The 56,045-nt window shown below is 69.5% G+C and carries 50 protein-coding genes and 1 riboswitch (2 of these 51 running past the window's edge); of the genes, 25 read left to right on the plus strand and 25 right to left on the minus strand.

Going from position 1 to position 56,045, the window contains the following annotated elements:
- A protein-coding gene (locus ACFWZ3_RS01450; RefSeq protein WP_439706003.1) for an SDR family oxidoreductase crosses the window boundary here: on the plus strand, positions 1-352 show its final stretch. It extends 656 nt beyond the left edge of the window; only the last 352 of its 1,008 coding nucleotides appear in the window; its start codon lies off the left edge, out of view; the stop codon is at positions 350-352.
- 181 nt (positions 353-533) lie between these two features.
- Here the strand turns inward: ACFWZ3_RS01450 and grxD are convergent, their stop codons facing one another.
- From grxD to ACFWZ3_RS01465, 3 genes are all read right to left on the minus strand, one after another.
- On the minus strand, positions 534-1,457 hold the full coding sequence (gene grxD / locus ACFWZ3_RS01455) for a Grx4 family monothiol glutaredoxin (RefSeq protein WP_439706004.1): 924 nt from the start codon (positions 1,455-1,457) through the stop codon (positions 534-536).
- A gap of 74 nt (positions 1,458-1,531) precedes the next feature.
- Positions 1,532-2,131, minus strand: coding sequence for an SGNH/GDSL hydrolase family protein (locus tag ACFWZ3_RS01460; protein ID WP_439706005.1), 600 nt, complete (start codon positions 2,129-2,131; stop codon positions 1,532-1,534).
- Positions 2,132-2,295: 164 nt separating this feature from the next.
- Positions 2,296-3,501 (minus strand): aminotransferase class I/II-fold pyridoxal phosphate-dependent enzyme, encoded by a 1,206-nt coding sequence (locus ACFWZ3_RS01465; protein ID WP_439706006.1) that lies wholly within the window; start codon positions 3,499-3,501, stop codon positions 2,296-2,298.
- Between the two features lie 156 nt (positions 3,502-3,657).
- Between ACFWZ3_RS01465 and rsgA the strand changes: the two genes are divergently transcribed.
- The 4 genes from rsgA (at position 3,658) to aceE (ending at position 11,479) form a co-directional block, all read left to right on the plus strand.
- Entirely contained in the window at positions 3,658-4,710 is a 1,053-nt protein-coding gene (gene rsgA / locus ACFWZ3_RS01470; RefSeq protein ID WP_439706007.1) for a ribosome small subunit-dependent GTPase A, read from the plus strand.
- Positions 4,711-4,776: 66 nt separating this feature from the next.
- Entirely contained in the window at positions 4,777-6,048 is a 1,272-nt protein-coding gene (locus ACFWZ3_RS01475) for a flavohemoglobin expression-modulating QEGLA motif protein (protein WP_439706008.1), read from the plus strand.
- A gap of 181 nt (positions 6,049-6,229) precedes the next feature.
- Complete coding sequence (locus ACFWZ3_RS01480; protein WP_439706009.1) at positions 6,230-8,542, plus strand: NADP-dependent malic enzyme; 2,313 nt, start codon at positions 6,230-6,232, stop codon at positions 8,540-8,542.
- A gap of 219 nt (positions 8,543-8,761) precedes the next feature.
- On the plus strand, positions 8,762-11,479 hold the full coding sequence (gene aceE, locus ACFWZ3_RS01485; RefSeq protein WP_439706010.1) for a pyruvate dehydrogenase (acetyl-transferring), homodimeric type: 2,718 nt from the start codon (positions 8,762-8,764) through the stop codon (positions 11,477-11,479).
- A 1,647-nt stretch (positions 11,480-13,126) separates the two neighbouring features.
- Here aceE and ACFWZ3_RS01490 read toward each other — a convergent pair.
- The 8 genes from ACFWZ3_RS01490 to thiC all read right to left on the minus strand — a co-directional run bounded on the left by ACFWZ3_RS01490 (position 13,127) and on the right by thiC (position 20,893).
- Positions 13,127-14,728, minus strand: coding sequence for an MFS transporter (locus tag ACFWZ3_RS01490; protein ID WP_439706011.1), 1,602 nt, complete (start codon positions 14,726-14,728; stop codon positions 13,127-13,129).
- Between the two features lie 65 nt (positions 14,729-14,793).
- Complete coding sequence (thiD, locus tag ACFWZ3_RS01495; RefSeq protein ID WP_439706012.1) at positions 14,794-15,615, minus strand: bifunctional hydroxymethylpyrimidine kinase/phosphomethylpyrimidine kinase; 822 nt, start codon at positions 15,613-15,615, stop codon at positions 14,794-14,796.
- Positions 15,612-16,595: a ThiF family adenylyltransferase gene (locus ACFWZ3_RS01500; RefSeq protein WP_439706013.1), complete on the minus strand. Its 984-nt coding sequence runs from the start codon at positions 16,593-16,595 to the stop codon at positions 15,612-15,614. The genes thiD and ACFWZ3_RS01500 overlap by 4 nt, the downstream gene beginning before the upstream one ends.
- On the minus strand, positions 16,592-17,200 hold the full coding sequence (locus ACFWZ3_RS01505) for a thiamine phosphate synthase (protein ID WP_439706014.1): 609 nt from the start codon (positions 17,198-17,200) through the stop codon (positions 16,592-16,594). Before ACFWZ3_RS01505 ends, ACFWZ3_RS01500 begins: the two co-directional genes overlap by 4 nt.
- Positions 17,197-17,967, minus strand: coding sequence for a thiazole synthase (locus tag ACFWZ3_RS01510; protein WP_439706015.1), 771 nt, complete (start codon positions 17,965-17,967; stop codon positions 17,197-17,199). Before ACFWZ3_RS01510 ends, ACFWZ3_RS01505 begins: the two co-directional genes overlap by 4 nt.
- Before the next feature lies 1 nt (position 17,968).
- A complete protein-coding gene (gene thiS, locus ACFWZ3_RS01515; protein WP_439706016.1) occupies positions 17,969-18,163 on the minus strand; it encodes a sulfur carrier protein ThiS in 195 nt (64 codons plus the stop codon).
- On the minus strand, positions 18,160-19,155 hold the full coding sequence (locus ACFWZ3_RS01520) for an FAD-dependent oxidoreductase (RefSeq protein ID WP_439706017.1): 996 nt from the start codon (positions 19,153-19,155) through the stop codon (positions 18,160-18,162). Before ACFWZ3_RS01520 ends, thiS begins: the two co-directional genes overlap by 4 nt.
- A complete protein-coding gene (gene thiC / locus ACFWZ3_RS01525) occupies positions 19,139-20,893 on the minus strand; it encodes a phosphomethylpyrimidine synthase ThiC (RefSeq protein WP_439706018.1) in 1,755 nt (584 codons plus the stop codon). The genes ACFWZ3_RS01520 and thiC overlap by 17 nt, the downstream gene beginning before the upstream one ends.
- A 65-nt stretch (positions 20,894-20,958) precedes the next feature.
- A riboswitch (TPP riboswitch) is annotated at positions 20,959-21,065 on the minus strand.
- Between the two features lie 141 nt (positions 21,066-21,206).
- On the opposite strand from thiC, the gene ACFWZ3_RS01530 reads away from it, so the two are divergent.
- Entirely contained in the window at positions 21,207-21,425 is a 219-nt protein-coding gene (locus ACFWZ3_RS01530; protein WP_439706019.1) for a hypothetical protein, read from the plus strand.
- 256 nt (positions 21,426-21,681) lie between these two features.
- On the opposite strand, the gene ACFWZ3_RS01535 is transcribed toward ACFWZ3_RS01530, so the two are convergent.
- The 5 genes from ACFWZ3_RS01535 to ACFWZ3_RS01555 form a co-directional block, all read right to left on the minus strand.
- The gene (locus ACFWZ3_RS01535; protein ID WP_439706020.1) at positions 21,682-22,014 is read right to left on the minus strand and encodes a hypothetical protein; all 333 of its coding nucleotides are present in this window, start codon (positions 22,012-22,014) and stop codon (positions 21,682-21,684) included.
- Between the two features lie 206 nt (positions 22,015-22,220).
- Complete coding sequence (locus ACFWZ3_RS01540) at positions 22,221-22,889, minus strand: glutathione S-transferase family protein (RefSeq protein WP_439706021.1); 669 nt, start codon at positions 22,887-22,889, stop codon at positions 22,221-22,223.
- Between the two features lie 5 nt (positions 22,890-22,894).
- On the minus strand, positions 22,895-24,517 hold the full coding sequence (locus ACFWZ3_RS01545; RefSeq protein WP_439706022.1) for an alpha/beta hydrolase-fold protein: 1,623 nt from the start codon (positions 24,515-24,517) through the stop codon (positions 22,895-22,897).
- 227 nt (positions 24,518-24,744) lie between these two features.
- A complete protein-coding gene (locus tag ACFWZ3_RS01550; protein WP_439706023.1) occupies positions 24,745-25,662 on the minus strand; it encodes an arginine deiminase-related protein in 918 nt (305 codons plus the stop codon).
- Between the two features lie 38 nt (positions 25,663-25,700).
- Positions 25,701-26,957, minus strand: coding sequence for an MFS transporter (locus ACFWZ3_RS01555; protein WP_439706024.1), 1,257 nt, complete (start codon positions 26,955-26,957; stop codon positions 25,701-25,703).
- A 277-nt stretch (positions 26,958-27,234) separates the two neighbouring features.
- Between ACFWZ3_RS01555 and ACFWZ3_RS01560 the strand changes: the two genes are divergently transcribed.
- Complete coding sequence (locus ACFWZ3_RS01560; RefSeq protein WP_439706025.1) at positions 27,235-27,537, plus strand: DUF3247 family protein; 303 nt, start codon at positions 27,235-27,237, stop codon at positions 27,535-27,537.
- 24 nt (positions 27,538-27,561) lie between these two features.
- Here ACFWZ3_RS01560 and ACFWZ3_RS01565 read toward each other — a convergent pair whose 3' ends face one another.
- Positions 27,562-28,755: an acyltransferase family protein gene (locus tag ACFWZ3_RS01565; RefSeq protein ID WP_439706026.1), complete on the minus strand. Its 1,194-nt coding sequence runs from the start codon at positions 28,753-28,755 to the stop codon at positions 27,562-27,564.
- 145 nt (positions 28,756-28,900) lie between these two features.
- Here ACFWZ3_RS01565 and ACFWZ3_RS01570 point away from each other — a divergent pair, with 145 nt between their 5' ends.
- The 3 genes from ACFWZ3_RS01570 to ACFWZ3_RS01580 all read left to right on the plus strand — a co-directional run bounded on the left by ACFWZ3_RS01570 (position 28,901) and on the right by ACFWZ3_RS01580 (position 31,128).
- Entirely contained in the window at positions 28,901-29,782 is an 882-nt protein-coding gene (locus tag ACFWZ3_RS01570) for a LytTR family DNA-binding domain-containing protein (protein ID WP_439706027.1), read from the plus strand.
- A gap of 127 nt (positions 29,783-29,909) precedes the next feature.
- Positions 29,910-30,629 carry a hypothetical protein gene (locus ACFWZ3_RS01575; protein ID WP_439706028.1) on the plus strand — a complete coding sequence of 240 codons (720 nt, stop codon included), beginning with the start codon at positions 29,910-29,912 and terminating at the stop codon, positions 30,627-30,629.
- A gap of 64 nt (positions 30,630-30,693) precedes the next feature.
- Positions 30,694-31,128, plus strand: coding sequence for a DUF6491 family protein (locus ACFWZ3_RS01580; protein ID WP_439706029.1), 435 nt, complete (start codon positions 30,694-30,696; stop codon positions 31,126-31,128).
- A gap of 35 nt (positions 31,129-31,163) precedes the next feature.
- Here ACFWZ3_RS01580 and ACFWZ3_RS01585 read toward each other — a convergent pair whose 3' ends face one another.
- The 3 genes from ACFWZ3_RS01585 to ACFWZ3_RS01595 form a co-directional block, all read right to left on the minus strand.
- Positions 31,164-31,985 (minus strand): ferritin-like domain-containing protein, encoded by an 822-nt coding sequence (locus ACFWZ3_RS01585; RefSeq protein ID WP_439706030.1) that lies wholly within the window; start codon positions 31,983-31,985, stop codon positions 31,164-31,166.
- A gap of 110 nt (positions 31,986-32,095) precedes the next feature.
- Complete coding sequence (locus ACFWZ3_RS01590) at positions 32,096-32,512, minus strand: universal stress protein (RefSeq protein WP_439706031.1); 417 nt, start codon at positions 32,510-32,512, stop codon at positions 32,096-32,098.
- A 41-nt stretch (positions 32,513-32,553) separates the two neighbouring features.
- Positions 32,554-33,423 (minus strand): YihY/virulence factor BrkB family protein, encoded by an 870-nt coding sequence (locus ACFWZ3_RS01595; RefSeq protein ID WP_439706032.1) that lies wholly within the window; start codon positions 33,421-33,423, stop codon positions 32,554-32,556.
- A gap of 159 nt (positions 33,424-33,582) precedes the next feature.
- Between ACFWZ3_RS01595 and ACFWZ3_RS01600 the strand changes: the two genes are divergently transcribed.
- From ACFWZ3_RS01600 to ACFWZ3_RS01640, 9 genes are all read left to right on the plus strand, one after another.
- A complete protein-coding gene (locus ACFWZ3_RS01600; RefSeq protein WP_439706033.1) occupies positions 33,583-34,041 on the plus strand; it encodes a hypothetical protein in 459 nt (152 codons plus the stop codon).
- 164 nt (positions 34,042-34,205) lie between these two features.
- Entirely contained in the window at positions 34,206-34,703 is a 498-nt protein-coding gene (locus ACFWZ3_RS01605; protein WP_439706034.1) for a hypothetical protein, read from the plus strand.
- A 104-nt stretch (positions 34,704-34,807) separates the two neighbouring features.
- Positions 34,808-35,560 (plus strand): DUF2884 family protein, encoded by a 753-nt coding sequence (locus tag ACFWZ3_RS01610; protein ID WP_439706035.1) that lies wholly within the window; start codon positions 34,808-34,810, stop codon positions 35,558-35,560.
- A 229-nt stretch (positions 35,561-35,789) separates the two neighbouring features.
- Entirely contained in the window at positions 35,790-36,230 is a 441-nt protein-coding gene (locus tag ACFWZ3_RS01615) for a PA2169 family four-helix-bundle protein (protein ID WP_439706036.1), read from the plus strand.
- 37 nt (positions 36,231-36,267) lie between these two features.
- A complete protein-coding gene (locus ACFWZ3_RS01620; RefSeq protein ID WP_439706037.1) occupies positions 36,268-36,840 on the plus strand; it encodes a DUF924 family protein in 573 nt (190 codons plus the stop codon).
- Positions 36,841-36,893: 53 nt separating this feature from the next.
- Positions 36,894-37,178, plus strand: a complete 285-nt coding sequence (locus ACFWZ3_RS01625; protein ID WP_439706038.1) for a DUF2845 domain-containing protein — start codon at positions 36,894-36,896, stop codon at positions 37,176-37,178.
- A 47-nt stretch (positions 37,179-37,225) separates the two neighbouring features.
- Positions 37,226-37,513, plus strand: a complete 288-nt coding sequence (locus ACFWZ3_RS01630) for a DUF2845 domain-containing protein (RefSeq protein WP_439706039.1) — start codon at positions 37,226-37,228, stop codon at positions 37,511-37,513.
- A 100-nt stretch (positions 37,514-37,613) separates the two neighbouring features.
- Positions 37,614-38,429, plus strand: coding sequence for a DUF2884 family protein (locus ACFWZ3_RS01635; protein WP_439706040.1), 816 nt, complete (start codon positions 37,614-37,616; stop codon positions 38,427-38,429).
- Between the two features lie 181 nt (positions 38,430-38,610).
- Entirely contained in the window at positions 38,611-39,447 is an 837-nt protein-coding gene (locus ACFWZ3_RS01640; protein ID WP_439706041.1) for a mechanosensitive ion channel family protein, read from the plus strand.
- A gap of 220 nt (positions 39,448-39,667) precedes the next feature.
- Here ACFWZ3_RS01640 and ACFWZ3_RS01645 read toward each other — a convergent pair whose 3' ends face one another.
- Together ACFWZ3_RS01645 and ACFWZ3_RS01650 are read right to left on the minus strand one after the other, a co-directional pair.
- Positions 39,668-43,255, minus strand: coding sequence for a M1 family aminopeptidase (locus ACFWZ3_RS01645; protein ID WP_439706042.1), 3,588 nt, complete (start codon positions 43,253-43,255; stop codon positions 39,668-39,670).
- Positions 43,256-43,259: 4 nt separating this feature from the next.
- Complete coding sequence (locus ACFWZ3_RS01650) at positions 43,260-44,144, minus strand: ABC transporter ATP-binding protein (protein WP_439706043.1); 885 nt, start codon at positions 44,142-44,144, stop codon at positions 43,260-43,262.
- Positions 44,145-44,495: 351 nt separating this feature from the next.
- On the opposite strand from ACFWZ3_RS01650, the gene aceF reads away from it, so the two are divergent.
- Genes aceF through ACFWZ3_RS01665 form a run of 3 tightly spaced genes read left to right on the plus strand, consistent with a single transcriptional unit; the run spans position 44,496 to position 48,866 of the window.
- On the plus strand, positions 44,496-46,253 hold the full coding sequence (aceF, locus tag ACFWZ3_RS01655) for a dihydrolipoyllysine-residue acetyltransferase (protein ID WP_439706044.1): 1,758 nt from the start codon (positions 44,496-44,498) through the stop codon (positions 46,251-46,253).
- A gap of 11 nt (positions 46,254-46,264) precedes the next feature.
- Entirely contained in the window at positions 46,265-48,130 is a 1,866-nt protein-coding gene (gene lpdA, locus ACFWZ3_RS01660; RefSeq protein WP_439706045.1) for a dihydrolipoyl dehydrogenase, read from the plus strand.
- Positions 48,131-48,164: 34 nt separating this feature from the next.
- Positions 48,165-48,866, plus strand: coding sequence for a DUF6624 domain-containing protein (locus ACFWZ3_RS01665; protein ID WP_439706046.1), 702 nt, complete (start codon positions 48,165-48,167; stop codon positions 48,864-48,866).
- A gap of 27 nt (positions 48,867-48,893) precedes the next feature.
- On the opposite strand, the gene ACFWZ3_RS01670 is transcribed toward ACFWZ3_RS01665, so the two are convergent.
- Positions 48,894-49,511 carry a hypothetical protein gene (locus ACFWZ3_RS01670; RefSeq protein WP_439706047.1) on the minus strand — a complete coding sequence of 206 codons (618 nt, stop codon included), beginning with the start codon at positions 49,509-49,511 and terminating at the stop codon, positions 48,894-48,896.
- Positions 49,512-49,596: 85 nt separating this feature from the next.
- Entirely contained in the window at positions 49,597-50,688 is a 1,092-nt protein-coding gene (gene dinB, locus ACFWZ3_RS01675) for a DNA polymerase IV (protein WP_439706048.1), read from the minus strand.
- A 146-nt stretch (positions 50,689-50,834) separates the two neighbouring features.
- Here dinB and ACFWZ3_RS01680 point away from each other — a divergent pair, with 146 nt between their 5' ends.
- On the plus strand, positions 50,835-52,838 hold the full coding sequence (locus ACFWZ3_RS01680) for a protein-L-isoaspartate(D-aspartate) O-methyltransferase (RefSeq protein WP_439706049.1): 2,004 nt from the start codon (positions 50,835-50,837) through the stop codon (positions 52,836-52,838).
- A gap of 133 nt (positions 52,839-52,971) precedes the next feature.
- Here ACFWZ3_RS01680 and ACFWZ3_RS01685 read toward each other — a convergent pair whose 3' ends face one another.
- A complete protein-coding gene (locus tag ACFWZ3_RS01685) occupies positions 52,972-53,925 on the minus strand; it encodes a UPF0104 family protein (RefSeq protein ID WP_439706050.1) in 954 nt (317 codons plus the stop codon).
- A 251-nt stretch (positions 53,926-54,176) separates the two neighbouring features.
- On the opposite strand from ACFWZ3_RS01685, the gene ACFWZ3_RS01690 reads away from it, so the two are divergent.
- Together ACFWZ3_RS01690 and ACFWZ3_RS01695 are read left to right on the plus strand one after the other, a co-directional pair.
- The gene (locus ACFWZ3_RS01690; protein WP_439706051.1) at positions 54,177-55,499 is read left to right on the plus strand and encodes an APC family permease; all 1,323 of its coding nucleotides are present in this window, start codon (positions 54,177-54,179) and stop codon (positions 55,497-55,499) included.
- A 277-nt stretch (positions 55,500-55,776) separates the two neighbouring features.
- Positions 55,777-56,045, plus strand: the start of a protein-coding gene (locus ACFWZ3_RS01695; RefSeq protein WP_439706052.1) for a beta-agarase. Its footprint extends 1,630 nt past the window's final position; 269 of the gene's 1,899 nt are visible here — the first part of the coding sequence; its start codon is at positions 55,777-55,779; its stop codon lies off the right edge, out of view.

Here is a 56,045-nt window from a genome sequence, read left to right on the forward strand (position 1 = left end):
CATCCACTGGGCCGCGCACCATCGCCGGCGCGAGCTCAACGTGGGCTTTCCGGCGGTCAAGGCGATCCTCGGCAACAAGCTGTTCCCGAAACTGGCGGACCGCCGCCTGGTCAAGCTCGGCTACGCGGGCCAGATGGGCAAGCTGCCGTTGCCGGACAACCGGCCGGACAACCTGTACGAGGCGGTGCCGGAGGATTACGGCACGCACGGGCGCTTCGATACGCGTTCGAAGGGCTACAGCCTGCAGTTGTGGGCGACGACGCACCGCGGCATGGTCGCGGCGGGGGCGTTGGCGGCTGGGGCCTTGCTTTGGGCCGGTCGCCGCGGCATGCGGGCGGGCTTGCGGCGCTAGGGTGGCCGCGCGAAAGCGGCAGCATGGAGGTGCGCGCTCCGGTCGCCCCCATCCGCCTGTCGGCACCTTCCCCCGCGTGGCGGGGGGACTCGTGGACGCGCGTTCCCGCCACCTGATCCTTCCCCCGCAACGCGGGGGAAGGTGCCCGGAGGGCGGATGGGGGCGCTCCTGGCGGGAAGCCTCAGTAACGCGGCACCGAAGAATCGATCTCGCGCGCCCACGCGTCCATGCCGCCCTCGACGTTGAACACGCTCTTGAACCCGTGCGCCGCAAAGCGCTCCGCGACGCCGCGGCTGGAGTTGCCGTGGTGGCAGATGAAGGCGAGCGCGGTGTCCTTCGGCAGCGCGGCGAGCGCGTCGTAGCCTTCGTCCTCCAGCACGCGCGCCAGCGCCAGCGGCGCGGCCTGGCTGCGGCCGGCGGCCGGACGCACGTCGACCAGTAGCACGCTGCCCTCGGCCAGGCGCTCCTTGAGCTGCTGCACGCTGAGCGAACCGATCTCCTGCGCACCCGGGAACTTCAGGCTCAGGCCCTCGCCCTGCACGGTGGAGACCCAGTCGATCACGATGCCCTTGGCGCGCTGCGCGCTGCCCGGATCGAAGTGCACCTCGATGCCGTTGGCCGTTACCACGATGTCGTGGTCGCCCGCCGGCGCGAGCTGGAAGCCGGCGCTGTGGTCGGGGCCGATCTCCAGGTGCAGCGCCAGGCCCTGTGCGTTGGCGATGCCGTTGCGGATGGCCTCGGCGGCCTTGTCGGTGATGGTGATTTCCGGCGGCGTGCGGTCGGGCGGCGTGGCGCCGAACAGCGTGTGCAGTTCGCCGCTGGCATACATCTGGCGGATGATGTCGGCGCCGCCGACCAGCTCGCCCTCGACGTACAACTGCGGGATCGTCGGCCAGTCGCCGAACACCTTGATGCCCTCGCGGATCTCCGGATCCTCCAGCACGTTGACCGTGTGGTACTCGGGCAGGAGCTCATTGAGCGTGTTGGTCGCCGCGGCGGAGAAGCCGCACATCGGCTGGCGGCGGTCGCCCTTCATGAACAGCACCACGCGGTGGTCCTTGAGCAGGGTTTCGATGCGTTCGCGGGTGGCAGGATCGAGGGACATGGGAAAGCTCCGGCAAAGAGGGCCAATGATACGCCCCGCAGGTTGGGGCGGCGCGGGCGATCCCAACCGCCGCGCTATTTCACCGCAGCGGCGGCGACGGGCGTGATGGCGTCGGTCCACAGCGCGTACTGCGCTGCGTCCGGGTGCAGGCCGTCGTCGGCCACCAGGTCCGGATGGCGCCGCGAGAGCGGCGTGGTATCCACCCAGCGTGCGCCCGCGCGGCCGGCCTCGTCGCGGGCGATCGCGTTGTAGACGTCCAGCGCGTGGGCGATCGGCGCGGGGTCGCGGCCCTGTTCGCGGGCAAAACGGGTAACGCCCCAGTCGGGGATCGACACCACGACCACGCGCGAGGGCCGGCCGCCGGCCAGGCCGATCGCGCGGCCCAGGAGGCCGCTGAACTGCGTGCGGTACTCGCCGGCGGCGCGCCCGCGGTACTGGTTGTTGACCCCGATCAGCAGTGTGACCAGGTCGTAGGGCGGCGTGAGCGTGGCCGCGTCCATGCCGGCGGAGAGCTCGTCGGTGGTCCAGCCGGTCACGGCGACGATCTGCGGATCGTCGATCGCCACGCCGCGCGCGCGCAGTTGCCGCACCAGTTGCGCGGGCCAGCGGCCGGCGGTGGGGACCGCTTCGCCGATGGTGTAGGAGTCGCCCAGGGCGAGGTAGTGCAGGGGCATGGCGGTCATCCGTTTCGTGGTGGGCCGGTCGGGCGCTGCGCGGCCTGGGACTAGCGCGAACGGTGGCCTGGGATCCGTCCGCGTTGAGCGTAGCCCGAAGGGCAAAGGCGCAGCGCCTGCCTCAGGCAACGCCCAAGTCCCTTCCCTCCGGGGGAGGCCCTGAATCAGGCCAGGGCCGACTCGCGCGCCTGCTCCTGCGCCATCCGCGAAAGCACCCGCTCGATCCGCACGAACACGTCCGCCAGTTCCGCCGGCGGCGGTAGCAGGGTCAGGCGGAAATGCCGGCTCGCGGGCACGTTGAAACTGGAGCCGGGTACGACCAGCACGGCTTCCTCTTCCAGCAGACGTAGCGCAAACGTGTTGTCGTCGAAACGCGGCAGCCGCTCGGCGCGCACCTGCGGGAACGCATACAGCGCGCCCGCGGGGGCGACGAGGTCGAGAAAGCCGCTCGCCGCCACGCCGTCCAGCACGGCGCGGCGGGCCTCGTGCAGGCGTCCGCCCGGCGCGGTGAGCGCGGCGATGGTGGCGCGCCCGTTCAGCGCCGGCTCGACCGCCCACTGCGCCGGCATGTTGGCGCACAGCCGCAACGCCGCCAGCAACTGAAGCGCATCGCGGTAGGTGCCGGTGCGCGCCGGATCACCGGACAGGCTCAGCCAGCCCACGCGGTAACCGCAGGCGCGGTAGACCTTCGACAGGCCGCCGAAACTCAGGCACGGGTGCGCGCCGGCGACTTCGGCCAGCGGCTGGAACGGTGCCCCGTCATAAAGGATCTCGTCGTAGATCTCGTCGGCGAGCAGCAGCAGGTCATGCCGCTGCGCGATCGCCACCAGCCGTTCCAGCAGCGCGCGCGGGTACACCGCGCCGGTGGGATTGTTCGGGTTGATCAGCACCAGCGCGCGGGTGCGCGGGGTGATCAGCGCCTCCAGTTCGGCCGGGTCGGGCAGGTGCGCGTTCTGCGCCAGGCAGCGGTAGTAGCGCGGGCGCCCGCCGTTGAGGATGGTGGCGGCGCTCCACAGCGGATAGTCCGGGCTGGGCAGCAGCACCTCGTCGCCCGGCTGCAGCAGGGCGCGCAGCGACAGGTCGATCAGCTCGCTGACACCGTTGCCGACGAAGATGCGTTCCACCGCCACGCCCTGCGCGCCGCGCGCGCGTTGCTGCGCGGCGATCGCCTCGCGCGCCTCGTCGAGGCCCTGCTCGTGGCCGTAGCCTTCGCTGTCGGCCAGGTGCGCGGCGACCGCCTGGCGCAGGTGCGCCGGCGTCTCGAAGCCGTAGCGGGCCGGGTTGCCGATGTTGAGCTTGACGATGGCGCGGCCGGCCGACTCCAGTTCGCGGGCGCGGCGGGTGAGCGCGCCGCGGATCTCGTAACGCACGTCGGCAAGATGAGGGCTGGGGGTAATCGGCGCGGAAGGGGGCGAAGCCTGCACGGGGTCCTCTGCGGGGCCTTGTAAAGCCGCCGATGCTAGCAGCGCAGGGCGCCCGCGGGGCAGACGGCGGACGCCGCCGCAGCAAGGCATAATCGGGAACCTATGAGCGACGCCGCGACCCTCGAACGCCTGCGCCACATCGGTTGGCGCGGTGACCTGCCACCCGGCGGACGCCGCATCGTGCGCGTGGTGGCGCAGCATCGCGCCGGCTACGAACTGCATGACGGCGTGGCGCTGTTCGGCGCGCAGCCGGCCGGGCATTTCCTTAAGCGCACGCTCGATCCGGCCGACCGGCCGTCGGTCGGTGACTTCGTCGAAGTGGAGGAGGGCCGCCCGCCGCACATCCTCACCGTGCTGCCGCGCCGCAGCGTGCTCTCGCGCGCCGCCGCGGGCGAGCGCTACGAGCGGCAGATCATCGCCACCAACATCGATTACGTGCTGGTGCTGACCGGGCTGGACAACGACTTCAATCCGGCGCGCATCGAGCGCTACCTGTCGTTGATCGAGGACTCCAACGCGCAGCCGGTGGTGTTGCTGAGCAAGCTCGACCTCCACGCCGATGGAGACGCACGCCTGGCTGCACTGCGCGAGCGCCTGCCGGACACCACGCCGATCCACGCCATCAACGGCAAGGATCCGGCCAGCGCCGAACTGCTCGCGCGCTACCTTGGCCCCGGCGACAGCGCGGTGCTGGTCGGCTCGTCGGGGGCCGGCAAGTCCACCCTGACCAACACGCTGCTGGGCACCGAGCGCATGGCTACCGGCGAGGTGCGCGCGCACGACAGCCGCGGCCGCCATACCACCACCCATCGTGCGCTGCTGATGCTGCCCTCGGGCGGCTGCCTGATCGATACGCCCGGCATGCGCGAGCTCAAGCTGACCGGCGAAGAACATCTCGACCTGTTCGCCGATATCGAGGTGCTGGCCGAAACCTGCCGCTTCGCCGACTGCGGGCACGGCAGCGAGCCCGGCTGCGCGGTACAGGCGGCGCTGGATTCGGGCGAGCTGACCGCCGAGCGCTGGCGCAACTACCTCAAGCTGCGCGACGAGCGCGAGGAGCAGGCCGCCACGCTGGAAGCGCGCCTGCGCTGCCAGCGCGGCGGCCGTCCGCCGGACCGCCCGCACGGGCACCGCGGCCGGCGCGAGCGGGAGTAGGCGCGGCATGCGCGGCACCTGCGCGAGTCCGGGCCATCCCTGCGCCGCGTACCCGCCGGTGCCGCGATGAACGTCGACGCGTCCGCCCACCGGCTTTACGCCGCGCTCGACCAGCGCCTGCTTGCCGCCACCCGCGCCATCAACATCCTGCCCACGGTGAGCTGGCCGACCTCGCTGGAGCAGCGCATGATCGCCGCCTACGACAAGGGCGACTTCGCGCTGCCGGAGGTGCACTACGTACGGCCGGACCTGGCCGGCGCGCGCGCCGAGCTGGCGGCGATCGAGCGCGAGGCCGAGGTGCTGCTGGTCGGCGACCCGATCGGCGATTTCCTGTGTCGCACCGCCACCTCCTGGCGGGTCGCCGCCGAGATGCTCGAAGCGGTCGGCAGCGCCGGCGTCACCGCGCCGTCGATCGCCCTGTACGGGCGGCCCGGCGATGCGATTCCCGGCAGCGACAAGAGCAACCTGGACGCGGCGCGCTACTTCGTCGAGCTCTCCGACGAGCTGGGCGCCGATCTGCTCTCGGACACGGTGAGCATGGATCTTTCGGCCGAGGCGCTGCGCGCGGATCTGAGCCAGGTACTCGACCAATTCTTCGGTCCCGGACGCATCGCGATCGAGGTCGACCCCGAGCTCACCGCCAAGGCCGCCGCCGGCGCCACCCGCATCCGCCTGCGCGGCGGCGCGCACTTCAGCGAGTACGACCGGCACCAGCTGCTGGCGCATGAGGCGTTCGTGCATTCGCTCACCGCGCTCAACGGGCGCGAGCAGCCGCTGCTGGGTTCGCTGGCGCGCACCTCCCCACGCGTCACCGCCACCCAGGAGGGGCTGGCGGTGTTCGCCGAGCTGATTTCCGGCGCTATCGACATCGCGCGGCTTAAGCGCATCAGCCTGCGCATCCTGGCGATCGACATGGCCCTCAACGGCGCCGACTTCGTCGAGGTCTACAAGTATTTTCGCCACTGCGGGCAGGGCGCGGCCGACAGCTTCCACTCGGCGCAGCGGGTGTTCCGGGGTGTGCCGCTGACCGGGGGCGCGGCGTTCGCCAAGGACAACGTCTACCTGTCCGGCCTGCTCACCGTGCACACCTTCTTCCGCTGGGCGTTCAAGCAGCAACGCATGGACCTGTTGCGCTACCTGTTCGCCGGCAAGTTGGCGCTGCACGACGTGATCACCCTGCAGCCGCACTTCGAGGCCGGCACCCTGCTGCCGCCGCGCTGGCTCCCGCCCTGGATGCAGCGCGTGCATGGCCTGGCCGGCAAGCTCGCGTTCTCGCTGTTCGTCAACGGCATCCACATGGGCCAGGTGCAGGCCGACGAGCTGAACCTGCGGCTGTAGGGACGCGGCCGCGGCATCTGTAGGAGCGCACCTGTGCGCGACCGCCATGCACCACGGTCGCGCACAGGTGCGCTCCTACAGGGATTGCGGGCAACCGGCCATGCCATCCCGACGGGGCCCGACCGGCAACCCGCCTGCTACCATGTAAGACCGCTTCCCCTCGCAGAAAAAGCCGCCGCCCATGGCCCATCCCGACGACCTGCGCCACGCCGCGCTCGAGTACCACCGCCATCCCCGCCCCGGCAAGATCAAGGTCACCGCGACCAAGGCGATGGTGACCCAGCGGGACCTGGCGCTGGCCTACTCGCCCGGCGTGGCCTACGCCTGCGAGGCAATCGTCGAGAACCCGCAGGCCGCCAGCCAGATGACCGCGCGCGGCAACCTGGTGGCGGTGATTACCAACGGCACCGCGGTGCTGGGCCTGGGCGACATCGGCCCGCTCGCCGGCAAGCCGGTGATGGAAGGCAAGGGCGTGCTGTTCCAGAAGTTCGCCGGCGTTGACGTGTTCGACATCGAGTTGAACGAGCGCGATCCGGACAAGCTGGTCGACATCATCGCCGCGATGGAGCCGACCTTCGGCGGCATCAACCTCGAAGACATCAAGGCGCCGGAGTGCTTCATCGTCGAGCGCAAGCTGCGCGAGCGGATGAACATCCCCGTGTTCCACGACGACCAGCACGGCACCGCGATCATCGTCGGCGCGGCGGTGCTCAACGCCCTGGCGGTGGTGGGCAAGGACATCGGCGACATCAAGCTCGCCACCACCGGTGCCGGCGCGGCCGGCATCGCCTGCCTGGACATGCTGGTGGCGCTGGGCGTGAAGCCGGAGAACATCCTCGCGTTCGACCGCGAGGGCGTGATCCACACCGGCCGCCAGGGCCTGGACCCGGACAAGGCGCGCTACGCGCGCGACACCGACAAGCGTGAGCTCGCCGAGATCGTGGCGGGCGCGGACGTGTTCCTGGGTCTCTCGGCGGGCGGCATCCTCAAGCCGGAGATGGTCGCCACCATGGCCGACAAGCCGGTCATCCTGGCGCTGGCCAACCCCAACCCCGAGATCCTGCCGGAAGACGCCAAGCGCGTGCGCCCGGATTGCATCGTCGCCACCGGCCGCTCGGACTATCCGAACCAGGTCAACAACGCGCTGTGCTTCCCGTACATCTTCCGCGGCGCGCTGGACGTGGGCGCCACCGGCATCAACGAGGCGATGAAACTCGCCTGCGTGCGCGCCATCGCGGAACTGGCCCGGATGGAAGCCTCCGATCTGGCGGGTGCCTACAGTGGCGAGGTGCCCTCGTTCGGCGCCGAGTACCTGATCCCGCGACCGTTCGATCCGCGCCTGCTGGTGATGCTGGCGCCGGCGGTGGCGCAGGCGGCGATGGATTCGGGCGTGGCCGCCCGTCCCATCGAGGACATGGACGCCTACCGCGAGAAGCTCGGCCAGTTCATCTACCGCACCAGCCTGCTGATGAAGCCGGTCTACGAGCGCGCGCGCACCGATCTCAAGCGCGTGGTCTACGCCGAGGGCGAGGAAGAAACCGTGCTGCGCGCGGTGCAGACGGTGATCGACGAGAAGCTTGCCTTCCCGATCCTGATCGGCCGCCCGGACGTGATCGCCCAGCGCATCGAACGCCTCGGCCTGCGCATCCGCGAGGGCGTGGATTTCGAGCTCACCAACATCAACGACGACCCGCGCTTCAACGACTACTGGCAGCAGTACCACGCGCTGACCGAACGCCGCGGCGTGACCCCCGCGGCGGCCAAGAACCTCTTGCGCTCGCGCCCCACGCTGATCGCCGCGCTGATGGTCGAGCGTGGCGAGGCCGACGCGATGATCTGCGGCCTGGTCGGGCGCTACCACAAGAAGCTCGGCTACCTGCGCAGCGTGTTCGGGCTGGACCCGGGCGTGCAGTGCACCTCGGCCATGTCCGGCGTGATCAACGACCTGGGCGCCTGGTTCTTCGTCGACACCCACGTGCAGGTCGACCCCACCGCCGAGCAGATCGCCGAGGCCACGCTGCAGGCGAGCTACCGCCTGAAGCTGTTCGGCATCGAGCCGAAGGTCGCGCTGCTTTCGCATTCGAACTTCGGCAGCCACGACAACCCGAGCGCGGCCAAGATGCGCCGCGCCTACCAGTTGATCCGCGAGCGCGCGCCGCGGCTGGAAATCGACGGCGAGATGCAGGCCGACACCGCCTGGGACGAGGCGCTGCGCCAGCGCATCTTCCCCAACAGCACGCTCGCCGGGCGCGCCAACCTGTTCGTGCTGCCCAACCTGGACGCGGCCAACATCGTCTACAACATGGTCAAGGTGATGACCGGCGGCGTGGCGATCGGCCCGATTCTGATGGGCGTGGACAAGAGCGCGCACATCCTCACCCCGGCCTCGACCGTGCGCCGCGTGGTCAACATGACCGCGCTCGCGGCGGTGGATGCGCAGATCCGCGCCGCCGGGCGCATGCCCGGAGCCGAGGCCTGGCGCAGCATGCGCTAGGCCCCGCACGGGGGCGTGCCGCGCCCCCGACGCCCGCGGTTCCCTGTAGGAGCGCACCTGTGCGCGCCCACCCGTGCCCGCATGCACCGACAGATGCCGGCCGACGCATCCCGGCCAACCCGCCGGGGCCTCATGTGGCGGCACTGCACCCCGAAAGCTAGAATCGGGGGCTCCCCACACGTCGAATACATCAGGCGCCCGGCGCCGCGGAGAAGCTTCATGGATCAGTTCGATGACATCCTGAACCAGGATATCGACCCCACCGAAACCCGCGAGTGGGTCGACTCGCTCAACGCGGTCATCCAGCACGACGGCACCGAGCGCGCGCATTACCTGCTCGAGCGCATGGTCGATTCCACGCGGCGCTCCGGCGGCTACCTGCCGTTCGATCCGACCACCGAATACGTCAACACCGTCGCCCCCAGCCAGGAGGCCAAGAGCCCCGGCGACGCCGCGATGGAATGGCGTATCCGTTCGCTGATCCGCTGGAACGCGATGGCCATGGTGGTGCGCGCCAACCGCAAGCCCGGCGAGCTCGGCGGTCACATTGCCAGCTTTGCTTCCTCCGCCACGCTGTACGACGTCGGCTTCAACCATTTCTGGCGCGCGCCGTCGGCCGAGCACCCCGGCGACCTGGTGTTCCACCAGGGTCACTCCAGCCCCGGCGTGTACGCCCGTTCGTTCCTGGAAGGCCGCATCGACGAGTCGCAGCTGGACCTGTTCCGCATGGAAGTGGTCGGCAAGGGCCGCGGCCTGTCGTCCTACCCGCATCCGTGGCTGATGCCCGACTACTGGCAGGTGCCGACCGTGTCGATGGGCCTGGGTCCGATCCAGGCGATCTACCAGGCGCAGTTCTGGAAGTACCTCGAACACCGCGGCCTGATGCCCAAGACCGACCGCAAGATCTGGTGCTTCATGGGCGACGGCGAGTGCGACGAGCCCGAGTCGCTCGGCGCGATTTCGCTGGCCGGCCGCGAGGGCCTGGACAACCTGGTGTTCGTGATCAACTGCAACCTGCAGCGCCTGGATGGCCCGGTGCGCGGCAACGGCAAGATCATCCAGGAACTGGAAGGCGTCTTCCGTGGCGCCGGCTGGAACGCGATCAAGGTGATTTGGGGTTCCTACTGGGATCCGCTCCTGGCGCGCGACAACGACGGCGTGCTGCGCAAGCTCATGATGGAAACGCTCGACGGCGAGTACCAGGCCTGCAAGGCCTTCGGTGGCGCCTATACGCGCGAGCATTTCTTCGGCAAGTACCCGCAGACCCGCGAGATGGTCGCCAACCTGTCCGACGATGACATCTGGCGCCTCAACCGCGGCGGCCACGACCCGCACAAGGTCTACGCGGCTTACCACGCGGCGGTGAACACCAAGGGCATGCCGACGGTGATCCTGGCCAAGACCGTCAAGGGCTACGGCATGGGCTTGGGCTCGGGCGAATCACAGAACCCGACCCACCAGCAGAAGAAGCTCGACACCGATTCGATCCGCGCCTTCCGCGACCGCTTCAACGTGCCGGTGCCGGACGACAAGCTCGATGAGGTGCCGTACTACCACCCGGGCAAGGATTCGCCGGAAGTCGAATACATGCTCGAGCGCCGCCGCGCGCTGGGTGGATTCCTGCCGCAGCGCCGCCGCAAGACCGACGTGGCGCTGAAGGCGCCGGAGCTGTCGGCATTCGAACAGATCACCAAGGGCACCGGCGATCGCGAGATCTCCACCACCATGGCGCTGGTGCGCGGCATGAACCTCTTGTTGCGCGACAAGGCGATCGGTCCGCGCGTGGTGCCGATCGTCGCCGACGAGGCACGCACCTTCGGCATGGAAGGCATGTTCCGGCAGATCGGCATCTACGCGCCGTTCGGCCAGAAGTACCGGCCGCAGGATGCCGACCAGCTGCTGTACTACCGCGAGGACCAGAAGGGCCAGGTGCTGCAGGAAGGCATCAGCGAGGCTGGCGGCATGGCCGCCTGGATGGCCGCGGCGTCGAGCTACTCGATCAGCAACCAGCCGATGCTGCCGTTCTTCATCTACTACTCGATGTTCGGCTTCCAGCGCATCGGCGACCTGGCCTGGGCCGCCGGCGACATGCGCGCGCGCGGTTTCCTGGTGGGTGGCACGTCCGGCCGCACCACGCTCAACGGCGAGGGCCTGCAGCACGAGGATGGCCAGTCGCACCTGATGTCGGGCGTGATCCCGAACGTGAAGTCGTATGACCCGACCTTCTCCTACGAGGTCGCGGTGATCCTGCAGGACGGCACCCGCCGCATGCTGCAGGAGCAGGAGGACGTGTACTACTACATCACCGTGATGAACGAGAACTACGAGCACCCGGATCTGCCCAAGGGTTGCGAGGAGGGCGTCATCAAGGGGATGTACCTGTTCCGCGACTCGGGCGTCGGCCAGGGCAACGGCAAGGGCAAGAAGGCCAAGGCGCCGTGCGTGCAGTTGCTGGGCTCGGGCACCATCCTGCGCGAGGTGATCGCGGCGGCCGAGCTGCTGGAGAAGGACTTCGGTGTCGCCGCCGACATCTGGTCCTGCCCGAGCTTCACCGAGCTGCGCCGCGATGGTTTCGACGCCGAACGCTGGAACCGCCTGCATCCGGAAGCCGAGCAGCGCCTGCCGTATGTCACGCAACTGCTGCAGGGGCGCTCCGGCCCGGCGGTCGCGGCGACCGACTACGTGCGCGAGTACGCTGACCAGATCCGCGCCTTCATGCCGGATGGCATGCGCTACACCGTACTGGGCACCGACGGTTACGGTCGTTCGGACACGCGCGAGCACCTGCGTGATTTCTTCGAGGTCGACCGCTACTGGATCGCCCACGCGGCGTTGGCGGCGTTGGCGAAGGACGGCCTGGTCAATGCCAAGGACGTGGCGCGCGCGATCAAGGAATACAAGCTCGACGCGGACAAGCCGAATCCGCTGACGGTCTGACCGCCTCAAGCTGCTCTTTTTCGAGAGGGGGCGGGCTCGCCCTCTCCCGCCGGGGAGAGGGTTGGGTGAAGGCCGGGCTCGCGGGCGTGGCCTTTCCGCGACTTGGCTCGCCTGCGGCGGGCTTCCGAGCGCCTGTCGGCGCTCGGGTCACTTTTCTTACTGGCCCTTAGAAAGTAACCAAAGAATTGGCCTGCCTAGCCTGGTGAGGGATAAGAGCTGGGCGCGCCTCGCCTCGCCTTGCTTGGTGGGTCGCTTGCTTTTAGAGGAGTTGCCGCCGCTTTACCGCAGGCGCTCGGGAGCTGAGGCAGGAGGAGCTCGCGCGTGTGCACGTTCGCCGCGCGTTGCGCCCTCTCCCCTCCGGGAAGAGGGCTGGGGTGAGGGGCCGGGGCTCGCGGGGATGTTTCGTCCGGACGGTGCCTTGGTTGTCGCCCTTGCGCGGCCTCCCTGCGACTTGGCTCGCCTGCCGCGGGCTTTCGATCGCCTGCCGGCGCTCGAGTCACTTTTCTTTGCTGGCCCAAAGAAAAGTAACCAAAAGAAATGGCCTGCTAAGCCCGGTGAGAGATAAGAGCTAGGTGCCGCCTCGCTTTGTTTGGTCAGTCACCTGCTCTTAGAGGAGCTGCCGCCGCTTTACCGCGGGCGCTCGGGAGTTGGGGCAAGGGAGGGCTTGCGGCGACATGGGGCTGCTACCGATGGCGACTTCAGAGCGGCCGGTGGCTCTGGCTCAACGGCATGACCTCTTGGCTCGAAGGCACGCTGTTGATTTCGCTTCGTGATTGCCAGCCCTACGGGCAACCAACGCCGAATGTCCGCTTCGCGAGCGAGAAAGCCAACGAGCCGATACCAACCAACCCGCTGGATTGCCTCCCTGGCCTCAGCTCCCGAGCGCCCGCGGTAAAGCGGCGGCAGCTCCTCTAAGAGCAGGTGACTGACCAAGCAAAGCGCATAGGCACCTAGCTTTTTAGCCACCCCGTGCTTAGCAGGCCATTTCTTTGGTTACTTTCTTTGGGCCAGCAAAGAAAGTGACCCGAGCGCCGTCAGGCGATCGGAAGCCCGCGGCAGGCGAGCCCAGTCGCGGGGAGGCCGCGCAAGGGCGGCAACCAAAAGCACCCTCCGGACGAAACATCCCCGCGAGCCCCGGCCCCTCACCCCAACTCTCTCCCCGGGGGGGAGAGGGAGCAGAGTGCGGCGGACGTGCACAACCGCGCGCTCTTCCTGCCTCAGCTTCCGAGCGCCCGCGGTATAGCGGCGGCAGCTCCTCTAAGAGCAGGTGACTGACCCAGCAAGGCGAAGTGACACCTAGCTTTTAGCCACCCCGTGTTTAGCAGGCCATTTCTTTGGATAGTTTCTTTGGGCCAGCAAAGAAAGTGCCCCGAGCGCCGTCAGGCGATCGGAAGCCCGCGGCAGGCGAGCCAAGTCGCGGAGAAGCCACGCAAGGGCGACAACCAAAGCACCCTCCGAACGAAACATCCCCGCGAGCCCCGGCCCCTCACCCCAACCCTCTACCCCGGAGGGGAGAGGGAGCAGCCGGCGCGCGAACGGAAGCCTGCCGCAGGCGGACCAGTCGCGAGAAGACATGCAATGCGGATAAGCAGCGCTTCGCGAGCGCACGAAAAGCTCGCCACGCGAAGGCGTACGTGTGCCCCCAGCCTACTCTGACAACACCTGCTGGATCGTCTCCAGTCCATGCCCGCGCGTCTCGATCCCGCGCCGCACCAGCAGCCACGCCGCCAGCCCCATCGGCAGCGCAATCAGCAGCGCCGATAGCATGAAATGCTCGAACAACCCGAACACACCCAGCAGCGCCCCCAAAATGCCGCCCAGCTTGGAGCCCCCGGCGATCAGGCCAGAGCCGGTGCTGCGCAGGTGCACCGGGTAGATTTCCGCCGCGTAGGGAATCAGCGTGGCAATCACGCCGCTGATGCTCAGCAGCAGCGCCACCGTGGCGGCCGTGGTCAGCGCGTTCGAACGCAAGCCCATCGCCCCGATCGCGAAGAACAGCAACAGCGACGCCGCCGTCAGCCCGATGAAAAGCACCAGCGTGCGGATGCTGCTCCAGCGCTGGTAGCAGGCAACCACGACGGCGATCCCCGGCAATGCGAGCACCGCCGAGCGCGCCAGCAACGCGGCACTCGCCTGCGCATCGATGCCGAGCTTCACCAGGTTCGCCGGCAGCCACAGCAGGAAGCCGAAATTGGCCAACCCCCAGGCCACCGCGCAGACCATCAGCCCCCAGGTGATGGCCGCATGACGCCCGCGCAGCAGCTGGCGCATGCCGACCCGCTCGGCCCCGTGCACTTGGATCCCCGCCGGCGGCGGAGCGACCTCGCGCACCGGCGGCTGGTTGCCGGAGAACTTCAGCAACACGTCGCGCGCCTGCGCCTCCAGTCCGGCCAGCGCGAGGAAACGCGGTGACTCGGGGATGTAGCGGTTGAGCAGCACGATCAGCGCGCCGGTGGGCAGGTTGAGCAGCCACAACGCACGCCAGCTGTAGGCGGGCTCGAACAGCGTCGCCGCGCCCGACGCCAGCAGGTAACCGGCCGAGGTGCCCACGCCGCCGAGCGCCACCAGCAACCAGCCGCGGTGCGCGGTGGGAATGGTTTCGGCCATCAGCGTGAAGGTGATCGGCAGCATGCCGCCCGCAGCGGCGCCCATCATGAAACACATCACCAGGTTCCAGCCGAACGAAGGCATCGCGCCGCAGATCGAGGTGCCCATGAACATCAGCGCCGAAAGCAGGATCGTGGCGCGCCGGCCGAACAGGTCGCCGAGGCGTCCCCAGACGACCGAGCCGACCGTGGTGCCGATCAGCGCCGACAACGCCAGCAGGCCGCCGGTGGCCCCGCTGATGCCGTACTCGGCCGAGAGGCCCGGCATCACGAAGCCGATCGTCGCCGGCTTCATCACGTCCACCGCAAGCGCCAGCGTCAGTACGCCCACCAGTTTCCAGTGCTCGCGGTTGAGCGGCACGTGGTCGGCCACGTGGAAGGGCAGCGGGCTGGCGTCGGCGTGCAGCGTGCGGCGCATCTGCGCCAGCCGCGGCATCAGGCCGTAGCCCGACAGCAGCACACCCAGCGGCACCAGTGCCATGCCGGTGAGCATCAGGTTGTCCATCGGCATGCCGGCGAGGCGGTAGTGCATCGGCGCGGCCATCGCCAGCATCGGCAGGTGCGCCAGCACGCCGGCAATCACGCACAGGCAGCCGGCCCAGAAGGCGATCGGATGGTGAAAGGTGATGCTCTTGGGGGGCATGCAGGGGCGGTCGGGCGGGTGACGGCCAAGCTTACCCGTGGCGCGTGGTGTTGGCCCGTACCGTCTCAGCCCGCTTCACTGCCAACCGCCCGTGGCGCCCACTGCACGGCGTGCTGCAACGGTCCGCGGGTTTGTCCCGCCGACAGCTCCCCACTGGCGCCAAGCGCCTGCCTCAGGTAGCGCCTGGCCGCCCCCACCGCCGCGGGCACCGGATGCGTGGGAAGCAGCGCGGCGATGGCGGAGGCCAACGTGCAGCCGGTGCCGCGGTCACCGCGCACGGTGAGCCGCGGTGCATCGAACACATGCAGGCCATCGATGCCAGACAACACGTCGGGACTGCGCGGACCGGGAAGATGACCGCCCTTGAGCAGCACCCATGCCGGCCCGTGCGCGTGCAGCCGGGCAGCGCTGGCGCGCATCGTGTCCAGGTCGATGGCGGGCGCCTCGCCGAGCAACGTGGCGGCCTCGGCGAGGTTGGGCGTGAGCACGCTGGCCAGCGGTAGCAACTCATCGCGCAGTACGGCGAGGGCGTCGTCCGCGAGCAGCGGCGTGCCCACGCTGGCGGCAAGCACCGGGTCGAGCACGACGCGCGGCGCGCGGTGATGCCGCAGGCGTGCCGCGACCGCGCGTGCGATCGGCGCGGTGGCGAGCATGCCGATCTTCACCGCGTCCACGCGCGCGTCCTCGAACACGGCATCGAGCTGGGAGGCGACCAGCGCCGGCGCGACCGGCTGCACGCGGTGCACGGCCTGGCCGTTCTGCGCGATGACGGCGGTGACCACGGCCATGCCATAGACACCCAGCGCGGCGAAGGTCTTGAGGTCGGCGCACAGGCCGGCTGCGCCGCTCGGGTCGGTGCCGCCGATGGCCAGTACGTTTGCGCTCACGCGGGCCAGCCCGGTTCGCCGAAGGCGAGCAATGCCAGCGTGTCGTGACCATGGTGCGACAGCAGCGCCGCCGCGCGCGCCGCACGCAGGCCAGTGCGGCAACCGAGCACGATGCGCCGTCCGTGCGGCAACGTCGGCACGCGGGCGGGGAGCTCGTCCATCGTCAGGCGCAAGGCTTGCGGCAGTGCAGAGACGGGCACTTCGCTGCCGCGCAGGTCGAGCACCAGATCGGTGTCGAGCACCTGGGAAACCGCAATGAACGGCACCGCCCGCGAGGGCTCGGCCGCGCCCTCGAAGCCACACCCGCCAAAGCGCAGGCGCCGCGCATCCCAGCTGAACAACCGGCCCGACGGCGAAGGCGAAAGGTCGAGCAGCAAGGCCAGCGCGAACTGCGCCTGCAAGGCGCCCAGCAGCGCGACCACCGGCCCCAGCACGCCGGCGCTGTCGCAGTCGCCGCCGTGCGTGGGCAGCTGCGGAAATACCGCGCGATAGCTCGGCGCGCCGCCGCAGAACACGCCCACGTAGCCGCCCAGGCCCAGCGCCGAGGCGCTCACCAGCGGCCGGCCGAGGCGCAGGCAGGCGTCGCTCAGGGTGTAGGTGACGGCGACGGTATCGGCCGCGTCGAGTACCACGTCGGCGGCGGCCACCCGTTCCCCCGCGTTGGCCGGCGTGAGTGCTTCGAGGCGCGCGCGCAGGCGCGTTTCGGGGTTGAGCTCGCCCAGCGCCAGGCAGGCCGCGCGGGCCTTCGGCCGACCGAGGTCGCTCATGCGATAGAGCGGCTGGCGATGCAGGTTGTGCAGCTCCACCGTGTCCGGGTCCATCACCGTGACGCGGCCCACGCCGGCGCCCACCAGCCAGGGCAACAGCGCGCACCCGAGTCCGCCGGCGCCGACCACCAGCACGTGCGCGCCGGCCAGCCGCGCCTGGCCCTGCTCGCCGACCTGCGGCAGGCGCATCTGGGTGCGGTAGCGCGCGTTCATGCCGGGCTCCCGAGTGCGTCGAGCCAGGCCTGCGCGCGGCCGGGTGGATCGGCGTGGCGGACCACGTCGCCGACCATCGCCACGACGTCCGCGCCGGCGGCGAGGCAGGCGGGCGCGCGTTCGAGCGTGATGCCGCCGATCGCCACCAGCGGCAGCGCGCCGACGGCGCGCTTCCATTCGCCGATCCGCGCCACGCCTTGCGGCGCCCACGGCATCGCCTTGAGCGCGGTCGGCCAGATCGGTCCGAGCGCGACGTAGTCCGGCCGTACGGCCAGCGCGCGCGCCAGCTCGTGGTGATCGTGCGTGCTCAGGCCCAGGCGCAGGCCGTGGCGGCGCAGCGCGGGAAGGTCGGTCTCATCGAGGTCCTGCTGGCCCAGGTGCACGAAGTCGGCGCCGTGTTCAATCGCCCGTTCCCAATGATCGTTGACCACCAGTAGCGCACCGTGTCGCCGGCAGGCAGCGAGCGCGTCGGCGATCTCCCGCCGCAGCCGGGCGTCGTCGGCCTGTTTGATGCGCAACTGGATGAGCCGCGCACCGGCGCCGATCAGCGCGCGCACCAGCACGGCGCTGTCCACCACCGGATAGAACCGCGGCAGCCGGCTCATGCCAGCACCGCCTGGCCGAACACCGGCGTGGAAGGCACGGCCATGTCGCGCGGTGCGACCGGATCGGCGAGGTAAGCCGTGCGTCCGGCCGCCACCGCCTGCGCGAACGCGCAGGCCATCGCTTCCGGATCGCCGGCCTGCGCCACCGCCGTGTTGAGCAGCACCGCGTCGTAACCCAGCTCCATGGCCGCCGCCGCGTGCGAGGGCAGGCCGAGGCCGGCGTCGACGATCAGCGGTACGTCCGGAAAGCGCGCGCGCAACGCACGCAGGCCGGGCGTGTGCGACAGGCCGCGGGCGCTGCCGATCGGTGCGGCCCAGGGCATCAGCACGCGGCAACCGGCCTGAAGCAACCGCGCGGCCACACCGAGGTCGTCGGTGGTGTAGGGGAACACCTCGAAGCCTTCGGCCACGAGCAGGCGCGCGGCTTCCACCAGACCGACCACGTCGGGACACAGCGTGTCGTCGTCGGCGATCACTTCGAGCTTGATCCACCGCGTGCCGAACAGCTCGCGCGCCATCTGTGCGGTGGTCACCGCCTCGCGCACGCCGTGGCAGCCGGCAGTGTTGGGCAGCACCTGCGTGCCGAGCGCGCGTACCTGCTGCCAGAACGCCTCGCCGCCGGCCGCGGTGCGGCGCAGCGATACGGTGAGGATCTGCGCCCGCGCCGCACGCACCGCGGCGGCCAGCCGCTCCGGCGAGGGATAGTTCGCGGTGCCCAGCAGGAGCCGCGAGTGGAACGGGCGGCCGTAGAGTTCTAACAGGTCCATGTCAGCCTCCTTGCATGGGTGCGAGCACTTCGACGCGATCGCCCTCGGCGAGCGGCGTCGTCGCGCGTGCCGTGGCGGGAACGAAGCGGCCGTTGAGCGCGGTGGCGACGGGCGTGCCAGCCAGCCCCAGTTGCTCGATCAGCGCGGCCAGGTCAGGCGCCGGCGCATGCGCCTCGCCATTGACGGTGAGGTTCATGCGCAGGCCTCCTGCGCGGGGAACAGCTGCCGGGCCAGCGTCTGCGCGTACCAGGGCGCCAGCAGGAAGCCGTGCCGGTAGAGGCCGTTGAAGCGCGTGATGCGGCCCTGCGTGCGCAGGCACGGCAGGTGATCCGGCAGCGCCGGACGCACGCCCACGCCCAGTTCCACGATCGCCGCCTCGGCCAGCGCCGGGTGCAGCGACCAGGCCGCGTTGAGCAGTTCCATCGTGGCACGGGCGGTGACCGGCCCGGCGTGGTCGCTTTCCAGCACGGTCGCGCCGAGCAGCAGCCGGCCGTCCGCGCGCGGCACCAGGTAGAGCGGGTGGCGCGGATGCAGCAACCGCACCGGCCGCCGGAACGCGACCTCGGCGGTGTGCAGCAGCAGCGTCTCGCCGCGCACGCCGCGCAGCCCGGGCAAGGCATCGCGCGCGGCGAGGCCGCGGCAGTCGATCACCGCGTTGGCGACCAGGTCCTCGGCTTGCACGTCGGCGCCGAACTGGATCGGGACGCCGTGCGTATCCAGCGCGGCGACGAGCGAGCGCAGGGCCTCGCGCGGGTCCAGGTGCGCCTCGCGCGCGAACCACAGTCCGTGCCCGAAGCGGCCGCCGAGCGCAGGCTCCAGCGCCGCGATGCCCTCGCCATCGAGCCACTGGCCGGCGCCGCTGCGTCGGGCCAGCCGTTCCAGCTCGCCGCGGTCGCGCGCGTGCGCCACCACCAGGGTGCCGCGCTGCACCGTGCCGGGATGGTGGCGTGGCCACCAGGCGAGCGCCTCCTCGCCGCGCGCGGTGAGCTCCGTCCCGGCGCCGTCGCGCTCGCACCAGGGCGCCAGCATGCCGCCGGCCTGCCAGGAGCAGGCGCCTTCCCCCAGTGCCGCGGCACGCTCGTACACGCGCACCCCTACGCCGCGTTCGGCCAGCGCCAGCGCCGCGGTGAGCCCGGCCACACCCGCGCCGATCACCGCCACGCTGGCATGTTCACGGCTGCCGGACATACAGCGCACCTCCGCCGGCGGTGAACTCGCGTGACTTCTGCGCCATGCCTTCGAGCGCCCGGGCATCGTCGCGCAGGTCCTGCGAGATCTTCATCGAACAGAACTTCGGCCCGCACATCGAGCAGAAGTGGGCCAGCTTGTGCGCCTCCTTCGGCAGCGTGCGGTCGTGGTAGGCGCGCGCGGTGTCCGGGTCCAGCGCCAGCGCGAACTGGTCTTCCCAGCGGAAGGCAAAGCGCGCACGCGACAGGGCGTCGTCGCGCCGCCGCGCGGCCGGGTGGCCCTTGGCCAGGTCCGCCGCGTGCGCGGCGATGCGGTAGGCGATCACCCCGGCCTTGACGTCGTCGCGGTCGGGCAGCCCCAGGTGCTCCTTCGGCGTGACGTAGCAGAGCATCGCGGTGCCCAGCCAGCCGATCATCGCCGCGCCGATCGCGGAGGTGATGTGGTCGTAGCCGGGCGAGATGTCGGTGGTGAGCGGCCCGAGCGTGTAGAACGGCGCCTCGCTGCAGGCGGCCAGTTGCCGCTCCATGTTCTCGGCGATGCGGTCCATCGGCACGTGGCCCGGCCCCTCGACCATCACCTGGCAACCGTGCGACCAGGCGATGCGGGTCAGCTCGCCCAGCGTGTCCAGCTCGGCGAACTGCGCCGCGTCGTTGGCGTCGGCGATCGAGCCGGGGCGCAGACCGTCGCCGAGCGACAGCGAGACATCGTAGGTACGGCAGATCGCGCAGATCTCGGCGAAGCGCTCGTACAGGAAATTCTCGCGGTGATGGGCCAGGCACCAGCGCGCCATGATCGAGCCGCCGCGGCTGACGATGCCGGTGACGCGGCGCGCGGTCAGCGGCACGTGCGCCAGGCGCACGCCGGCGTGGATGGTGAAGTAGTCCACGCCCTGCTGCGCCTGCTCGATCAGGGTGTCGCGGAACACCTCCCAGCTGAGCTTGAGCGGATCGCCGTCGACTTTCTCCAGCGCCTGGTAGATCGGCACGGTGCCCACCGGCACCGGCGCGTTGCGCAGGATCCAGGAGCGGATCGCGTGGATGTCGCGGCCGGTGGAAAGGTCCATCACCGTGTCGGCGCCCCAGCGGATCGCCCACACCAGTTTCTCCACTTCCTCGGCCGCGCCCGAACCCACGGCGGAATTGCCGATGTTCGCGTTGACCTTCACCAGGAAGCGGCGACCGATCACCATCGGCTCCAGCTCCGGGTGGTTGAGGTTGGCCGGCAGGATGGCGCGGCCGCGGGCGATCTCCTCGCGCACGCATTCGGGCGTGATCCGGCCGGATGCGTCACCCGTGGCCGGCACCTCACGGCCGAGGTTTTCGCGCCAGGCGGCGTAGGCCATCTCCTCGGTGATCTTCCCGGCGCGGGCATGTTCCAGTTGCGTGACCGCGCGGTCCGCACGGCCGCGGCGCACGCGATGCGGCGCGGGGCAGGGCGCGAGGGTGTCGCGCGGGGCAGCGATGGCCGCTTCCTCGTCCAGCCCGCGCGACGCCAGCCACGCCTCGCGCACCGCCGGCAGTCCGGCGGCCAGGTCGATGTGCGCGTGCGGGTCGGTGTAGGGGCCGGAGGTGTCGTACAGGTCCAGCGGCGGCTCGGCCGGATCGGACAGCGTCACGCGCCGGAACGGTACGCGCAGCTGCGGCTGCGCGGGTGGGGAACGGTAGACCTTGTGCGAGCCGCGGATGGGCCCGGTGGTGACGTCGGCCGGTGTGGCCGCGTGTGGCGTGCTGGATGGCATGGGATCTCCTCCTTCGGTGACGGGGAGATCCGGGGCGACGACAAGCGTGGGCTGCGCGCGAGCGCGTTGGTTGTGATTCCCGTCCCTTCGCCGGCATGACCCGGATCAGGTTCAAAGGGTCCGGCTGCCGCCATCTCAGCCCTGCCTGCGCAGGACACCCCTCGGAACGGCGCTAGGCTAACGGCGCCTGACTGTCGTTGTCCATCGACCCGCCGTGAGGCGCGCGCGGAACCGGCTTTTCGCGTGCCGCGCACGCAGCGTTGCCGATACTCGGGGCCACTCCAGCCACGCGCAGGTTTCCATGATCCGCTCCATGCCCAGTGCCGCCGAAGCGGCGGTCGCCAGCCATCCCCAGGCAGGAATCGCGATGGGCGGCCCGCCCGGGCCGCCGGAACATCCGCAGCAGGATCCGCCGCCGGAGCGGCCGCGCGATCCGGTCAATCCGGGGCCGCAGCAACCGGAGTTGCCGCCGATCGATCCGCACTCGCCCACGTTGCCGGAACCGCGCATGCGCGGCGGCATCGCGACCTAGCGCCGCAGGCTTGGCTCTGTTTCAAGGGCTTGGTTGAAGGGGCCCAGCTGGCGTCGGGTCCCGACAAGGGAACGACTCGCCACGTTTTCGGGCGTCACCAACCTGCACCGCCCTCCGGACGTCATTCCCGCGAAAGCGGGAATCCATTCTGGCTTGGATCACCACAGCCCGTGGATTCCCGCTTTCGCGGGAATGACGCCCGATGGGGCGATCGGCGTTCGTCGTCGCCCCAGCCGGTATCAGTCCTCGTCCCGACTCAGTCCTCGTCGCTGCGCAGGAGCTTGCGCAGCAGGAAGAACGCGCCGATGGTGCCGGCGACCACGGCGACGGTCGCCACCGGGTGGCGGCTGGCGTGGCGGCGCACGCGGCGATACTGGTAGCTCGCCTCGTCGGCCAGGTCTTCGGCCATGTGCGAGATCTGCTTGCCGTAACCCGAACTGCGGCGCCCCAGGCGCGTGGTCAGGCGGCGGCCACGTTCGATCAGGCCGTTGGCCGTGTCGGCGGTGCCGTAGGCGTACTGGCGGACGCGGTCGCGCACGCGTTCGCTGGCGCCGTCGAAGCGCTGCTCAAGATCGCGGGTTCGGTTCATTGGAGCCTCCTGTGCGTCGAGGCCCCAGCCTGACTGCCGTGGCGTGAGAGGGGCGTCGAAAACGTGGCCGCCACCGGGGTGCAGGGGGCGCTTGCGGGCGATGTTCTTCGGAACTGCCCAAGAGCATCGCCCGCAAGCGGGCTCCTACAAGGGGCGGCGGGCGCCTTTGCATAGCGCCGCGCCAGGCGCCGTGGTTCAGGTGGGCGTTAGCCGAGCCGGTACGCGCCACCGCGTTCGAGTGCGCGCCGGTAGGCCGGTCGCGCGTGGATGCGCTCCAGCCAGGCCCACAGTCGAGGCCGACCGGCGTCGAGACCACCGCGCGCGCTGGCCGCTTCCAGCGGAAAGCTCATCGCGATGTCGGCAACGCTGAAGTCCTCGCCGCCGAACCAGGCGTGCTTGCCCAGTTCGCCCTCCATGTAGTCCAGGTGGAGCGCGATCTGCGGATTGACGAAGGTCCGTTGCACCTTCGTCGCGATGGCGCGCGCCACCGGCCGCACGAAGAACGGCGCCGGTGCCTTGGCAACGCGCGAGAACACCAGCTTGAGCAGCAGCGGCGGCATCGCCGAGCCCTCCGCGTAGTGCAGCCAGTAGCTGCAGCGCCGACGCGCCTCGGTGCCGGGTGGCGGCATCAGGGTGCCGGCGCCGTAGGTGTCGCCCAGGTACTCGATGATCGCGCCGGATTCGGCCAGCACGAGGTCGCCATCGGTGAGCACCGGCGCCTTGCCCAGCGGGTGGATCGCGCGCAGCGCGGGCGGCGCGAGCATCGTCTTCGGGTCGCGCTTGTACTGCTCGACACGATAGTCCAGGCCCAGTTCTTCGAGCAGCCAGAGGATGCGCTGGGAGCGCGAGTTGTCGAGGTGGTGGACGGTGATCATCGGCTTCAGTAACGCCAGCTCGTGCGATCGGCGCCGGCCGGCGCATGGCCATCGATGTAGCGCGTCACCGTCTCGATCAGTTCCTTGCCGCGCGGCCCCCAGCAGTGCGGCGCCATCGGCTGGTAGGTCACGCTGCCGCGGAAGGACGGGTCGCGCGCACTCTTGAGGAACGCGTCCATCGCGCGCACGCCCATGTTGAGGTTGTAGGTGTCCGCATCGCCCACGTAGATGTGGATCTTGTCGGTCACCTTCGGCCCCAGCGTGGCCCAATGGGTTTCCAGCAGGTAGCGCAGGTCGAAGTGCCGCTTCCAGTACTGCGCGACGTCGTGGTCGATCACGCCGGTGCGCTTGTCCCACAGGCGCTGCGGATAGCCGTCCGCGCCGACCGGGCCGAACGCCGCTTCCCAGATGTCCCACTGGCCGCCGGAGCGGCTGTGGTCGCCCACCGCCAGCTCGTACCCGTTCTCGTCCTTCATCATGGCCTCGACGTTGCCGTCGGGCTGGCGCGTGTCCACGCGCTCGACCTTCACCCAGCCCTTGTCGAGCCAGTAGGCGTTGGCGTCCTCGTAGATGTTCACCACCTGGTGGTGGCGGAAGTCCAGCGCGTCCGGGCAGGAGGCGAAGGTGCCGCCGTAGTAGTCCGGGTGGAAGATCATCTGTGCCATGGCGATCCAGCCGCCGGTCGAGCCGCCTTCGAGGATGCGCGCCCAAGGCTGGTCGATGAGGCGGAAGCGCTGCTGGATTTCCGGCAGCAGTTCCTGGTGGATCGCGTCGTCGTACGGGCCTTCGTTGGCCGAATTCACCGCGTAGGAGTCGTCGTAGTAGGGCGAGGGATGCTGCAGGCTCACCATGATGTAGCGCGGCGTGCCGTCGGCCAGCCAGTAGTCGCGGAAATGCGACTTCGGATGGTCGAAGCCGCCGGGTGCGCGGGTGGAGAAGTGGCCCTGCTCGTAGATCACCGGGTAGCGCACATCCGGGTGCTTGTCGTAGTCCTTCGGCAGCAACACGGTGGCGCCGAGGTAGATCGGCTGGCCCCACCAGGCGCTCAACAGCTTGCTCTTGATGCGGAAGCGCTTGACGTAGGGCGTGTCCTTCGGAAACGGGATCGGCGCGATCACCTGGTCGGCCACCAGTGTCACCGGCGTGGGCGCGGCGGGGTCGTAGTGCACCTTCACCGGCTTGCCGTAGAGATTGCCGGGCGAATGCTTGAAGTCCTGGCCCTCCCATTGGTCCATGTGCAGCCACACGGTGTGGCCATCGGCGCGCCTGAACTGGGTGTAGACGTTGACGAACGGCTGCATCCAGTAGTCGCCGGCCGGGAGCTGGGCGAGGCTGGTCAGCGGCGCGCCGTTGTCGCCGGCATCGATGGTTGCCACCTGCCCCGGCGCGAGCGCGCTGACGTCGTGGCCGAACAGCGGCACGCCGGTGACGTCGGTCTGCTCGATCGGCGGCGTTTCGTTACTGCGGCTGACCGCCACGTAGACGCGGCCGGTGATCGGCTGCGCGTGCGCCCTGGCGCTGAAACTGACCTGGATGCGCGGACCCTCCGCCGCATGCGCGGCGGGCAGGGTGGCGAGGGCAAGGAGGGCGGCGCCGGCAAGGCGCAGAAGGGGCAAGGGCGTGGTCATGCCGTCGATCGTAGCGGCTCACCGGCGCTCGTCACACTGTCGGCCACCACGGCTGCGTCGCCATCGGGCTGCCGCGCTCCTGCAGGGAACCTCGAATAACCCCTTTGCCTGGCGTCATTCCCGCGAAAGCGGGAATCCAAGTTGCTGTTCCACCAAGGGCAAAATGGATTCCCGCTTTCGCGGGAATGACGCCCTTGGTAGTTTTTAGAGGTGCCCTACAGGGATAGCTAGAAGATCTCCGCCACGCAGCAACGCAGGCTGCCGCCGGCCTTCTCGATCTCGTCCAGCTCCACCGCACCGATGCGGAAACCCCAACCGCCCAGCGCCTGGCGCTGGGCATCGGTGAGCGCGCGTGCGGCGGCCGCACTCATCCACACGCGCTGGTCCGACAGCGCGATCGCGTTGCCCGCGAAGGCCTGCTTCTGCGCTGGCGTGAGCCACAGCGCACGATCGCCATAGGCGCGGGCGATCGCCGCGGGCACGGCCGGATCGGCGAAGCCGTCCGGCGCCACGATCGCGGCGCGGCCGGCCAGCAGCGCCAGGACCACGTTGGTGTGGTATTCGCCGGCGGCCAGCGGGAAGCAGAAGGTCAGGCGCAGGCCGAACGCCTCGTGCATGGCCCGCGCGCCGGCCTCGTCGCAGCGCTCGGACAGGCCGCAGTAGCCCACGCCGCGGGCGCGGTCGATCACCAGCGCGCCGGTCAGCTCGGCCACGCAGTCGTTGCGGCAGGACAGGTCGATTTCCTCGTAGCCGAGCACCTGGGTGAAGAAATCCCGCACGTCGCGCCGCCCGGCTTCGCGCTGGCGTACCGCGTGGCGCATGCGTCCGACGATCAGCCGCCCCGGCGCGGTGGCGAACACGTTGTTGGGAAACACCGCATCTGGCGTGCTGGCGTCGCCCGGGAAGGTGACCACCGGGCAATCCGCGCGCAGCGCCTGCGCCAGTGCGGCGTGCTGCGCCAGCGCGCGCAGCGGATCGACCGCCAGCGCCATATCCATGTAGCGGTTGTCGCTGGCCGATTCGGCGGCCAGCGCGAACTCCGCCGGCGCGAGCAGGAAAGCCGCACGCGCCGTGGCCTGGGCATCGGGCAGCGGCGGCAGGGCCGCGAAGGCGTCGAGGAAGGCGGTGGGCGAGGTGACGATCACGGCATGGTCTCCTGGAGGACGCGCCATGGTAAGCGCGCTCAGAGCGTCTTGGCGCCGGCCTCCTCGGCCGCCTCGATCGCCTCCGCTTCCAGGTGCAGCTTCTGGCGCCGGCGCAGCGTCGGGAACATCGCCATCCACAACCCCACCACCACCAGCGTGCCGACGCCCCCGAGCACGGCAGCACCGACCGCGCCCAGCCATGCGGCGACCAGGCCCGACTCGAACTCGCCGAGCTGGTTGGACGTATTGATGAAGATCGAATTGACCGCGTTGACCCGCCCGCGCATCGCATCGGGCGTGTCCAGCTGCACCATCGAGCCGCGGATCACCATGCTGACCATGTCGAACGCGCCGCCGGCGAACAGCGCAATCAGCGAAAGCCACATCCACGAGGACAGCGCGAACACCAGCGTGGCCACGCCGAAGCCGGCCACCGAGCCGAACATGATCATGCCCACGCGCCGGGTCAGGTCGTGCCGCGCCAGAGCGAACGACATGAGCAGCGCGCCCACCGCCGGCGCCGCGCGCAGCAGGCCCAGGCCCCACGGGCCGGTGTGCAGGATGTCCTTGGCGAAGATCGGCAGCAGCGCGGTGGCGCCGCCGAACAGCACCGCGAACAGGTCCAGCGAGATCACGCCCAGTACGTCCTTGCGCTCGCGGATGAAATGCACGCCGGCGAACAGTGACTTCAGCGAGGCCGGCTCACGCTTCGGCGGTGCCTGTTCGTAGCGAAGCTGCGCCATCAGCGTGGCGGCGACCAGGTAGAGGCCCGCGGCGGTGGCGTACACCACGCCCGGACCGGCCACATAGAGCAGGCCGCCGACCGCCGGGCCGAGCACCATGGCCATCTGGAAGGCCGAGCCGCTCACCGCCACCGCGCGCGGCAGGATCGCCGGCGGCACCAGCGCCGGCAGCAGCGAGGACATCGAGGGCGACTCGAACGCCTTGGCCGTGCTGATGACAAAGACCAGCGCCAGGAGGACGGCCTCGTGGATGCGATGGGTGAAGCTCAGCACTGCCAGCGCCGCGATCGCGCACCATTCCACGATCTGCCCGATCAACACCACGCGCCGGCGTTCGAACTGGTCGGCGACGTGGCCGGCCGGCAACGCCAGCAGCACCGAGGGGAAGAACTGCACCAGGCCGATCAGGCCCAGGTCCAGCGCGCGGCCGGTGATCGCGTAGATCTGCCAGGCCACCGCCACCGAGAGCATCTGGAAGCCGAAACCCGAGGCGATGCGGGCAAACCAGAACTGCACGAAGGCACGGTGCTGGAGCAGCGAGTCGGTGGGCATGGCGTGTCCTGGGGTTGAAGGGCGGAATTATCGCCGCGGGGGAGCTTCCCGCACGAGCGCCCCCATCCGCCCTCCGGGCACCTTCCCCCGTGGAACGGGGGAAGGATCAGGTGCGCGGCGCGAACCTCCACCCGGCGAGGGCATTCCTATCGAGCCTTCCTCCGTTCCACGGGGGAAGGTGCCGACAGGCGGATAGGGGCACACCCGCCGCAGACTTCACGACCACTTGCCCACCCCCGCCCTAGCCTCGCCCCATCGCCGCCGCAGGAGACCGGCCATGGGCCGCCAGGCCGAACACGTCTACACCGACCAGCCCACCATCGCCCGCTTCAACAGCATGGTCGAGCACCTGCAGAACGGCGCACGGGTGCGCCTGCATTTGGCCGACGGCAGTACCTGCGACGGCGTGGTCGCCGCCCGTCCCACCGTGCAGGAGTTCTACGACGGTGACGGCAACGAAGGCAGCAACGGCGTGGTGCACCTGGAGCAGCTGGGCACGTCCGAATGGAAGCGCTACCTCTGGTTCGACCAGATCGAGCGCATCGAGCACCTGGACTCCGACGCCCAACTGCGCGCCTGAGCCGTACCCGCGCGGCTGGCGCATTCAGGCCACATCGTCGGACAACACAGGCACGGTCGGGCGCCCGGGCCGTCGGGCCGGTGCGCCCTCCAGTCCGAACAGCGGGCGCAGCCAGCGGCTGGGGCGGATCACGACGTGGTGCAGCAACGCGCAGCCGAGGATCGTCGCCAGCAGGATCGACAGCGGCTCCAGCACCGGCCCCAGGCCCAGCGGCATCAGCTGCCAGGCGGCGAACAGCAGCACGCTCTGGTGCAGCACGTACCACGGATAGACCGCCTCTCGCGCGTACGGCAGCCAGCGGAACGGACGGTTGAGCCAGGCGTGTCCCCAGCCGAGCACGGCCACGATCGCCGCCCACAGATAGGCATAGCGCGCCGCATGCACCACCTCCCACAGCAGCGCCGGCGCGGTGTCGGGGAGCAGCGTGATGCCGGCCAGGTAGACCCCGAAGCAGGCGAGCGCAAACGGCAGCGAGACGCGGCGCAGGCGCGCCAGCTCGCGCCAGAGCCCGGTATCGGTCCCCAGCAGGTAGCCATAGAGGAAGACCGTCGCGTAGATCGCATGGGCGTACCAGTCGTCCAGCAACGCGCCGGTCACCGGGTAGCGTGCGGCGAGCAGGCGATCCCACGCGAACAGCGGCACGGCCGGCACCAGCAGCAGGGCCGCGCCGCGCAGCTTCAGGCAGGCTGCCCGCAGGCGTTGCCCCGCGCGTGACTCCAGCGCCGGCAGCAGCGCGATCAGCAACAGGGTATAGACCCACAGATAGGGCAGATACCAGAGATGGTTCCAGGTCACGCCGAACTGCCAGCCGGTGAACGCGCCCGGCGGCCACGGACCGCCGCTCCAGTAACGCAGCAGGAACCGGCCGAAACCGGGCTGGACCAGGTGGTTGGCCAGGCCCTGCACGTACGGCTGGATCGGAACCACCACCGCCATGCCGAAGACCAGCGGCAGCAGCAGGCGCAGGCTGCGCTTGCCTGCCATGCCGAGCAGGCTGCCGCGGCGGCGCATGAAGTTCACGGCCAGGCCCGAGATCAGGAACAGCAGCTCCATCCGCCACCGGTTCAGGAACAGCATCGGGTACTGCAGCCACTCGGCCAGGTGGCTGCTCTTGAGGTGGAAGTCCCAGTCGGCTACGTACAGCATGCCGGCGTGGTAGAGGATCAGCAGGCCGAAGGCCAGGACGCGCAGCGCGTCGATGTCGTAGCGTCGGTTCATGGGGCGCTCCCGGTCGGAAAGTGGCGCCAGTGTTGGCCTCACACGGGGCCCGATCACGCCGGAAGTGACCGTTCGCGGGGCCGCGGGGATGAACGGCGGGTGCGCAGGGACGAACCGGGATGGTGCCCTGCGTAGAATCCGCCCCATGACCTCCATGCCCGGATCCCTTTCCTCCCAACGTTGGCGGCGCGCGCTCGAGGTCGCGGCGTGGAGCTTCTTCTTCGTACTCAACGCCCTGTTCAACAGCCTCAACTCGGGCGTGGACCATCCGGGCGCAGCCGCCTGGGAACCCTGGGTCTGGGAATGGACCAGCGCGCTGGTGCTGCTGGCCCTGCTGCCGGGGGTGATCGCGCTGGAGCGGCGCTGGCCGGTCCGCTTCGATACCTGGCAGCGCAATCTTCCGCTGCATGCACTGGCGAGCGTGCCGTTCAGCCTGGCCCACGTGGCCGGCATGTGGTTGCTGCGCACGCTGGTGTACGCCGCCATCGGGTGGCACTACGACCCGGGCGGCTGGTGGTTCAACCTCGGCTACGAGTACCTCAAGGACATACGGACCTATTTCCTGATCGTCGGCGCGCTGGTGCTCTACCGGCTGTGGCGGCTGCGCCAGCACGGCGAGGCACGCTTGCTGGCGGCCCCCGACGAGGGCCCGCCGGTGGAGCCGGTGGAGCGGCCCGAACGCTTCCTGGTGCGCAAGCTCGGCAAGGAGTTCCTGCTCAACGCGCGCGAAGTCGAGTGGCTGCAGGCGGCCGGCAACTACGTGAACCTGCACGTGCGCGGGCGCGACTATCCGCTGCGCACCACCATGGCGGCGATCGAGGAGCGGCTGGACCCGGCGCGTTTCGTGCGGGTGCATCGCAGCTATGTCGTGAACCTCGACTACCTGGCGGAGATCGAGCCGCTGGATACCGGCGACGCGCGACTGAAGCTGCGCGACGGCGCCATCGTCCCGTGCAGCCGGCGTTATCGCGCGCAGCTGCGCGAGCGGTTCGGCGAGCCGGCACCGGCCCAGCTGGGTTCGGTGTAGGAGCGCACCCGTGCGCGACCGGGGTGCATGGCGGTCGCGCCCGGGTGCACTCCTGCAGGATGCCTGCGCTTGCACCGCCCGCCCGCGCGTTCCACGCTAGGGACTTTCCCGTGCTGGAGCGCACCCGATGAAGCTGCCCTTCCCTTCCTCCGCGGCCCTGCTGTGCGGCATGCTGGCCCTGGCCGGCTGCAATTCGCAGGACCAAGAGCAGGCTGCCCAGGCCCCGGCGGCTTCGGCGCAGAACGACGATGCGGCGCGCAAGCTCGACACCTACCGCCAGCTCATCCGCATCCACAACGACGAGATGACCGTGACCATGGGCCACGACATCCTCGACCGCTACCCGGACAGTGCCGCGGCGAAGGAAGTGCAGCAGACCCTGCCCGATATCGAGAAGCGCTGGAAGGAAGAGAGCGAGAAGCGCCGGCTCGACGCACTGTGGCAATACCAGGTCTCGCCCATGCAGGGCGGTACGCAGTCGACCGCCACCATTTATTCGAGCCAGCCCTCCGGCAACGACCGCGTGCGGCTGGTGTTGCGCCGGCACACCGACTGGGGCCAGAACGTGTTCCTCTACGGCGGCGGCCACGGCTTCGTCTGCCGCGGCAACTGCACCATCCACGCCACCTTCGACGGCAAGGAGCACGGCATCAAGGCGTTCGCGCCTTCCACCGGCGAGCCGGCATTGATGATCCGCGACGACGACGATTTCATCGCGCGGATGAAGAAGGCGAAGAAGATCACCATGGACGTGACCCTGGTCGACGGCGAGAAGAAGGAAACCCTGGTCTACGAGGTGGGTGGCTTCGATCCGGCCAAGTGGAAGGCACTGCCCAAGAAGAAGTGACGCAGTGCACCGATCGGGCATCAACGCGTTACCGGTCGGGCGAGTCGACTCAAGGAGAAGCGCCATGTCGTTGAAACGTGCCCTGCTGGCCGGTGTCGCCACGCTGGTGTTCGCCGGCTGCTCCAGTGTCCCCTATGCGCAGCGCATGGCCGACCGGCAGGCGGCCTACGCACAGGCGGCCGGCGCGCCGGTCAACCATTTCAGTTTCTTCGTGCCGATGTGGTCGTGGGAACCGCTGGGCAGCGACCAGGTGGCGGTCTACACCAAGCCGAAGGAAGCCTGGCTGCTGGACGTGCCCGGCTGCACCGAACTGCCGTACGCCAACACGATCGGCGTGACCTCGAGCCTCAACCAGGTCTCGATCAACTTCGACAAGGTCGTGACCGGGCGCAGCCAGCTCGCCTGCACGATCCGGCAGATCCGCCCGGTCGACCTGGACAAGCTCAAGGCGCTGCAGCAGGAGCAGCGGCAGGTGACGGCCGAACCGCGTCAGGGCTGATTCGCACGCGAAATCGGCCGGCAGGTGGTCCGCACTCAGTTGAGGAAGAGTCGTTCGGCCAGCTTCGCCAGCGGCTTCTCCAGCGCACCCTGCAGCCGTGGCGGGAAGTCCAGCGGCTTGAGCAGCATCTTCACCGTCATCTCGGCCGGGATATGCCGGCGCAGCAGGTCCTGCGCCTTGCCGGCGACCCGGCGGAAGGCCTCGCGGTCGCCCTTGTGCTGCGGGTAGCACTGCTCGAACACGTGGCGCAGCGCGATGTCGCTGTCCTCGCTACGGATCTCGTTGACCCGTTTGAGCACCGCGCGGAACACCTTGTACCGCCCCAGCCCCTCGGTCTCGCGGTAGCGGCGGAAGTGCTGGTAGAAATACTTGAAGTGCCGCACCTCGTCGCTCTTGATGTGGCCGGTCAGTTGCTTGAGCACCGGCTCATCGGTGATCTCGTGCAGCGCGCGGTAAAGGCTGGCGGTGCCGGTCTCGACCACGCAGCGCGCGGCCAGCTCCAGCCCGCGGCTGTCCTCCAGCTGCTCGGCGGTGCACACCGCGCCGTATTCGGTCCAGAACGCGGCGAACCCCTTGTCCCAGTCGAACTCCGGCCACACCGTGCGCACGTAGGCGGCCAGCGCGCGGCCGTGCTGCAGTTCCTCGTGCTCCCAGTGCTGGCTGAGCCAGGTCTGCAGTTCCTCGTCGCCGTTGAAGTGGGCAACCAGGTTGTGGGTGTAGAGATCCGAACCGCTCTCGACGAAGGAAGAACTGCACAGCAGGAAGAACAACTCCTCGTTGTGGCGCACGCGCGCACGGTCGATGCACGACAGGTCGAGGGTTTCCAGCGTCCAGGGCAGGGCAGGGACGTAGCTCACGCGGATGTCCTGTGAAGGCGCGGCACAAGGCGCGCGTGTGACGGGCGAATGACAGACAGCATACGGTGTCGTGACGCGCGCGGATTAACCCAGCCCGACCCCGCGAACTGCTACGGCACCACCGTCACCGGCACATGCGCGCGCGCCAGCACGTCGCTGGAGACCGAGCCGAGCAGCCAGCGTGCCAGCGTGCCGCGCTCGGTGTGGCCTATCACGATGTGGTCCACGCCGCGCTGCTCGACCTGCCCGAGCAGCACGTCGCCCGGGCTGCCGTGGGTCACTTCCACGTCGATCATGTCGCGTGCGTCCGGCGCCATCGCCACGAGCTCGTCCAGCAGCTCCTGCGCGCGCTGCGCGCTGGAGTCGGCCATCATCAGCGCACAGGCGTCGGCGCCGCCCTCGGTCACCTGCAGGACCGATACCACCCGAACCCGACCCTGGCCGCAGCGTGCCAGCGCCACCGCGGTCTGGAAGGCGCGTTGCGAAGAAGGCGAACCGTCGTAGCCGACCAGCGAATACCTGAACATGGCGCGTCTCCGTGCGTGTGGTGCCGATTATGCCGCGCCCGTCACTTGTCGCACGGGGCCTCCACCTCGGCGTGTGCGTTGGGCCGGATCGGCACCCCGCGTACCTCCGCCACGTTCTGCGTGAGTTCGGCGCCGAGCAGCAGGATCACCACTGAGTAGTACACCCACACCAGCAGCACCACCACGCTGCCGGCCGGTCCGTAGGCGCCGCCCACGTCGCTGTGCGAGAGGTACAGGCTGATGCCGAACTTGCCGATGGCAAAGAGGATGGCCGTGAACGCACCGCCCAGCAGCGTGTCCCGCCAGTCGATCTGCGCATCGGGCAGGACCTTGTAGATGGAGGCGAACACCAGGCCGAAAAGCAGCAGCGCCACGATCGCCTCCAGCGCGTCCCACATGGCCGTGTCGCTGCGCGCGAACACCGCGATCGCGGTGCTCGCCACCAGCGACACGATCAGCAGGAAGGCCAGCGTCAGCAGCAGCCCGAAGGCATGCATGCGCGTGAGCAGCCAGCTGAAGAGCGCATTGCGTGGCGCCGCGCGCAGGTTCCACACGCGGTTGATCGCCAGTTGCAGTTGGGCGAATACGGTGGAGGCGCCGATCAGGGTGATCGCCAGGCCGATGATGCCGGCCCAATGACCGAGCTGGGGCCGGTCCTCCGCGTTGTTGATCACCAGCTTCACCGCGTCCGACGCGCGCGTCCCGACCAGGTTGTTGATCGAACTCACCAGCTGGTCCTGCCAGGCCGGCTGCAGCGAGGCGACCAGCCACAACAGCAGCACCAGCATCGGGGCGAACGACAGCGCCGAGTAGAACGCCACTGCCGCGGCGTGCGTCATCAGGTCGTCCTTGGCCGCGCCCTTGGCGGTGCGCTTGAGGACTTCCACGGTCGATTGCCACAGCGAATGCATCGGGCCCTCCGGAAACCTGCGTGCGACACCAAGCATGGCGAGGCCCCTGCGCGGCGATCGTGAACGCGCGCTGCCGCTACCGCTGGCGCTTCCTTCACCCGCGCGGGGGCAGACTCGACCGAAGCTTCACAGTGCCCCGGACGGGGAAGGAGACCTGCGATGAACCTGCGCACCACTGCATTGGCGAGTGTGTTCCTGGCCGGCACGATGGCGCTGGCAGCCTGGCCTGCGGCACCGGCCCGCGCCGCCGAACCGATGGTCAAGTGCGAGCTCAGCTACAACCTGCAGGGCTGGTCGATCATCTACAAACACGCCGAAGGGGCAGGCACGGTCACCTGCGACAACGGCCAGAGCGCGCCGGTAAAGATCAGCGTGGTCGGCGGCGGCCTCACTGCCGGCAAGTTCCGCGTCACTGACGGCAAGGGCGAGATCACCAAGGTGCATGGCATTGCCGAAGTGTTCGGCGACTACGTGCAGGCCGGCGCCGAAGCCGGCGTGGTCAAGAGCGCCCACGCGCAGGTACTGACCAAGGGCACCACCTCGCTGGCGCTGACCGGCACCGGCCAGGGCATCGACCTGGGCGTGTCCGTGGGCAAGTTCACCATCTCGCGCCCGTAGGCTGCATCGCGCGTGGGTCGGGTTTCAGCCCGCCGACTCTTCACAGAGCGGTGGATTGAAGCCCACCCTGCGCCGGCCAGCGCGTAGACTTTGGCGGATCTTTCCATGGAGCCCGCCATGCGCCGCCTGTCGTTCACGTCCGTCCGCCACGCGGCTTTGTCCTGATGGCGGTCGATGCCACGCCCGCATCCCGCTTCGGCCTATGGCGGGTAGCCACCTGGATCGTTCTGCTGCTGGCTGCCGTTGGCGGCGTGCTGTACCTGCGCCATGGCGACTGGCCCTACCTGGTCGGCACCTTCGCGGTGATCGTGGTGTGTGCCGGCGGCATCCTGCGCCAGCCCTGGGCTCGCCCGGCACTACGCGTGGTGGCCTTGCTGCTGGCGCTGTGGGTGCTGGCCACCGGCGGCCTGATGCTGGCGCAGTGGGACCAGTTCGACATGGCCCGCACGCATGCCATGACGCAGCCGCAGCCGGAGTTGCTGTTGCTGGTGATCGAGCAGGCGCGCCGCAGCTTTCTGCTGGGCCTGGCCTTCAAGGCGCTGCTCGTGCCGCTGCTGCTGTGGCTGGCCTGGCAACTGGGCCGGCCGCCGGTGCGCGCGCAGTTCGTTGCGCGCCGCCGGGGCTTTCCGGCTACGGATGGGGCGCGGCGGAAGCACCGCTAGGCCGCGAGTACCTGTCGCCTGGTCGGTCGAAGCGAGCCGATTCAGGCGCCGTTGACGCACGCGCGGGTATCGCTGAGGTCTCTTTTCGCGACGAAAACCCCCCGATGCGCCTGCGGCTCCTGTTCGCCAGCCTGATCCTGTCCGCCGCCCTGCCGGTCCTGCACGCGCAGGACCTGGCGGGCACCTGCCACGCCAGCAGCAGCTACGACCTGACGGTAAAGCCGGACAGCCTGCTGTTCGACCGCCCGCAACCGGCGCCCTTTCACGTGCAGGTCGGCGACGGCGCGCTGCGCACCGACGGCCAATCGGTGCGACTGAAGGCCGAAGACCAGGACCGACTGGTGCTGTTCGAGCGCGAACTGCGGGCGCTGGTCCCGCGCGTGCGGGCCGTGGCGGATGCCGGCGTGGACATGGCCGTGCGCGCGGTACACGACGAAGCCGCCGGCATGCAGCTGGCGCCGGCGACGCTGGCCGAACTCGATCGCCGCCTGGCCACGCACGCCGCACAGCTTGAGCAGCGCATCGCACAGAGCAACAGCACCCACGACTGGCAGGGCGACGCCGCCCAGCAACTGGCCGACCGCATCGTCGGCGACCTGGCCCCGCTGGTGGCTGCCGACCTCGGCCAGCAGGCGCTGGCCGCCGCGATGAACGGCGACCTTGCCGAAGCCGCGCGCCTGCGCGACCAGGCAGCGGACCTGGCCACGCAACTGCAGCCACGGCTGCAACGGCGCATGCAGGCGTTGCGGCCACAGGTCCAGGCACTGTGCCCGTCGATCCACCGGCTGGCCGAGTTGCAGCAGGGCGTACGCGGGGCGGATGGCCAGCCGTTGAACCTGGTGCAGGTGGGCCATTAATCGTGCCCGTGTAGGAGCCCGCTTGCGGGCGATGCTTTTCGTGCCAACGAGGGGGAGCATCGCCCGCAAGCGGGCTCCTACGGGTTCGCGGGCAGGCTGGCAGGGGTGAACCCGAATGCCGCCTGACGGACGATGCGCAGCGAGCCCTGCGGACCACACGAGTTAATCCCCGGCTAAGTGCGCAGGGCCGACCATGGTCGTCCCACGTCGAACCCCAGGAGCCGCGCCGGTGGCGCCACGCCCGCAAACGCTGTTCAACGCGCTGATCCGCCAGGGCATCGACCTGCGCGCGATGTACCGCGACGCCTCGGCACAGGCGAACGAGCCGGGCCTGCGCGTGGTGCTGGGCGAAAACGCGAGCGCGCTGGACCAGATGATCGCCGACCTGCAGGGCCAGGTCAGCCACCTCGGCGGCACGCCGGCGCGGCGCGGCCGGCTCGGTGGCTCGGCGCGGCGGCAGTTGATCGAGTGGTTGCTGCCCGACACACCGCGCCGCGACACCGCCTGGATCGCCCGGCTGGCGCACGGCGAAGCGGCCCTGGTGCACGCCTTCGAGGAAGGCCTGCAGCGTGCCACGCCGGAGGCCGCGCTGGTGCTGCGCCGCCAGTTGCCGCGGCTGCAGGGCATCCACCTGGACATGCATAGCCTGGCCCGTGCCCGGCGCTGCTAAGCTCCGCCCACCCGGGCTGGCCCAGGGGGAAAACGGCATGAGCGCAACCGCACAGGATGTACTGGATTTCTGGTTCGCCGACGAGAACGCGGTGCGCTGGTTCGTGCGCGACCCGCAGTTCGACGAGGTGATCCGGACCCGCTTCGGCGCCACCCTGGAGGCGGCCATCGCGGGCGCGCTCGACCCATGGGCGCTTACTCCGCACGGCTGGCTCGCCCTGCTGATTGTGCTCGACCAGTTCAGTCGCAACGTCTACCGCGGCGACGCGCGTGCCTTCGCCCAGGACAACCGGGCGCAGGCGCTGGTGCTGGAAGGGCTGGAGCGGCGCGATGACGAGGCGCTGGCGCCGCTGCAGCGCGTATTTGCCTACCTGCCGCTGGAACACGCCGAGGACCTCGGATTGCAGTGGCGTTCGGTGACGCTGTTCCGCGCGCTCGCCCTACAGGCCTCGCCCAATGCGCGCGGGCAATATGAGAATTTCCTCGACTACGCGCGCAAGCACTGCGAAGTGATCACGCGCTACGGCCGTTTCCCGCATCGCAATGCGGCGCTGGGCCGGCCGAGTACGCCGGACGAGCTGGACTACCTGCAAGAGGGTGGCGGGTTCTAGTTCCCTTGCCGGTGGGCCTATAGTTCAAACGGACCCACGCAAGGAGAAGGATGATGCGCAAGGTACTGCTGCTGGCCGCATGCATGCTGGCGTCGCTTTCGGTGAGCCCGGGTGCGCAGGCCGGCGACACGTTCCGCGTTGGCAGCCGCGTGCTCACGGTGGGCGACAGCGCGGTATTCACGCGGAGCCTGCTCGGCGAGCCGCAATACAAGGAACCGATCGAGGATCACTACGGCGCGTGGCGTGGCGAGCGCTGGCAGTACGACATCGACGGCCGGATGGTCACGGTGACCATCGTCTCCGGCAAGGTCGGCGACATCCAGATCGCGCAACGTTGAAGGATCGACCCGGCGCCTGCCGGGTTCCAACCCAAGGAAGGAACGACATGCGTACCCTGCTCGTCGGCAGCCTGTGGCTGCTCGCATTTGCCGCAACCGCCTCGGACACCTTGCGTGTCGGCAGCCACTTGCTGGTCGCCGGCGACAGCGCCGCGCAGGTGCGTGAACTGCTCGGTCGGCCCACGCGGGTGACGCACCACCGTGCGCGACGCCACGGCCGCGGCGTCGTGGTGCTGACGCCCGCCAGCGAACGCTGGATCTATCGCGACAGCGGACGCGAAATCGCCATCACGCTGGTCGACGGCGAGGTCGCGGAGATCGAACAGCGCCCCTGAAACGCGGCGGCCATGACCGATGGCACGGCATGACGCCTGGCCCATGCCCGAGACGTCGGGCGGCGGGAAGCTGGCGCCATCGTCACCGCGGAGCCAGCCCATGCGCACGCTGATCCTTTCCCTCGCAATCGCCACCGGTCTGGCGCTGGTCGGGCCGGTGCAGGCGGGCGCTCTGCACGTGAACCACGAGCAGTGCAGCTTCGGCACCGACTACGACGTGCTGGTCAAGCCCGCGGGCATCACCTTCGAGCGCCAGGACGGCACGCCCGGCAGCGTGTTCATGCATGACGGCGCTCTGCGCATCGATGGCCGCGACGTGGCCGTGTCGGGTGCCGATGCGAGCCGCCTGCGCGAGTATGAAAGCCAGGTCCGCACCCTGCTGCCCGAGGTCGCCTCGATCGCCCGCGAGGGGGTGGACATCGGTTTCGATGCGCTCACCACGGTGGTCGCCAGCTTTGCCGACGACCCGACCGAACGCAGCCGGTTGATCACGCAACTCAACGACCAGCACAAGCAGGCGCTGACCAAGATCGACGACGGCCTGGGCCAGGGCGAATGGCGCCAGCACAGTGTCGAGGACCTGATGGAAAACCAGGTCGGCGATGCGGTCGAATCGCTGGTCAGCACGGTTACCGCCAAGGCGGTCAAGGCCGCGCTGAGCGGCGACCAGAGCCAGGTCGCCGCGCTGGAAGCGCGTGCCGACGCGCTGGACAAGACCATCGACAAGCAGGTCGACGCCCGCGCGGACGCGCTTTCCGAGCGCGCCGAGGCGCTGTGCCCGCACATGGCACGGCTCGACCAGCTGCAACAGCAGTTCGAATTCCGCCTGAAGGACGGCTCGCGCCTGGCGCTGGTCGACCACCAGCCGGAACACGACAACGAGGCTTCCGCCAAGACGAAGCCCCAGACCCGCTAGCCGTCCCCCCGGCTCGCGGGCCGGCCGCTCTCCCACAACCATCCCATGCGGCCCATGCGCCGCGCCGGTTTCCCCAGGCCGGCGCGGCGCTTTTTTTTGCGTCCGCGCACCTGCGCCTGCGGGGCCGCGTCACGGCACGCCCTGTTAGGCTCCGGGGCTGGTTCGAACGCGGAGTGACGCCATGCCCGACCTGCTTGCCCGGATTCACCTGTCCGAGAACGCCACGTTGCTGGGAATCAACATCCTGATGGCGCTGCTGATCCTGCTGATCGGCATCTGGCTGGCGGCGCGTGTCGCCAACCTGGTCCAGCGCGCGATGCAGCGGGCGAGCATGGACGAGACCCTGATCGGCTTCCTGCGCAACCTCATCTATGGCGTGCTGGTGGCGGTGCTGGTGGTCAGTGCATTGATCACCGCGGGGGTGCCCTCGGCGCCGCTCGTGGCCGCACTGGGCGCCAGTGGCCTGGCGATCGGCCTGGCCCTGCAGGGTTCGCTCAGCAACCTGGCCTGGGGCGTGCTGCTGATCATCTTCCGGCCCTTCCGCGCGGGTGACTTCATCCATGCCGGCGGCCTGGACGGCACCGTCGAGGCGGTCAACCTGATGTACACGCTGCTCTCGCTGCCCGATGGTCGCGAGGCGATCGTGCCCAACGCCAAGGTCGGCGGCGACGCGATCATCAATGCCAACCGCCGGGGCACGCGGCGGTTCGAGCTGAACGTCGGCATCGGCTACAAGGACGACATCGGTCAGGCGATCGGCGAGATCGAAAAGCTGTTTGCTGCCGATCCGCGCATCCTGAAGGAGCCACCGCCGACCGTGGTGACCGGCACGCTGGCCGAAAGCTCGGTCGAGCTCATCATCCGCGCCTGGACACGCAGCGAGGACATGTGGGGTGCGCAGACCGAGCTGCTGCGCAAGATCAAGGAAAGCTTCGCCGAGGCGGGTATCAGCATCCCATTCCCGCAGCGCGAGTTGACCGTGGTGCAGGGTGCCTTGCCAGAGGCAAAGGCCGGCTGAGCTTCCGTAGGGTCGGCTTCAGCCCACCGCCTGCACGCGGCGGACGACGGTGGGCTGAAGCCCACCCTACGCGTTCCACGCCGCGGATGCGTAGCGAGGCCATGTGAGGTGCGCAGACCAAGCTGAGTGGGGCAGCGCGGCAGGTCGCGTGTTTGGCCCACCGCCTCCCGGCACGCAGGGGAGAGGGGGCCTTGCCCTCGGCCCGCCAGTCTCCTCAGGCTTATTGCACCGTCACCGGCCGCCGGTTGTCCCCCGACACGCGGTCGATCAACTCGTTGAACGGGTCGATCCCGGCCTCGGCCGGCGTGCCGTCGACGGTCACGGTGAGGGTGCTGTCGCCCGCCGGCAGCAGGCGCTTTTCCAGGTACAGCGGCTTGCCGTCGCGACCCTTCCCCGGCGAGGCGGCGAACACGCCGATGTCCACCGGCACGTCCGGTTCGGCCGGCGTCTCCTTGCCGGAGCCGTCGACGTGGACCTTGCCCGCATGCACCTTGAGCGTCACTTCGTAGCGGCCGTCCGGCAGTTTTTTCGCCGTTGCTTCGCTGATGCGGTTGTCGAACAGGGTGATCTTCCAGAAGAGGTCGTCCAGCAGGCCCTTCCATTGGGGGCCCAGCGCGGCGGCGAGCGTGTCCATGAAATCGCGCGAGCTGGGGTAGGGCGGGCCGCGGAACTGCCAGCGCTGAAGGAACTGCTTCAGCGCGCGGTCGAACACATCCTCGCCGACATAATCCTGCAACGCATAGAACACCAGCGAGCCCTTGTTGTAGTGGATGTACTGCTGGTTCTCGACCTTCGCCAGCGGCTCTTCGGCAACCTTTTCGGTGGCGCGGCTCATCAGGTACCTGTCCAGCTCGTACTTGAGGAACTTGCGCATCTGGTCGGCGCCGTACCGGTGCTTCATCACCATCAGCGCCGAGTACTGCGCCAGCGACTCGCTGAGCATCGTCGAGCCCTGCATGTGTGCGCCGATCACCTGGTGCGCCCACCACTGGTGCGCCACTTCGTGCGCGGTGACGTAATAGACGTAGTCCACCTTGGACGGGTCGCGCAGGTCGGCGATGAAACCCACGCCTTCGGAGTACGGGATCGTGTTGGCGAACGACTGCGCGAAGTGCGCGTAGTTGGGGAACTCCAGGATGCGCACCTGGCGGTACTGGTAGGGCGTGAAGTGCGCCTGGTAATAGGCCAGCGCGTCCTTGGTCGCCTGGATCATGCGGTCCACGTTCCAGGCGTGCGCGCTGTCGTAGTAGACCTCGATGGCGATGCCCTCGTAGCTGTCCTTCTTCACCGTGTAGCGCGCCGACAACCACGCGAAGAAGTTCAGCATCGGCCGCTCGGCGGTGTAGGTGAAATAGCGCCGGCCGTTGGCGGTCCAGCTTTTCTTGAGGTAGCCCGGCGCGAGCGCGATCTGGTCGGCCGCGGTGGAGACAGTGGTGCTGAAGTCGATCCAGTCCGCGTCATTGCTGACGTAGTTGTTGGCCAGTGCCTTGGCGTCGCCCAGCTTCGGCATGCGCGGCACCTCCGGTGGCAGGCCGTACTTGCGCCGGTCGCCGCGATCGGTCAGTTGCACCTCGCTCTGGTAGCCGAAGCGCGGCAACACCTGGCTGTTGAAGAAGCTGCCGTTGGCGACCAGGAACTTGCCGGACGGCTCGTTGGTGAAGCCGCGCGGCGCGTAGGCGATGCGGAAGTCGAACGCCATCGAGGCGCCGGGGGGGAGCGGCCGCTTCAGGCGGTAGATCGCGTAGCCCAGCCGCTTGTCGTCGCTCACCGTCTCGTGTGGCGCGAAGTGCAGCGACTGGATCGTGAAGTCGGTATCGGTGTTGACGTGCAGCGTGTCGATCGGCTGGCTGCTGCGGTTGACCAGCGTGTAGTGGCCGCGGATCTCCAGTCGCCGCTGGTACGGGTAGATGTCCACGTCCGTCTTCACTGCGGTGATGCGTGGCTGCGGCAGGCCCTCGTACCTGGCGTATTTCTTTTCGTAGTCGGCACGCTGGCGCGTGTCGTCATCGCTGCTCGTGTAATGGTTGAGCACGTTGGTGTTGTAGAAGATCCACGCGCCGGTCGCGACAAAACCGGCCAGTGCCAGCCCCAGCGCAATCGCCGCGGGCCGGCGCAGCCGGGTGCGCGCTTCCTGCAGGCGCTCGCGCCAGGTCGTGCCGGTGCCGCGCACGTTGAACAGCGCGGCGACCACCAGCATCGCCGCGGCCGCGAAACCCCAGTAGAGGTCGAACCACAGCGCCGCGGCCAGGAAATGGCCGAAGCCGTTCATGTCCGAATACGGCACCGACGAGGCGTGGCCGTAAATGGTCAGGTTGTGGTCCCAATGCAGCAGCGGGAAGCCGATCAGCGAGGCCACCAGCCAGACGATGCCCAGCAGGTAACCCATGAACTTGCTGCCGGCCAGCGTCTGGAACAGCAGCATCAGCACCGCCAGCAGCGCGAAGGGCGCCGCGTCCAGTCCCAGCGTCGCCAGGTACAGGCTAGTCTCCAGATGCGTATAGCCGTGGCCGAGCTGCCAGAGCATGCCGACCAGGTCGCCGATCACCAGATACGCCAGCACCACCGCGAGCAACGCCAGCAGCCGCGCGGTGAGCGGCAGCCAATCCGGCAGCGGGAAGGCATCGACCACTTCGGCCGTGTGCCGGTCGCGCTCGCGCCAGACCAGCTCGCCGGCGTAAAAGGTCACGATGATCGCCAGCAGCCAGTGGAAGCTGCCCTGGATGGTTTCCAGCACCGTGTGGGTGACCGGATAGACCGACGTGCCATAGAACTCGCTGCTGAACGCCAGCGCGAACAGCAGGTTGACCAGCCCGAACACCAGCATCACCAGGAACGGCACGCCGCGCAGCACCTGGGCGATGTCGAAGCCCAGCAGTGCGCGCAGCTGGGTGAGGTGCGCAGGCAGGCCGTGGGCCAGCCGCACGCTCGGCAGGCCGGTGCGCGCCGCACCGGCCATGGGACGCAGCAGCGGCGGTTCGGCGCGCAGCTTGCGCCCGGGCAGGCGCAAGCCCTCGCGGTTGGCGCGGAAGAGCACGAACGCGGCGCCGGCCAGCAGCAGCGAGATGCCCAGCCAGAGCAGCCGGTTCCACAGCAGCAATCCTTGCAGCGGCGGCAGGCGGTGATTGAGCTCGTCGGCGGACCAGTAGCGGGTGACGATGCCCAGCGTGCGATGCCCGAAGGGATCGAGCATGGCCGCGATGACGTGGTGGTTCACATCGCGCGTGAGCAGGCCCGACAGCGACAGCAGCACTATGAACGCGATGATGCCGATATAGGTGGCCAGCAGCGAACGGGTCACGGTGGCCAGCAGGAACAGCAGCGTGGCGACGAACAGCATGTCCGGCAACACCATCACGCCCAGTGCCCAGGCGTAGCCGTGCCAGTCGGCGGCGCCCAGCCGCGCCGGATCGATCCACGGCATCGCCCCGCCCAGCGCCACGCCCAGTATCACCACCAGCATGATCGCCACGGTCGCCGCGTAGCCGGCGGCTAGTCGCCCGCCCAGGTACGCGCCACGGCCGACCGGCGTGGCGAACATCAGCTCGGCGGTGTTGTGGTCGAAGTCGCGCAGCGCGGCACCAGCGACGAACACGCCGCCGGCGAGCAGGCCCACGATGGTGAACTGGTTGATCAGCCGCACGATGACCATCGGTGCGTTGCGCAGCACGTTGCCGCTGGCGCCGCCGATCACCACCGCGTCGGTGCTGGCCACCGCGAAGGCGAGCCCGCCGAAGGCCAGCGCCAGGATCCAGAACAGCGGCGCACGCCATTGCTGGCGCCATTCGAAACGGAAGATCTCTCCCAGCATGGCGTCAGGCCGCCCGCGCCGTGGCCTGCGCGCGCAGGCGGCCGAAATAGACGTCCTCAAGGTCCGGCGCCACCGGCTCGAAGCCGGGCTCCGGCGGTGCATCGGCCAGTACGTGCAGCGAGGTGCGCCCGCCGGCCAGGCGGGTGGAAAGGATGGTCATGCGGGCGCGGTAGTTGTCCAGTTCCGCCTTGTCGATCGTGCGCCGCCACACGCGCCCGTCCAGGCTGCGGATCGCCTCGCGCGGCTCGCCGGTCAGCAGCACCTGGCCCTGGCCGATGATCGCCATGCGCGGGCACAGGTCGGTCACGTCGGCCACGATGTGGGTGGAGAGGATCACCACCACCTTCTCGCCGATCTCGGCCAGCAGGTTCAGGAAGCGGTTGCGCTCCTCCGGGTCCAGGCCGGCGGTCGGCTCGTCCACGATCACCAGCTTCGGGCTGCCGATCAGCGCCTGGGCGATGCCGAAGCGCTGGCGCATGCCGCCGGAGAAGGTGCCCAGCTTGCGCTTGCGCACGTCCCACAGGTTGACCTGGCGCAGCAGCGCCTCGGTGAGGTCGCGCCGCTCGCCGCGGGCGGTGACTCCCTTGAGCACGGCGAAGTGCTCGAGCATCGCCTCGGCGGAAACCTTCGGGTACACGCCGAATTCCTGCGGCAGGTAGCCGAGCAGGCGGCGGGTGGCCGGCTTGTCGGCCAGGAGGTCCATGCCGTCGAGCTCGATGCTGCCCTGGTCCGGGTCCTGCAGGGTCGCGATGGTGCGCATCAGCGAGGATTTGCCCGCCCCGTTGGGCCCCAGCAGGCCGAACATGCCCTGCGGGATGTCCAGGTCGATCCCGCGCAGCGCGTGCACGCCGTTGGCATAGGTCTTGGACAGGTGGCGGATGGTCAGCATGCGGTTTCCTCCGCGCCACCCCGCGCGGCGCCGATGGGACCAGCATAGGGAGCGCGCCCGGCGGGCACATCGGCACAAGGTCATGCCTGCCGCGGCGCCAGGACCCTTGCCGCGCCCGCAAGATCCTTCCCCCGCGTTCGCAGGGGAGGGCTCGATGGCCCACGTTGCGGTATCCGCGGCATCGCTGTGGACACACTCCAGCCCGCTGCGACTCCCGCGCAGGCGGGAGAAGGTCCGGCCGACGGCCCGTCGCCGCCCGGCCCTACGCGGCGGGCGGCCGTTCGCTATCATGGGAGGCCTTGCGCGGCCGCCATCCCCGGGCGCTGCGCCCTTGCCATCGCAGGAGACCCCATGGCCGACCTCAAAGAAGCACGCGTCCCCGACATCGGCGGCCACGACAACGTGCCGGTGATCGAAGTGCTGGTGAAGGCCGGCGACCGCGTCGAAAAGGAACAGAGCCTGATCACGCTCGAATCGGACAAGGCGACCATGGAAGTGCCCTCGCCGGTCACCGGCGTGGTCAAGGAAGTGAAGCTGAAGGTCGGTGACGAGGTTTCCGAGGGCGCGCTGATCGCGGTCATCGAGGCCGAGGGCGCCGCCCAGGCTCCCGCACCCGCCGCCGCGCCGATCGCCTCCGCCCAACAGGCGAAGGCGGCCGAGCCGGGCTCGGGCAAGGGCGCCGTCGACGAAGCGTCGCCGCAGCCGCCGCCCGCCGCACCGCCGGCCGGTGGTGGCGTGCGCGAGGCGCGCGTGCCGGACATCGGCCACGACAACGTGCCGGTGATCGAGGTGCTGGTGAAGGTCGGCGACACGGTCGCCAAGGACCAGAGCCTGATCACGCTGGAATCGGACAAGGCGACGATGGAAGTGCCCGCGCCGTTCGAGGGCGTGGTGAAGGAGCTCAAGCTCAAGGTCGGTGACGAGGTCTCCCAGGGCGCGGTGATTGCCATCCTTGAAACCGCCGGCGAAGGCGGCTCCGCGTCCCTCTCTCCCGGCCGGGGTGAGGGGGCGCCATCGCCCTCGCCCGATGCGCAGTCCGCTACCGGCCTGCCGGTCAGCGGCGGCGGCCCCAAGGCGCCTGAGCAGCCGGCCCCGGTCGGTGGCCGCGGCGTGCAGCCGGGCAACGTGCCGGAAGGTGACGTCGCGCCGCGCGCGCGTCCGCCGCTGGACGCCAAGGTGATCATGCCCGGCGACGCGCCCTACGCCAGCCCGGCGATCCGCGCGTTCGCGCGCGAGCTGGGCGTCGACATCGTGCAGGTGAAGGGCTCCGGCCGCGGCGGGCGCATCCAGCGCGAGGACGTCAGCGCCTACGTCAAGCACGCGCTGGCCTCCGGCGCGCGCCCGGTGCAGGGCGCGCCGGTGGCTGCCGGCGGCGGGCTCAACCTGCTGCCGTGGCCGAAGGTCGACTTCGCCAAGTTCGGCCCGGTCGAGGAAAAGCCGCTCACCCGCATCCAGAAGATTTCCGGCGCCAACCTCTCGCGCAACTGGGCGATGATCCCGCACGTCACCCAGCACGAGGACGCGGACATCACCGAGCTGGAGGCGTTCCGCAAGAAGCTTGGCGAAGAAAACAAGGACCTGAAGGTCACCCCGCTGGTGTTCCAGATCAAGGCGGTGGTCGCGGCGCTCAAGCAGTTCCCGCAGTTCAACGCCTCGCTGGACGAGACCGGCGAAAAGCTGATCCTCAAGAAGTACTTCCACATCGGCATCGCGGTGGACACGCCCGATGGCCTGGTGGTGCCGGTGATCCGTGATTGCGACCAGAAGGGCCTGCTGGACCTGGCCCGCGAGCTGGGCGAGATCTCCAGGAAGGCGCGCGAGAAGAAGCTCGGCCCGAACGAAATGTCCGGCGGCTGCTTCTCGATCTCCTCGCTCGGCGGCATCGGCGGCACGGCGTTCACGCCGATCGTCAATGCGCCGGAGGTGGCGATCCTTGGCGTCTCCAAGGCATCGATCAAGCCGGTGTGGAACGGCAAGGAGTTCGCGCCGCGACTCATGCTTCCGCTGTCGCTCTCCTACGACCACCGCGTGATCGACGGCGCGCTCGCCGCGCGCTTTGCCGCCTTCCTCGCCACCCAGCTCGGCGACATCCGCCGGCTGCTGCTCTGAGGAGGCGCGCCATGGCGAACACGATCGAAGTGAAGGTTCCCGACATCGGCGGCCACGACAACGTGCCGGTGATCGAAGTGCTGGTGAAGGCCGGCGACCGCGTGGAAAAGGACCAGAGCCTGATCACGCTGGAATCGGACAAGGCCACGATGGAGGTGCCCTCCAGCGCGCCCGGCGTGGTGAAAGAGTTGAAGGTGAAGGTGGGCGACGAGGTGTCCGAGGGCGCCGTGATCCTCACCCTCGAAGCGAGCGATTCTGCTCCCTCTTCTTCGAATGAAAACAAGGCCGGTGGAGAGCGCCGGGGTGAGGGGACAACCTCGCCCGGAACCAGCGGCGGAGCGAAGGCGGCCACCGCCTCCCCCGCGAGCCCCGCCCCCTCACCTCAATCCTCTCCCCGGTCTTTGATCAAAGAAGGGGGAGAGGAGGCGAAGGCACCGCAAGCCGCCGGCGCCTCCGGCCGCCAGCCCGACATCGAGTGCAAGCTCGTCGTCCTCGGCTCCGGCCCCGGCGGCTACACCGCCGCCTTCCGCGCCGCCGACCTCGGCGTCGATACCGTGCTGGTCGAACGCTACGCCAGCCTGGGCGGCGTCTGCCTCAACGTCGGCTGCATTCCCTCCAAGGCACTGCTGCACGCCGCCGCGGTGATCGACGAAGCCGAAGCCATGGCCGCCCACGGCGTCAGCTTCGGCAAGCCGAAGATCGAGCTGGACAAGCTGCGCCACTTCAAGGAGCAGGTGGTCGGCAAGCTCACCGGCGGCCTCGCCGGCATGGCCAGGCAACGCAAGGTGCGTACCGTGCAGGGCACCGGCATCTTCGTCTCGCCGCACGAGCTGGAAGTAAAGACGGCCGAAGGAACGAAGCTGGTCCGCTTCGAGCAGGCGATCATCGCCGCCGGCTCGCAGGCGGCGCGCCTGCCGATGTTCCCTTGGGACGACGAGCGCGTGATGGATTCCACCGGCGCACTGGAGCTCAAGGACATTCCGAAGAAGCTGCTAGTCGTCGGCGGCGGCATCATCGGCCTGGAAATGGCCACCGTCTACGCCGGCCTCGGCAGCGAGGTGACCGTGGTCGAGTTCATGGACCAGCTCATCCCGGGCGCCGACGCCGACCTGGTCAAGCCGCTGGCCAAGCGCCTGGGCGGCAAGCTCAAGGGCGTGCATCTGAAGACCAAGGTAGTCGAGGCCAAGGCCGGCAAGAAGGGCATCGAAGTCCGCTACGAAGGCGACAGCATTCCGGACACTACCGTGTTCGACCGCGTGCTGGTCGCCGTCGGCCGCTCGCCCAACGGCAACAAGATCGGCGCCGACAAGGCCGGCGTCACGGTGACCGAGCGCGGCTTCATCAACGTCGATACGCAGATGCGTACGAACGTGCCGCACATCTTCGCCATCGGCGACCTGGTCGGCCAGCCGATGCTGGCGCACAAGGCCACCCACGAGGCGCGCGTCGCCGCCGAAGTGGTGGCCGGCATGAAGAGCCACTTCGACGCACGCGTGATTCCGTCGGTTGCCTACACCGACCCGGAGATCGCATGGGTCGGCGTAACCGAGCGCGAGGCGAAGGAAAAGGGCCTCAGGATCGGCGTGGGCAAGTTCCCGTGGGCCGCCTCAGGCCGTGCGATCGGCATCGACCGCACCGAGGGCTTCACCAAGCTGCTGTTCGATGAAGAAACCCATCGCGTGGTCGGCGCCGGCATTGTCGGCTCGCATGCAGGCGACCTGATCTCGGAGCTGGCGCTCGCCATCGAGATGGGTGCCGAGGCCGCCGACATCGCGCTGACCATCCACCCGCACCCGACCCTGAGCGAATCGGTCGCGATGGCGGCGGAGGTCTACGAAGGCACCATCACCGACCTGTACATCCCGAAGAAAAAATAGCGGCGCAGGCCGCCCACTTCACGGAGGAAGACGCATGAATCGAGCAGGCACCCTGCTGATTGCTTTACTGGTGGCGTGTCCGGCCGCTGCGCTCGCCGCCGACGAAGACGCCGCGCTGGCAAAGGCTTGCCCGGGCTTGGCGGCCTGGGCGGCAGGGCATCCGCATGGCAGTGACGTGGCCGCGGCGGCGGATGCCGGTCGCCCGGTCAGCCAGCCGTCGTTGCGTCAGGCATTGGCCACGCGCGCGGCCGCCGACACACGGGCACGCGACGCGATGATGGCCAAGGGCGCGCCCGATCCGGCGGCCATGAAGGCCATCCTCGATATCGACAGCGGCAACCTGGCCTGGCTCAAGGGCGTGGTCGCACGACAAGGTTTCCCCACCGTGGCGCAGGTCGGGAAACAGGGCGTGGCGGATGCCTGGTTGCTCGTCCAGCACGCCGACCGCGACAGTGCGTTCCAGCTGGAGGTGCTGCGCACGCTGCAGGCGCGCGGCGCGGAGGCCGGCGTACGCAAGCAGGACCTGGCGATGCTGACCGACCGCGTGTTGCTGGGCCAGGGCAAGCCGCAGCGCTACGGCACCCAGTTCAAGCCCGACGCCCACGGCGCGCTGGCGATGCAGCCGGTCGAGGACGCAACGGAGCTCGACGCCCGCCGTGCCAAGGTCGGCCTGATGCCGCTGCCGCTCTACCGCTGCGTGCTCGGCGCGTCCTACCACATGCCCGTCGCGCACTGAGCACCCGCGCCGCCAAACGCCTTTCCGTCAGCTCTGGGCCTTCGGCTCGTCCGCCAGTGCCGACTGCAGGCCCTGCTCCAGCGTCTGAAGGTTGTCCTTGGCCTGGCCCAGCATCACCGGCATCTGGCTGATCACGTGCAGGATCTCGCGCGGCTGCACGCTGCCGGTGCGCAGGTCGGTGATGGCATCGACCATGCGCGGACCGTTCATCACCAGCGAGAGATTCGCGCCCAGTGACGCGACGATGTCGCGCTGGCCAGCATAGGCTGCCGAATAGCGGCGCATGCGTTCGGCGTCCATCCAGCTCGCCGACTGGTTGGCGACCGCCACTTCCCACGCCTCCTGGCGCAGGGTCGGCCAGCGCAGGTTGAGGCTGAAGCCGTTGGTGCCGACCAGTTCGTGCACGTGCGCGATCACCACGTCATCCGGCTTGCCGGCCTTGAAGTCCGCCTCCAGCGCATTGCGGATGCTTGCGAGCAGCTTGGCCTGGTGCGTGTCCTGTGCGAGCGAGGAACGCACGCCCTCCAGGTTGGCGCGGATCTCCGCCTCGATCTGCGCGCCGGCCACCTCGGCCGCGTGCCGGTGGTGCGTGTGCTCGATCCATGCCTCCAGCCCCAACGCGGTCAGGATGCTCAGCACGATCATCAGGTAGTGCTTGAGGAAATCCTTCAGCAGTCGAGCCGTACCTTGGGTCGTTCCAGGTGCATCGGGGGGGCCTTCTGTGGGGAGGTCAATCCGTGGGCATGACACCGAACAGGTCGCGTTGTGCGATGAAGCCGTCGCGCTCGACGAAGCCGGCCAGCCCGACGCCGACCAGCCGGTAGCGCGTGTCGACCGGACGGCCTACCCGCGCACGCAGCGCGCAGGCGAGCTCGGCCAACTCGTGTGCCGAGTCGGGCAGGGTGGTGGGCGAAAAGCTGCGGGTCAACGTGCGGAAGTCGGCGGTCTTGAGCTTGAGCACGACCGTGCGCGCGACGCGGCCCTGCTCGCGCTGGTGGCCGGCCCAGGTTTTCTCGGCCAGCCGGCGGATGTGCGGCTCCAGCTCGTCCAGCGTGAGGTCGTGTTCGAAGGTGTCTTCGCTCGACACCTGCAACGTCGGGCGATCCGGCTGCACCGGGTGCTCGTCGATGCCCCAGGCAAGCTGGTGCAGGCGCCGCCCCCAGCGGCCGAAGCGCTGCTCCAGCTCCGCCTCGCCCAGCCGCCGCAGGTCAGCCGCGATGGCCACGCCCATGGCCGCGAGCTTGCCTTCCATGACCTTGCCCACGCCAGGAAGGCGACCGACCGCGAGCGGGGCGAGAAAGGCCTCGACCTGGTGCGGGCGGATCACGAACAGGCCGTCGGGCTTGCGCCAGTCCGAGGCGATCTTGGCGAGGAACTTGTTCGGTGCCACGCCGGCCGACGCGGTAAGGCAGGTCTCCTCGCGGATCGCCGCGCGGATCGCCTCCGCCGTCGCGGTGGCCGAAGCCAGGCCGGTCTTGCTGGCGGTGACGTCCAGGTAGGCCTCGTCCAGCGACAGCGGCTCGATCAGGTCGGTGTGCCGCGCGAAGATCGCCCGCACCTGGCGCGATACCGCCTTGTAGCGGATGAAATCCGGCGGCACGAAGATCGCCTGCGGACACAGCCGCTCGGCGCGCACCGCCGGCATCGCCGAGCGCACGCCGAATACGCGCGCCTCGTAGCTCGCCGCGCATACCACCGAGCGTGCGCCACGCCACGCCACGACCACCGGCTTGCCGCGCAACGAGGGGTCGTCGCGCTGCTCCACCGACGCATAGAACGCGTCCATGTCGATGTGCAGGATCTTGCGCGGGGAAGGGGACACGCTGGGTAGCCGGGAATGCCTGGCGCAGATTCTAGGCGACCGGCGCCACCCGTGCGGCCATCGCCCGTGCCACCGGGCAGGTGCGTGGTTTGACACGCGATTGATAGCGGCCGGACTAGCGTGACCGCGGATCCCGGAGGTTCGCCATGAATGATTTCGCCGAACAGCGCCAGCGCATGGTCGAGCGCCAGTTGGCCGGGCGCGGCATCACCGACTCGCGCGTGCTGGAGGCGATGGGCACGATTCCTCGCGAGGCGTTCGTGGGTGGCAGCCTGCACGAGTTCGCTTACGAGGACTCGCCGCTGCCGATCGAGGCCGGGCAGACCATCTCGCAACCGTTTATCGTCGCGCGGATGCTGCAGGCAGCCGAGCTGCGCGAAGGCGACAGCGTGCTGGAGATCGGCGCCGGCTCGGGCTACGCCGCGGCGGTGATGGGCGCGCTGGCCGCCTGCGTCCACGCGATCGAGCGCCACGCGGAGCTCGCCGACCTCGCGCAGCAGCGTTTCGACGCGCTGGGTTACCGCAACATCCGCCTGCGCGTGGGCGATGGGAGCGGCGGCTGGCCGGAGGCGGCGCCGTTCGACGCGATCATCGCGGCGGCGGGCGGTCCCGCCGTGCCGGACGTGCTTCGCCGGCAACTGGCCATCGGCGGGCGGCTGGTGATGCCGGTCGGCGAGACGCTGTACCGGCAGCGGCTGGTGAAGGTCACCCGCGTGGCGGAGGACCGCTTCGAGGAGGAGCCGCTGGACGAGGTCCGTTTCGTGCCGCTGGTCGGCAGCTACGGCTGGAGCGAACAGGATGCCACCGGCTCGCCTCGGATGGAGCCGGTCGCGGCGCGAGCGCCGGCCGACGGCGGCGGCCTCGCCGGCCTGATCCGCGCGGCGGTCGAACCCCTGCCCGACCTCGACGACCCCGCGTTTGGACGGTTGTTCGACCGCTACGGCGACGCACGCGTGGTGCTGCTGGGCGAGGCCAGTCACGGCACCAGCGAGTTCTACCGGGCCCGCGCGGCGATCACGCGCCGGCTGATCGAGGCGCACGGCTTCACCATCGTCGCGGTGGAGGGCGACTGGCCGGATGCGGCGGTACTGGACCGCTACGTACGCGGCCGGCCAGCCAGGCACGAGCAGCCGATCTTCCAGCGCTTCCCCACCTGGATGTGGCGCAACCGCGACGTCGCCCGCTTCATCGACTGGCTGCGCGACTACAACGCGGACAAGCCGGCGGCGAAACAGGCCGGCTTCTACGGGCTGGACCTATACAGCCTGGACAGCTCGATCCGCGCGGTGATCGATTACCTGGACAAGGTCGATCCGGAAACCGCGCAAGTCGCCCGCCATCGCTACGGCTGCCTGATGCCCTGGAGCAAGGAGCCGGCGCAGTACGGCCGCATGGCGTTGAACGCCGGCTATCCGCTGTGCGAGAAGGCGGTGGTGCAGATGCTGCGCGAACTGCTTTCTCGCCGGATGGAGTACGCGCAGGCCGACGGCGAACACTTCCTGGACGCAGCGCAGAACGCGCGCCTGGTCAGCAATGCCGAGGCCTACTACCGCGCCATGTACTACGGCTCGACCGAGTCGTGGAACCTGCGCGACAGCCACATGTTCGAGACGCTGGAGCATCTGCTGGACGCCGGCGGTCCGCGGTCGAAGGCGGTGGTGTGGGCGCACAACTCGCACATCGGCGACGCGCGCCACACCGAGATGGGCCAGGTACGCGAGGAACTGAACCTGGGCCAGCTCTGCCGCCAGCGCTTCGGCGACGAGGCGGTGCTACTCGGTTTCGGCATGCACACCGGCACGGTGGCCGCGGCGGACGACTGGGACGAGCCAATGAAGGTGATGGACGTGCGGCCCTCGCGCCAGGACAGCTACGAGCGCCTGTTCCACGATGCCGGCCAGCCGCGCTGCCTGCTCGACCTGCGCGGTGGCGCGAACCGCGAACTGTGCGGGCGCCTGGCCAGCGGCCGGCTGGAGCGCTTCATCGGTGTGATCTACCGCCCGGACACCGAGCGCTGGAGCCACTACGTCGAGTGCTCGATGCCGCGTCAGTTCGACGGCTACACCTGGTTCGACGAAACCCACGCCGTCGAGCCGCTGGGTGAAGAGCCACGCACCGGTGTCGCCGAGACCTGGCCGTTCGGGTTGTGATCGTATCGCGGGCTGGCCTCGCCTCTTGCAAGCAGGCAAGCGCCGATCTCCTGTAGGAGCGCACCTGTGCGCGACCGCTATTTGCACGCCACCTCGCCTGTTGGCTGTGTCCCGGTCGCGCACGGGTGCGCTCCTACAGTTCCTGTTTTCGCGCCTTGCGCCGGCGCGCCTCGAACACGCCGAGCGCCAGCGCCGCCACGCCGAACGGCAGCAGGTTGTAGACCAGCCGGTAGCAAAGCAGCCCGGCCAACACGTCGGCGCGGGCCTGAGATGGAAACGCGCCGAGCAGGATCGCCTCGAACACCCCCAGGCCGCCCGGCGCGTGGCTGACGATGCCGGCCAGCAGCGCGGCCAGGTAGATCGGCACGAAATCCGCGAACGGCGGCGCGATCTCCGGCGGCAGCACCAGGTACATCGCGCCGATCGCCGCGCTCATCTCCACGCCGCCGATCAGCATCTGCAGCAAAGCGCTGCCCGAGCCGGGCAAAGCGATCGACCAGCGACCCACGCGCAGGCTCCGCGGCCGCGCCAGCCACACGACCAGACCGGTCAGCAGCAGCACGATGACGACGCCGGCATCGCGCCCCCAACCGGCGGCAATCGCCGGCTCCATCAACATGCCGGCCGCACCCAGGACCCCATACCCCAGCCCCACGCCCAGGCTGGCCAGAGCGACCACGCGGGCGATGTCACCGGCGCCGAGCCCCGCGGTGGCGTAGACGCGGTAGCGCACTGCGCCGCCGGTGAACGCGTGGAAGCCGAGCGTGTTGGACAGCGCATGCGCCGCGAAACCCGCGAAGGCGGCCAGCCCGCCCGACGCACGCGCGGGCGCCACGCTGCGCGCGGCCAGCACGTCGAACGTGGCCAGCATCGCGAAACTGACCGCCGTCGCCGCCATGGCGCCGGCCACGTGTGCGCGCGGCAGTTGCGTCAGCGCCGTCGCCACGTCGCACCAGCGCATCGCGCCCAGATACCGGTGCAGTAGCCAGGCGGCCAGCGCGAGCAGCAAAACAGAGACCAGCCAGGACAGCGCGCGCAGCCAGCGGCGCGCGCCCGGGTGGGGAAGGGCAGAGGGAAAGGCGGACATCGGCGCAACCTTACGGCGCATGCGCAAGGGGCCGCGGGTGCGGGTTCGTCATGCCGCCAAGCGTAGCGGCTTCTGCCCCTTCCCTTGTAGGAGCGTACCCGTGCGCGACCGCGGGGCATGGGCAGCGCGCGGTGCCCGCGGTCCCGCAGGGGTCGTCTGCGGGAAGAACCATCTCGTGCGCCGGTGGCTGAACCCGGGCACCAACTCACGCTATCGTTGCCGCTTCCGCCGCCGACGATGCCCACCCACGCATGAGCACCGAATCGAACACCTACCTGCGCCGACTGGGCACCTGGGACGCGGCGATGATCGTCATCGGCGGCGTGATCGGCGCAGGCATCTTCAGTACGCCCTCGACGCTCGCCCAGCGCACCAGCTCGGGCTGGGAGTTGCTGGCGCTGTGGGTGGTCGGCGGCCTGCTGACGCTGACCGGCGTGCTGAGCTACGCCGAGCTCGGCGCGCGGCGGCCACAGGCCGGCGGCAGCTACATCTACCTGCGCGAGGCGTTCGGCCAGCTGCCGGCGTTCCTGTTCGGCTGGACGATGGCGCTGATCAACTATCCCGGCAGCGTGGCCGCGGTGGCGACCATTTTCGCGCAGTATTTCTGCGCGGCGCTCGGGCTGTCGCTGCTCTACATCAAGCCCGTGGCGGCCGGCGCGATCGCCTTCATCGTCGGCGTGAACCTGTTCGGCATCCGTGCCGGCGCGTGGATGCAGAACATCTTCACGTTGCTGAAGCTCGCGGCCATCGTGCTGCTGGTGGTTGCTGGCGTCGTACTTGCCGATGGCCACCTGGGTGTGTCGCTCGCCGTCGATCCCGGTCGCGACGTGCCGCCGGGCGCGCTGTTCGGGGCGCTGCTGCCGGTGCTGTTCACCTACGGCGGCTTCCACTATCTCAATGATCTGGCCGGCGAGGTGCGCAACCCGCAACGCACGCTGCCGCTCGCGCTGGGGCTGGGCATGGCCGGCGTGATGATCGCCTACGTGCTGGCCAATTTCGCCTACCTGGCGGGCCTGGGCCACGCCGGCCTGGCCTTCAGCACCGCGCCGGCGGCCGACGTAATGCACAAGCTCCTGGGCGAGCGCGGCGCCACGCTGATGGCGCTGGGCATCGCCTGCTCCACTTTCGGCTACTGCAACATCGCCATCGCCGGCGGCGCGCGCGTGCTGCAGACGATGGGCGCCGACGGCATGTTCTTCTCCGCCGTCGGCCGGATCGAGCCGCAGAGCCGTGCGCCGCAGGTGGCGCTGGCCACCCTGGGCGCGTGGGCGATCGTGCTGGCGGTGTCGGGCAGCTTCAACCAGCTGCTGGACTACACCACCGTCGGCGAGTGGCTGGCGCACGCCTGCAGCATCGCCACGCTGTTCTGGTACCGCCGGTACCTGACCGAGCCCTCCCCCTACCGCGTGCCGTTCTACCCTTGGCTGCCGATGATCTTCGTGGTCACCGTGCTATGCGTGATCGGTGCCACCGCCATCCACAACCCGGGTGATGCCGGCATGAGCCTGGTGATCATCGCGTGCGGCATTCCGGCGTACTACGGCTGGCGCTGGCTGGAGCGCAGCGGGGCCTAGGTTGCCGGGTCTACCGTAGGAGCGCACCTGTGCGCGACCGCGGGCGTTCCGGCTGCGGGCGGTCGCGCACAGGTGCGCTCCTACAAGGGCTCGAGGTGCCATGAAAACGTGCGTTCTGTTGGCCTGTATGGGCTTGTCGTGCGCCTCCTGGGCGACATCGCCCGACCCCCGAACGGCCGCTCAGGTCGAGCTGTCCCACGTCCGTGCCGGCGGATCGGAGCAGGTCTCCGCAGACACCCTGCGCCGCTACACTTTCGAACCTGCGGCGAACCCCTACGTGCGCCTGACGCCACCGCAGCCCTGGCGCGGGGCGGACGAATGGCGCGTCCGCGTGCAGAACGCGATGCCCTGGGCGGTCACGCTGTCGATCGACATCGAAGGCACGTCAGGCGCGCATCTGACGGCGACGGTCGGCCTGCCCGCCGGCCCCGCACAGACTCTGGTCATCCCGCTGCACGCGACCTCGCCGCGCGCGTTCGGCATGCAGGCCGGGCCGCCGATGGCGGTGGAGCTCGATGGGCGGCGGATCGTGCTGGCGACCACCGT

Origin of the sequence: Frateuria sp. GZRR35 (genome assembly GCF_051900415.1) — a bacterium.
GTDB lineage: Bacteria > Pseudomonadota > Gammaproteobacteria > Xanthomonadales > Rhodanobacteraceae > Frateuria_A.

What these genes read in the sequence shown, in the direction of transcription:
- grxD (WP_439706004.1), bottom strand. Translation starts at nt 1,457, where the DNA reads ATGTCCCTCGATCCTGCCACCCGCGAACGCATCGAAACCCTGCTCAAG.
- ACFWZ3_RS01460 (WP_439706005.1), bottom strand. Translation starts at nt 2,131, where the DNA reads ATGCCCCTGCACTACCTCGCCCTGGGCGACTCCTACACCATCGGCGAA.
- rsgA (WP_439706007.1), top strand. Translation starts at nt 3,658, where the DNA reads ATGAGCGACGCCGCGACCCTCGAACGCCTGCGCCACATCGGTTGGCGC.
- ACFWZ3_RS01475 (WP_439706008.1), top strand. Translation starts at nt 4,777, where the DNA reads ATGAACGTCGACGCGTCCGCCCACCGGCTTTACGCCGCGCTCGACCAG.
- ACFWZ3_RS01480 (WP_439706009.1), top strand. Translation starts at nt 6,230, where the DNA reads ATGGCCCATCCCGACGACCTGCGCCACGCCGCGCTCGAGTACCACCGC.
- aceE (WP_439706010.1), top strand. Translation starts at nt 8,762, where the DNA reads ATGGATCAGTTCGATGACATCCTGAACCAGGATATCGACCCCACCGAA.
- ACFWZ3_RS01490 (WP_439706011.1), bottom strand. Translation starts at nt 14,728, where the DNA reads ATGCCCCCCAAGAGCATCACCTTTCACCATCCGATCGCCTTCTGGGCC.
- ACFWZ3_RS01500 (WP_439706013.1), bottom strand. Translation starts at nt 16,595, where the DNA reads ATGAACGCGCGCTACCGCACCCAGATGCGCCTGCCGCAGGTCGGCGAG.
- ACFWZ3_RS01505 (WP_439706014.1), bottom strand. Translation starts at nt 17,200, where the DNA reads ATGAGCCGGCTGCCGCGGTTCTATCCGGTGGTGGACAGCGCCGTGCTG.
- ACFWZ3_RS01510 (WP_439706015.1), bottom strand. Translation starts at nt 17,967, where the DNA reads ATGGACCTGTTAGAACTCTACGGCCGCCCGTTCCACTCGCGGCTCCTG.
- thiS (WP_439706016.1), bottom strand. Translation starts at nt 18,163, where the DNA reads ATGAACCTCACCGTCAATGGCGAGGCGCATGCGCCGGCGCCTGACCTG.
- ACFWZ3_RS01520 (WP_439706017.1), bottom strand. Translation starts at nt 19,155, where the DNA reads ATGTCCGGCAGCCGTGAACATGCCAGCGTGGCGGTGATCGGCGCGGGT.
- thiC (WP_439706018.1), bottom strand. Translation starts at nt 20,893, where the DNA reads ATGCCATCCAGCACGCCACACGCGGCCACACCGGCCGACGTCACCACC.
- ACFWZ3_RS01530 (WP_439706019.1), top strand. Translation starts at nt 21,207, where the DNA reads ATGCCCAGTGCCGCCGAAGCGGCGGTCGCCAGCCATCCCCAGGCAGGA.
- ACFWZ3_RS01535 (WP_439706020.1), bottom strand. Translation starts at nt 22,014, where the DNA reads ATGAACCGAACCCGCGATCTTGAGCAGCGCTTCGACGGCGCCAGCGAA.
- ACFWZ3_RS01540 (WP_439706021.1), bottom strand. Translation starts at nt 22,889, where the DNA reads ATGATCACCGTCCACCACCTCGACAACTCGCGCTCCCAGCGCATCCTC.
- ACFWZ3_RS01545 (WP_439706022.1), bottom strand. Translation starts at nt 24,517, where the DNA reads ATGACCACGCCCTTGCCCCTTCTGCGCCTTGCCGGCGCCGCCCTCCTT.
- ACFWZ3_RS01555 (WP_439706024.1), bottom strand. Translation starts at nt 26,957, where the DNA reads ATGCCCACCGACTCGCTGCTCCAGCACCGTGCCTTCGTGCAGTTCTGG.
- ACFWZ3_RS01560 (WP_439706025.1), top strand. Translation starts at nt 27,235, where the DNA reads ATGGGCCGCCAGGCCGAACACGTCTACACCGACCAGCCCACCATCGCC.
- ACFWZ3_RS01565 (WP_439706026.1), bottom strand. Translation starts at nt 28,755, where the DNA reads ATGAACCGACGCTACGACATCGACGCGCTGCGCGTCCTGGCCTTCGGC.
- ACFWZ3_RS01570 (WP_439706027.1), top strand. Translation starts at nt 28,901, where the DNA reads ATGACCTCCATGCCCGGATCCCTTTCCTCCCAACGTTGGCGGCGCGCG.
- ACFWZ3_RS01575 (WP_439706028.1), top strand. Translation starts at nt 29,910, where the DNA reads ATGAAGCTGCCCTTCCCTTCCTCCGCGGCCCTGCTGTGCGGCATGCTG.
- ACFWZ3_RS01580 (WP_439706029.1), top strand. Translation starts at nt 30,694, where the DNA reads ATGTCGTTGAAACGTGCCCTGCTGGCCGGTGTCGCCACGCTGGTGTTC.
- ACFWZ3_RS01590 (WP_439706031.1), bottom strand. Translation starts at nt 32,512, where the DNA reads ATGTTCAGGTATTCGCTGGTCGGCTACGACGGTTCGCCTTCTTCGCAA.
- ACFWZ3_RS01595 (WP_439706032.1), bottom strand. Translation starts at nt 33,423, where the DNA reads ATGCATTCGCTGTGGCAATCGACCGTGGAAGTCCTCAAGCGCACCGCC.
- ACFWZ3_RS01600 (WP_439706033.1), top strand. Translation starts at nt 33,583, where the DNA reads ATGAACCTGCGCACCACTGCATTGGCGAGTGTGTTCCTGGCCGGCACG.
- ACFWZ3_RS01605 (WP_439706034.1), top strand. Translation starts at nt 34,206, where the DNA reads ATGGCGGTCGATGCCACGCCCGCATCCCGCTTCGGCCTATGGCGGGTA.
- ACFWZ3_RS01610 (WP_439706035.1), top strand. Translation starts at nt 34,808, where the DNA reads ATGCGCCTGCGGCTCCTGTTCGCCAGCCTGATCCTGTCCGCCGCCCTG.
- ACFWZ3_RS01620 (WP_439706037.1), top strand. Translation starts at nt 36,268, where the DNA reads ATGAGCGCAACCGCACAGGATGTACTGGATTTCTGGTTCGCCGACGAG.
- ACFWZ3_RS01625 (WP_439706038.1), top strand. Translation starts at nt 36,894, where the DNA reads ATGCGCAAGGTACTGCTGCTGGCCGCATGCATGCTGGCGTCGCTTTCG.
- ACFWZ3_RS01630 (WP_439706039.1), top strand. Translation starts at nt 37,226, where the DNA reads ATGCGTACCCTGCTCGTCGGCAGCCTGTGGCTGCTCGCATTTGCCGCA.
- ACFWZ3_RS01635 (WP_439706040.1), top strand. Translation starts at nt 37,614, where the DNA reads ATGCGCACGCTGATCCTTTCCCTCGCAATCGCCACCGGTCTGGCGCTG.
- ACFWZ3_RS01640 (WP_439706041.1), top strand. Translation starts at nt 38,611, where the DNA reads ATGCCCGACCTGCTTGCCCGGATTCACCTGTCCGAGAACGCCACGTTG.
- ACFWZ3_RS01645 (WP_439706042.1), bottom strand. Translation starts at nt 43,255, where the DNA reads ATGCTGGGAGAGATCTTCCGTTTCGAATGGCGCCAGCAATGGCGTGCG.
- ACFWZ3_RS01650 (WP_439706043.1), bottom strand. Translation starts at nt 44,144, where the DNA reads ATGCTGACCATCCGCCACCTGTCCAAGACCTATGCCAACGGCGTGCAC.
- aceF (WP_439706044.1), top strand. Translation starts at nt 44,496, where the DNA reads ATGGCCGACCTCAAAGAAGCACGCGTCCCCGACATCGGCGGCCACGAC.
- lpdA (WP_439706045.1), top strand. Translation starts at nt 46,265, where the DNA reads ATGGCGAACACGATCGAAGTGAAGGTTCCCGACATCGGCGGCCACGAC.
- ACFWZ3_RS01665 (WP_439706046.1), top strand. Translation starts at nt 48,165, where the DNA reads ATGAATCGAGCAGGCACCCTGCTGATTGCTTTACTGGTGGCGTGTCCG.
- ACFWZ3_RS01670 (WP_439706047.1), bottom strand. Translation starts at nt 49,511, where the DNA reads ATGATCGTGCTGAGCATCCTGACCGCGTTGGGGCTGGAGGCATGGATC.
- ACFWZ3_RS01680 (WP_439706049.1), top strand. Translation starts at nt 50,835, where the DNA reads ATGAATGATTTCGCCGAACAGCGCCAGCGCATGGTCGAGCGCCAGTTG.
- ACFWZ3_RS01685 (WP_439706050.1), bottom strand. Translation starts at nt 53,925, where the DNA reads ATGTCCGCCTTTCCCTCTGCCCTTCCCCACCCGGGCGCGCGCCGCTGG.
- ACFWZ3_RS01690 (WP_439706051.1), top strand. Translation starts at nt 54,177, where the DNA reads ATGAGCACCGAATCGAACACCTACCTGCGCCGACTGGGCACCTGGGAC.